This is a genomic window from Pseudomonas sp. GL-B-12 (assembly GCF_019955895.1).
Taxonomy (GTDB): domain Bacteria; phylum Pseudomonadota; class Gammaproteobacteria; order Pseudomonadales; family Pseudomonadaceae; genus Aquipseudomonas.
Map to the genome: position 1 here is coordinate 57672 of NZ_JAHBCX010000044.1, position 55547 is coordinate 113218.

Genomic DNA, 55547 nt, shown 5'->3' on the forward strand with positions numbered 1-55547 from the left:
GAAGCGGCGACAACAGGATCAAACCGGCCACCAGGCTGCCCATGTTCATGGCCACGCGGTTGTAAGCCGCGCCTTCCTTGGTCTGGGCCGCTTCGCTCTTGATCAGGTAACCGGCGATGGCAATGCCGTAGGCAAACAACGCGGCAGCAAACATCACCATGCCTTGATGGCTGGTCAGCGCGAGCAGCACCAGGCCGAGCCCGGCACACAGCAGGGTGACGCTCAGGGAACGGCGGCCAAGCACCAGTAAAGTCAGGGGCAACAGCAGCAACAAGGCGCGATATCCAAGGGCCAGGATGCTGTTGGTGGCCGTGTCGAGCCAGACGTTGGCCTTGCCCAGCACCGCAAACAGCGAGACAGCGGTGATGATCCGGATCGTGAATAACCGCAGGTTAATGACCGGTTTGGCTACCGCGACCGTTGTTTCGACACCCATGCAACACCTCAGGAACCAGGTGAATGCCCGCCGACAAAGGCCGACATTCAGAAAAGTCTGTAAGGGCATGGTAGAGAGAGAGGCTTGTCCTGATCAGAGCAAGTTCGTATAGAATCCAACGAACTTTACTGCCGGAGAGACCAGTAAAATGCAGGTTCAACGTGCAGTCATTGCCGCCATTGAATTCCAGCCCGGCGTGCCGCTGGTGCAGCAGATCGTCGATCAACTGACCCAGGCCATCAGCACGGGTGGCCTACCCCACGGCGCCAAGCTGCCGCCGATTCGCGAACTCTCCGACTTGATGAACGTGGGTAAATCCACGGTGGTCGATGCCCTGGACCGCATGCGGGCCAAGGGGCTGGTGGTGTCGCGCCAGGGCTCCGGGCATTACGTGCATCGCTCCGAAGCGGCGCTGAAAAGTGGCACCGGCCCAGACCTGCAACCCCAGGACACCCTCAGCGTGATTCGTCGCGCCTTGCTGCTGGACAACGGCACGCTGCGCCCCGGCTGCGGCTTTCTGCCGACCTCGTGGCTACCCGCCGAAGAATTGCAGAAAGCCGTGCGCAGTACCCTGCGAGCAACGTCGTTGCGCATGGGCGAGTACGGCGTGGCCGGCGGTTACGTGCCGTTGCGCCAGGCCCTGCGGGTCAAACTGGCGACCTTCGGCATCGAAGCGCCGGTGGACCAGATCATCACCACCGCCAACACCATGCAGGCCATCGACCTGCTGATGCGCCTGCTGGTCAAACCCGGCGACACCGTGCTGCTCGACGACCCCTGCTACTTCAACATGCACGCCAACCTGGCATTGCACGGGGCCAAAGTCATCACCATCGCCCGGGATTGCGACGGCATGGACCTCGACGCCTTCGAGCAACTGCTGATAGCCCACAAACCCGTGCTGTACATGACCAACAGCACGCTGCATAACCCCACCGGCCACTCGTTCACCCCGGCTCAGGTCTACCGCTTGCTGGAACTGAGCCACCGCCATGGCTTGCACATCGTCGAAGACGATCTGTACTGCGACATCCAGCAACGCCGCACCCCACGCCTGGCGGCCAGCGGGCTGGACAACGTGAGCTATGTGTCGGGCTTCTCCAAGACCCTGACCGCCAACAGCCGCGTCAGCTACACCGTGCTCTCGCCACAATTGGCGGCACGCATGGTCGCCCTGAAAATGGCCTGCGGCGGGGTGACGTCGGAGCTGGCGGAGCAGATCACCTGCACCATGCTCAGCGACGGCAGCTATGCCAAACATGCGCGGCGTACGGTGGATCGGTTGTATGAATCCAATAGCCGTGTGGCGAGTTGGTTGGCGGAGGCTGGGTGCTCGCTTTCCTCGTTGCCCGGCGAAGGTGTGTTTATCTGGGCACGGTTGCCGGAGGGCTTGCACGCCGAGAATCTGGCTCGCCAAGGGCTGGAGAACAATATGGTATTGGCGCCGGGCACGTTGCTGAGCAAAGGGCCGGATGCCAGTCAGTTCCTGCGATTCAACGTGGCTCACAGCGACAGCTTGCAGGTGCGGGAGCGGTTTTTCCGGTTGCTCGACACTGCCCAAAAATAACCGACACGCCTCAAATCCTGTGGGAGCGGGCTTGCCCGAGATGGGGCCGTCACATCCAGCATCAATGTCGCCTAACACACTGCCATCGCGGGCAAGCCCGCTCCCACAGGGTCTGCGGTGTCCCGGCCATCCCCGGCCACCAGATCGCTACGATTGCCGACCTCATCCTTGCCGGCTAACTTCGCCCGGTCGCTGCCAATTCAGCGACCGGGCCTGATAACCCGGGTAAGATACGGGCGCACAAGCGCCATCAATCACGATTGCCGGCGCTTTTTTGTGTCTACACACTCGTGCAATGGCGGCTGTGCGTGGGAGACCTTCGGGTCTGCCGGTTTCCTGTATCTCCGGTTTATCAGCCCACGCATAGCTGCCACCCTTCGCCTGATAACGAACGTGGTAGCTCTCAACTTGATATGGGAGTTTTACTCATGAACGCTATTGATCCGTCTGCTACACCAGTCATACCCCTCCACCTCCAGCCCAGTAAGAGGTGAAGCCCAATGACCAATCCCCAAGACCTCAAAACCATCGGCCTCACCCCGTTCTCCTACCACGCCAACGAACCACTGTTCCGCATCAATGCCGGTGTCCCGGTGATCGAAGCCCTCTACCACGCCTCCGACCTGCTCCACCTCGCAAAACTGCTCGCCTCAGACGCCGCCATGGTTCGCGATTCCGACCGACATGCCTGGGCCTCGCATTTTTTGCAGGACATGAGCAAGGCAATCATCGATGACGTGGTGAAAGTGCTCGACGCACCGTGTAACAACCGCGCCTAAATGAAAAAGCCCCGCGTTTCTAGAGAAACGTGGGGCTTTGAATGTTCGTGTCGTGCCCTGAATCATACTTACTAGTGCAGCACTCTAGTCGCTACTCGACAGCAATTTCAGTTTGTTGTTTTTCCTCTTCCTGCGCCCTAAGCAAGGCTTGCGTAACCTGCTCGATGTAGTCAAATACTTCTTCCTGAACCGAGTACTTGAATTGCTTACGGCGGTGCTTCGACACCATGCCATTTTGCGCTAGGCACATCATCGCCAGGTTGGACAAGTCACTGCCCCTGACGTCGTAGCGCTCATCGACTGCCTTGACGATCTTGTCGTAGTTTTCGAGAAAAACAGTCTCCTCACGCAACTCAACTTCAAGCGCTCGCTTGGCCATTTCCAGAGTGAACCGCACACCTGGCGTAGCATCCCAGAAACGATAGATTGCCGGATGCCCCGTGAAGTTGAACGACAAGTTTCCTTGATCAATCCATCGGACGTCCCAGAACTCACGCGCAGGACGAGAGAACTCCTGCAAGGTTTCCAGATACAGACGCTCTTCTCGCTTCATTGCAACCGATACGGGGAGCAGAAAGCCGTTTTCCAAAGCACCTGCACGGCACAGTGTCTGATGGATGAGAAAGCGAGAAAGTCGACCATTTCCATCCATGAAAGGGTGTAGGAAGACGAAACCGAATGAAATGACTCCGGCGGCAACTAGTGGGTCAATGTGCTTTGTCGCTTCATTTCCCAAAGCCATAAGCTGATCCATCAGCTCCCGACACAGATCAGGTGCAGGCGGAACAAACGTTACACCCGCAGCACCTTGCAGACCATTTGCCAAGTGGTTCTGCTCATGGCGGAACGCAGCAGCCATATCATAGGGATTGGAAATCGTCGCATTCTGGAGGGTCACCAAGTAATCCTCGCTCAATGGAATGCGTTCATGCGCCTGTCTGAGCAATTGAATAAAACGTCTGGATTTTTCCTCGCTCGGCGAATCCTTCTCGATGGCAAACGAGTCCCGGGTTTCATTCAGGTAGGCCCAGTTGATCGCTCGATCCATCATTCCTGATGGCAGGTTCTGAATGAATTGCTGGGCGCGCGCAAGAATATCGTGCTCTAGCAGAGCAGTGATTTGAGGTGTCCGTTCAACTGTCGCGCAGTAAGCCAAAGTGCCAATACCGTTGAACTCCACACGCCAGCGAGAGTTGCGCTCCCCTGGCATCGTCAAATACTGTTTCGGGTCGAATAAAGGGATGAAGCTACCCTTTACTGGAGAGTGCTGAGTCAAGCCTTCGCCAGTGAACGCTTCGTAAAGGAAACAAGCCTTGCGGATGTAGATCCCGTTCGGAGCTTTTTGCAATTCGGCCTCAAGTGCTTGTGCCGGAATCTGAGGCAACGCTTGGGCTAGAATGGTGAGGTTGATGCCTTCATGCTTCAAGGCGAAGAGCACATGCCCCAACAGATCGTCTGAAGCAGGGGCAATCCCAGGTGGAACTGCCAATGTGTCACCGATTCGCTCAAGACGTGTAACGGGCTGCACCTTGGCGGGCTGGCGCAAAGGAAAGGCTGAAAGCTGCAGCGTGTCTTGCAGGCATGCGTACCCAGCTGAACTCATCGCGCAGATCCTCCTTTTGATCAGGCCGGACATTTTTTCTTTAGTCGGCCAATAAAATCTTAATATTCCAAGATTATCTCAATTTTTTCTTAAGTCGCAGTTTAAATGCTTGTCGCCTGGAAGCGCATGCGCCTGGAGTTCTTGCGTACCCATATCAGCGATTTGCAAGTCTTCCACCGCATTGCGGCCCTTCATAAACATGGCTTCGCGTTGAACTCTCATTTCTTCAACGCCCTGTATCAACTCGTCAAACAGGTTCCGTTCTCTCATTCATCCCTCCTCTAATGTCATCGAAGACGTATACGTCGCCGATGTTGTCTGCCCTACTGATCTATTAATGGGTGGATAGAGACCCTACCCGAGCAATGCAGGTGCCGGCGTTAGGACATTTCCCAAATGCCATACTCCGTTTTCCGAAATGACTAAAATCCCCCCAACAAAAAGCCCCGCTCTTCTCTCGAAGGCGGGGCTTTTCGATTCAGCATCCGACGCTTAAGGCGCGTACGTCAGCAGCAACTCGCTCGGCACTTTGAAGTCCAGGGACATCATCACGCTCAACGCGGTAATGGTGAAGATCGAGAACACGAACAGCTTGCGTGCCCAGACCGTGTCATCCACTGCCTTGTAGCCGGTCCAGGCCATGTACAGCCAGTACATGCCCATGGCCGCGGCGACGGCGAGGTAGCTCATGCCGGCGTAGCCGCTGAAGGTCAGCATCAAGGTCGCCACGAGGAAGGCCAGGATGTAGATCAGGATGTGCTTCTTGGCCACCTGGATGCCGCGCTTCACTGGCAGCACCGGAATCGATGCGGCCAGGTAATCGTTGAAGCGGAAGATCGCGATGGCGTAGGAATGCGGCATCTGCCACAGGCTGAACATCACCAGCAGGGTCAGCGCGGCCATGTCGAAGGTGTTGCTGACTGCGACGTAGCCAATCACCGGCGGCATGGCGCCCGACAGACTGCCCACCAGCGTGCCGTGAACCGACTTGCGCTTGAGGTACAGGCTGTAGAAGCCGACGTAGATCACGAAGCCGATCACCGCGAACAACGCGGCCAACGGGTTGGCCACCTTGTACAACAGGGCAACGCCGGCGACACCCAGGACGGTCGCATAGATCAGGGCCAGTTTCAGGGAGATCAAGCCCTGGACCAGCACCCGGTTCTTGGTGCGTTCCATCTTCAGGTCGATGTCGCGGTCGATGCAGTTGTTGAACACGCAACCGGAGGCAACCACCAGGGACGTGCCGATCATGGCGGCCAGGAAGATGGCCAGATCGACATGCCCTTTGGAGGCCAGGAAAAATCCGCCTGCCACAGAAAGCACGTTACCGAAAATGATCCCCGGTTTGGTGATTTGGATAAAGTGCTTGAGGGACATGCGGACTTACCTCACTTCGCCATCATGAACGTGTGGATGCTGAACATGATCCACAGCGACAGGCCAACCAGCAGGACGATCACGATCGCGGCGAAAACAAACGCAATCACGTTGTTACGCTGCGCGGCCGAACGGTCCAGGTGCAGGAAGTACACCAGGTGCACCAGCACCTGGATGACTGCGAACGCGACGACGATCATCAGAGTGATCGACTTCGGCAGCGTCGGGTACATCACCAGACCGAACGGAATCAGGGTCAGGATCACTGACAGGATGAAACCGATGCCGTAGGACTTGACGCTGCCGTGACCGGCGTCGTGGCTGTCATGGCCATTTTGGGAATGAGCTGCGTTAGCCATTTACATAGTCCCCATCAGATAAACAACGGTGAATACGCAGATCCACACGACGTCCAGGAAGTGCCAGAACAGGCTCAGGCAGCTCAGACGGGTCTTGTTGGTCGCCGTCAGGCCGTTTTTCTGCACCTGATACATCATGATCGCCATCCAGATCAGACCGCTGGTCACGTGCAGACCGTGGGTGCCGACCAGGGTGAAGAACCCGGACAGGAAGCCGCTGCGGCTAGGGCCGTAGCCTTCGGAGATCAGCATGTGGAACTCGTTGATCTCCATGCCGATGAAGCCGGCACCGAACAGGAAGGTCAGGGCCAGCCAGCCCAGGACCTGCTTCTTGTTGCCACGGAAGAACGCCAGCATGGCGAAGCCGTAGGTGATCGAACTGAACAGCAGCAGAGCGGTTTCGCCCAGTACGTATGGCAGTTCGAAGATGTCGTGGCCCGACGGGCCACCCGCTACGTTGTTAACCAGTACCGCGTACGCCGCGAAGATCGACGCAAACAGAATGCAGTCGGTCATCAGGTAGAGCCAGAAACCGAATACGGTCATCTCGCCCGAGTCGTGGTGATGGTCATCATGCCCATGTCCATCGACATGGGTGTGTCCAGCATTGGTCACTAAGTTCGACATGGTTTAAGCCTGTTCCAACGAGGTTTCAACACGGGTGGCGGTGGCCGGGATTTTCCCTGCCGCTACCAGACGCTTGTGCTGCTCGGCTTCGATGCGCTCGATCACGTCGACCGGCACCATATAGCCTTGATCATCACGGGCCGCGTGGATCACGAAGTAGATCACGGTGCCGGCCAGGCCAGCGATTGCCAGCCACCAGATGTGCCAGATCATCGCGAAACCGAACACGGTCAACAGAGCACCCATGACCACACCGGTCGCGGTGTTGTTTGGCATGTGGATCGGTTCGTACCTGGCCGGAGCCTTGTATGCGGTACCGTTTTCCTTGGCTTCGCTGAACGGGTCGACGCCATCGGCTTTCGGCAGTACAGCGAAGTTGTAGAACGGTGGTGGCGACGAGGTCGACCATTCCAGAGTGTGTGCATTCCACGGGTCACCGTGTTCGCACATGTTCTCTGGCTTGTTGCGGTCACGCACGCTGACGTACAGCTGGATCAACTGGCAGGCGATACCTACGGCGATCATCACCGCACCGAACATGGCAACGTACAGGTACGGCACCCACTCTGGGTTGGTGGTGGCGTTCAGACGACGGGTCATGCCCATGAAGCCCAGTACGTAGAGCGGCATGAACGCGACGAAGAAGCCGGTGATCCAGAACCAGAATGCGGCCTTGCCCCAACCTTCGTGCAGCTTGAAGCCGAACGCTTTAGGGAAGTAGAAGCCGAAACCGGCGATGTAGCCAAATACCGCGCCGCCGATGATCACGTTATGGAAGTGCGCGATTACGAACAGGCTGTTGTGCAGAACGAAGTCGGCACCCGGGATGGCCAGCAGTACGCCGGTCATGCCGCCGATGGCGAAGGTCACCATGAAGCCCAGGGTCCACATCACCTGGCTGGTGAAGCGCAGACGGCCCTGGTAGATGGTGAACAGCCAGTTGAACAGCTTCACACCCGTCGGGACGGAAATCAGCATCGTCGCCAGACCGAAGAAGGCGTTGACGCTGGCACCCGAACCCATGGTGAAGAAGTGGTGCAGCCAAACCATGAAGCCCAGGATCGAGATCGCGCCCGATGCGTAGACCATCGAGTGGTGGCCGAACAGTTTCTTGCCGGTGAAGGTCGAGATGACTTCGGAGAAGATACCGAACGCTGGCAGGATCAGGATGTACACCTCAGGGTGACCCCAGGCCCAGAACAGGTTCACGTACATCATCGGATTGCCACCAAGTTCATTGGTGAAAATGTGGAAATCCATGTAACGGTCAAGCGTCAGCAGTGCCAGGGTAGCGGTCAGGATCGGGAACGAAGCCACGATCAGGACGTTGGCCCAGGTGCAGGTCCAGGTGAAGATCGGCATGTCCATCAGCTTCATGCCAGGGGTACGCATTTTCAGCACGGTGGCCAGGAAGTTGACCCCCGTCAGCGTCGTACCCAGGCCGGATAGCTGTAGCGCCCAGATGTAGTAATCCATCCCCACGCCAGGGCTGTATTGCAGGCCCGACAGCGGCGGATAGGCAACCCAGCCGGTCTTGGCGAATTCGCCGACACCCAGGGACAGGTTGATCAGCACCACACCGGAAACCAGCAGCCAGAAGCTCAGGGAGTTCAGGAACGGGTAGGCAACGTCACGCGCGCCGATCTGCAGCGGCACTGCAAGGTTCATCAGGCCGGTGAAGAATGGCATCGCCATGAAGATGATCATGATCACACCGTGGGCGGTGAAGATCTGGTCATAGTGTTCAGGTGGCAGGTAGCCAGGCGAACCCTCGGTGGCCATGGCCAGCTGGGTACGCATCATGATGGCGTCGGCAAAGCCGCGCAGCAGCATGACCATGGCGACGACGATGTACATCACGCCGATTTTCTTGTGGTCGACCGATGTCAGCCACTCGGTCCACAGGTAGGTCCACTTCTTGAAGTAGGTGATTGCAGCGAACAGCGCCAGACCACCGAGCGCGATCATGGAGATGGTTATCATCACGATCGGTTCGTGGAACGGGATCGCTTCCCAACTTAATTTACCAAACATCGTTTACTCCTCTGCCCCGGCAGCTGAATGCGCGTTCATGTCCATTCCTTGCGTAGCGGCCACTTCTTTCTCTTCTTTCTCGTGCTTCACTTTCGGACCCGGTTTCATGCCTTCGTACTTGTCGACGATGGTCTGGAACAGGTTCGGCGTCACCGAGGAGTAGAGCTCGACTGGGTTGTTCTGGCTCTGCTTGGCAAGGGCTGCGTATTCAACTTGTTCAAGCTGTTTAGGTGCCTTTTTGACTTCACTTACCCAGGCGTCGAAATCTTCCTGGGAAGTGGCGATCGCCTTGAATTTCATACCGGTGAAACCCGCGCCGCTGTAGTTGGCGGAGATACCGTCCATCTCAGCGTTCTCGTTGGCGATCAGGTGCAGCTTGGTCTGCATGCCCGCCATCGCGTAGATCTGGCCACCCAGCGCAGGGATGAAGAACGAGTTCATCACGGCGTCGGAAGTGATCTTGAAGTTGATCGGGGTGTGCGCCGGGAACACGATCTTGTTGACCGTGGCGATGCCTTGTTCCGGGTAGATGAACAGCCACTTCCAGTCCAGCGCGACCACTTCGATGGTCACCGGCTTAACGTCGGATTCCAGCGGCTTGTACGGGTCAAGGGCGTGGGTCGACTTGTAGGTGACGTAACCCAGGGCAATGATGATCAGCACCGGAACAGCCCACACCGCGATCTCGATCTTGGTGGAGTGGTTCCATTTCGGGGTGTAGGTGGCGTTGGTGTTGGACGCGCGGTATTTCCAGGCGAACAGGAAGGTCATGACGATGACCGGCACCACGACCAACAGCATCAGCAGCGTTGCGGTGATGATCAGGTTTCGCTCGTCCAGACCAACCTGGCCCTTGGGATTGAGCAAGGTCATGTTGCAGCCTGACAGCAACAACGTGCCGATCAGCGGCAATAAGCCTAGTAGTCTGGGGTACCTGTTTTTACTCATCTCACGACCTCTAAAGCAGCTTGCGCAATGCAGTTGGGTTTTGATCGCCAACACTTCACCCTGCCAAGGGTTGGCATTTTTCTTGGATTGAATAAGGGCATGCCCGTCGTGCGTCAGACGCTGTACGACAAATCCCTGGCCTGCGGTGAGTTCTTATTCGAATTCGTGGTCAAAGGCCTTGTTACAGACCAATTCCATTTGGTGCGGGTAGTTGGAGACTCCGACACCTGGGCATCGCATGAAGCCACCAGACCTCTCGACACCCTGTTTCTGCTCACGTCTGGTTAAGATTTGAGCAGTGCCGGGGATTCAGTGCGGGCGATTGTAGATATGTAACGTTGTATAAACCATGTCTCATCCCGAAATAATTTTTATCCGAACCGGCAACAATCATTAACCGTTTTCGCAAAAGTGGCGCATCTTATCGAAATTAATTCTCAACAAAAACACCACAATAAGTAGGTCTTCCACCCACAGTTCAGACAGTATCGGGCCCCTCCTCACCGCCCTTCACCTTGCCCGAAGCCCGATATGACGGGGGCTTCGGCCATTCGCCAGCCCCTGTTAAAACTGCCTGCTCGCGTTTGGAATGGAAAAAACCGCAAGCCTGCAAAACAGCCCAATTTCGTTACGTTTCCATGTACCAATCCGGCTTCCTCGAACGCCCTGCGACACTGACTCTGTGACAACATGTCGCACATGTGTCGCACCCTTGATTGCCGCCCGTCACGGTCTTTTTACCCGGCCTCTGAAATGTGCTCTGCACGACAAAAAAAGCCCCGACCCTCTCTTCGAGGACCGGGGCTTTTTTGTCCGACAATGCGCGGCGGCAGATGGCCTCAGCGCAGCGCTTTGCGGTTACGCGAGGTCAGCAACGGCACCAGCACCACGATCAGCACGAAGGCGACCAGCGCCCACTGCGCCAGCGACAGACCGAGGATCGGCGGGTATGGCGTGGAGCAGAAACCGTCGACCTGGAAACCCAGCGGGAAGATCTTCGCCAGCGGCAAGTCATCGACGATCGGTTGCAGCACATCGATGCCACAGCTGACCGCCGGATAGAACTGCGTATAGACGTGATGCCCGGCAACGCCGACGCCTGCCAGTGCGCAGATCACTACCAGGGTTTCGAACACCGTGATGCTGCGACGGCTGCGCATGGCTGCGCCGATGAAGGCGAAGATCGCGATCAGCAGCAACGCATAACGCTGCAGGATGCACAGCGGGCAAGGGGCCTCGCCCAGAACAATTTGCATGTACAGCGCCCCGCCGATCAGCGCCAGGCAAATGATGCCCAACAACACCAGGTAGCGCCGTTCACGCCCCAACCGCATGGATTCTTCGCTCATCGCGTTTCCCTTGAAAATTTCGATTGCCCGCCAGTCTACACGCTGGCCCGGACCTTTGAGAGTCTGGAGCATGTGAGGGGGATTCGGGGGGAATAGACGATAAGGCGGTTAAGGAGGGATTAACTTTCTGGCTTTTTTCAGTTCAGGACCGAGGTGTGGCATTCGCCGGAGCGCCGCCCGGAGCAAGCCCGCTCCCACACTGGATCTCCAGCGAACACATATTCTGTGAACGACAAAGCTCAAATGTGGGGGCGGGCTTGCTCGCGAAGCAGGCGACTCGGTTTCCCGAGCCGCCGCAACCGCTTACTCCAGCGTCGCAGCCGGCCCGAAGAACTCGTAACGGCTTTGCTTCTCCGGCACACCCAGGGCTTTAAGGTGACGCTTGATCGCGGCCATGAAACCTTTCGGCCCCAGGAAGTAAACATCCAGGTCACGCTGCTCCGGCAGCCATGCATTCAACTGCTGCTGGCTCAACAAGCCGATCTTGTGCGCCGCCGGGCTCACGCCGTCATCTTCGGCGTAGCAGTAGAAGCGCTTGAGCTGCGGGTGACGCTCGGCCAGGCCGTCGATCCAGTCGCGGAAGGCGTGGACGCTGCCGTTGCGCGCGCAGTGGATGAAATGCACCGGCCGCTGAGTCTCCAGCGCCGCTTCGAGCATCGCCAGGGTCGGGGTAATGCCGACGCCGCCGCTGATCAGCACCAGTGGCTTGTCGCTGGCGGTCAGGGTGAACTCGCCCGATGGCGGGAACAACTGGATGCTTGCGCCGACATGCAACTGGTCATGCAGGTAGTTGGAAGCGCGGCCACCGGCTTCACGCTTGACGCTGATACGGTACTGGCCTTTGTTCGCCAGCGCCGACAGCGAGTAGTTACGACGGATCTCTTCACCGTCGAGGATCAGTTTCATGCCGATGTACTGGCCGGGTTCTGCCTCAAGGATCGGGCCTTTGTCCGCAGGTTCGAAGTAGAACGAAGTGATCTCGGCGCTCTCCTCGACCTTGTCCAGCACGATGAATTCCCGCGCCCCGCGCCAGCCGCCCGGTGCCTGTTCCTTCTGGTCGTAGATGCTGGTTTCAGCACCGATCAGGATGTCCGCCAGTTGCCCGTAGGCCGCGCCCCAGGCCGCGATCACTTCCGGGGTGGCGATCTCTTCGCCCAATACTTCGGCGATGGCCCGCAGCAGGCAGCTGCCGACAATCGGGTAGTGCTCTGGCAGAATCTGCAGGGCCACGTGCTTGTTGATGATCTTGGCCACCAGGTCGCCCAACTGGTCCAGCTGGTCGATATGGCGCGCATACATCAATACGCCGTTGGCCAGGGCACGCGGCTGATCACCACTGGCCTGGTGGGCCTGGTTGAACAGCGGGCGGACTTCCGGGTATTCGGAGAGCATCATGCGGTAGAAGTGCGTGATCAGCGCCTCACCACCGCTTTCGAGCAGCGGCACGGTGGATTTGACGATGGCACGGTCTTGAGCGCTCAGCATAAGGTGACTCCTGGTCTTCTTGGGTTGCTAACGGATTACCCTATGCTTATCAGCTTCCGTGCCAACTATTTAATCGTTATAAATCAATTAGTTAAAAACTTAATAGTCATTTAGACACCCCTTGATTTATAGTCATACCGACTACACGGAGTCACTATGACTGCAAAATCCCTGCTCACCGCCCTGCTGCCCCTGGTCTCCGACCTGTCCCGCGAACTGCCCGAGGGTGAGCGTTATCGCCGCCTGCTGGAAGCCATGCGCGCCCTGCTCCCGTGCGACGCCGCCGCCCTGCTGCGTCTTGATGGTGAATGGCTGGTGCCGCTGGCCGTCGACGGCTTGAGTACCGACACCCTCGGTCGGCGCTTCAAGGTCAGCGAGCATCCACGTTTCGAAGCACTGCTCAGCGGCCCCGGCCCAACCCGTTTCGCTGCCGACAGCGACTTGCCTGACCCCTATGACGGCCTGGTCGATGGCCTGGATGATCATCTGGAAGTCCACGACTGCATGGGTTGCCCATTGTTCATCGACGAGCGTCCCTGGGGTCTGCTGACCCTCGATGCCCTCGACCCGGAGCGCTTCGAACCGATCGAACTGGATGCCCTGCAAGCCTTCGCCAGCCTCGCAGCTGCCACGGTCAACGCGGCCGAACGCATCGAGCGCTTGAACAACCGGGTCGAAGATGAGCATCAACGCGCCGAGGTCTACCGCCAGGCCAGCGGCCAGCAGAATCGCGAGATGATTGGCCAGAGCAAGGCCCACAAGCGTCTGGTCGAAGAAATCAGCCTGGTGGGCGGCAGCGACCTGACCGTGTTGATCACTGGCGAAACCGGGGTCGGCAAGGAGTTGGTGGCCCAGGCCATCCATGCCGCCTCGCCCCGCGCCGACAAACCGATCATCAGCCTCAACTGCGCCGCGCTGCCCGACACATTGGTGGAAAGCGAGTTGTTCGGCCATGTCCGCGGCGCCTTTACCGGGGCGATGAACGACCGCCGTGGCAAGTTCGAGCTGGCCAATGGCGGCACGCTGTTTCTCGATGAAGTCGGTGAGTTGTCGCTGACCGTGCAGGCCAAGTTGCTGCGGGTGTTGCAGAGCGGTCAACTGCAGCGACTGGGTTCGGACAAGGAGCATCAGGTCGACGTGCGCCTGATCGCGGCGACCAACCGCGACCTCGCCGAAGAAGTGCGCAGCGGCCGTTACCGCGCCGACTTCTACCATCGCCTCAGCGTTTATCCGCTGCTGGTGCCGGCCCTGCGCGATCGCGGGCGTGATGTGCTACTGCTCAGCGGTTACTTCCTGGAGCAGAACCGCTCGCGCATGGGCCTCAACAGCCTGCGCCTGAACAGCGACGCCCAGGCTGCGCTGTTGGCCTACGACTGGCCCGGCAACGTGCGCGAGCTTGAACATCTGATCGGCCGCAGCGCCTTGAAGGCCTTGGGCAATTGCAAGGAACGGCCGAAGATCCTCAGTTTGAGCGCAGCCGACCTGGACTTGCCCAATGCCAGCGTTGAAGCCGCTGCCGAGCAACCCGTCGCCGCCATCACTCAAGCGGTCACCGGCGACTTGCGCGAGGCCACCGAGCGTTATCAGCGTCAATTGATCGGTGCCTGCCTGGAGCGGCACAACAACAATTGGGCAAGCGCGGCCCGTGAGCTGGGCCTGGATCGGGCGAACCTGGGGCGGATGGCCAAGCGGCTCGGCATGAAGTGATGACCCAATCGCGAGCAATCTCCCACAGTGGATTTCAGTGGACACAACATTTGTGTTCACCTCGGCCACCTGTGGGAGCGAGCTTGCTCCGGGCGGCGTTCCGACGATGGCGTTCTACCACTCACTGAATTACTAAAGCCTGCCCCCGACAAGTCGATAACCCGGCATCGAAGTCATTGGCGATCCCGGGATTGCCCGTCACCTTTTTCCAGAGAAGGTTCATATGTCCTCCACCAAAGCCCGCGCAGACTCACTTTCGCTTTTGCTGTTTACCTTGCGCAGCGGCAAGCTGATGGCGATCAACCTGCTCAAGGTCAGTGAAATCATTCCCTGCCCACCGCTGACCAGGCTGCCGGAGTCGCACCCCCACGTCAAAGGCATTGCCACCCTGCGCGGTGCCTCGCTGTCGGTGATCGACCTTAGCCGTGCCATTGGCGAGCGTCCGCTGGAAGACCCCAACGGCGGCTGTCTGATTGTCACCGACGTCAGCCGCTCCAAGCAGGGCCTGCACGTGCAGGCGGTGAGCAGGATCGTCCATTGCCTGACCACCGACATCCGCCCGCCGCCCTTTGGCTCCGGTGGTTTGCGCGCCTACATCACCGGCGTGACGTCGGTCGATGGCACCCTGGTGCAAGTGCTGGACATCGAAAAAGTCATCCATGGCATCGCCCCGGCACAAATCGAAATGGCGCCGACCGAACTGAGCATGGAAGACGCCGAACTGCTCGGCAACGCGCGCATCCTGGTGGTCGACGACAGCCAGGTCGCCTTGCAGCAATCCGTGCACACCCTGCGTAACCTTGGCCTGCAATGCCGTACCGCCCGCAGCGCCAAGGAAGCCATCGACTGCCTGCTGGATCTGCAAGGCACCGCGCAGCAGATCAACCTGATCGTCTCGGACATCGAAATGTCGGAGATGGACGGCTACGCCTTCACCCGCACCCTGCGGGAAACCCCGGATTTCGCGCATCTTTATGTACTGCTGCACACCTCGCTGGACAGTGCGATGAACGCCGAGAAAGCACGACTGGCGGGGGCGAACGCGGTGCTGACCAAATTCTCTTCGCCGGAATTGACCCAGTGCCTGATCACCGCGGCCAAGGCTGTCGCCGAACAGGGTTATTGAATGTTGACAGAAGAATTCTGCTGGCTGATGCGGCGCGACCTCTCTGTCGTCGCGCCGTCCCCCGAATGGCCAGCCGGCCTGCAATTGAGTGAGTACCGTCCCGAACTGGGTGCCGCCGTACACCGGTTGATGGAGTTCGGTTATCTCGACGGCGGTGGTCGCGTAGCCGCGCTGGAGATGTGGCAACGGCAGTTCGAAACCGATCCGGAACATGACCCGGCCCTGTGCTTGATTGCCCTGGATGCCGGAGAAGTGGTGGGCGTTTGCCAGTGCTGGACCAGTGCCTATATCAAGAACCTGGTGGTGCACCCGCGGTTTCAGGGCCGAGGGTTGGGGCGTGCATTGTTGTTGCAGGCATTCAAGATGTTCCAGCAGCGGCGTGAGGGTTTCGTGGACCTGAAGGTACGTGAAGACAACCTTCGCGCGCGGCGCTTGTATGAAAGCGTCGGGATGCGCGCGGTCCGCCGGGAGCCGGTTCCACTCTGACATGCCGCCTTCGCTGGCAAGCCAGCTCCTGCAAAGGTTCGAGGGTGTACGCAGATTCTGCGCCCGACACACACAACTGTGGGAGCGGGCTTGCCCGCGAAGAGGCCAGCAAAGTCACTATCAACCTTTCAGGCATACTCCTGCCTTGGCCACTCAGCCCAAGGAAGCCTGAACCATGAAAGCTGCGCCCCTGATTCTCCTCTGCCTCACCGCCCTCGCCACCCAAGCCCATGCCTCCAGCCCTGACGCCTGGGCCACCTACGACAAAGCCGTACTTGCCAGTTGCACCAAGGCCAGCGGCCTGAAGGACAGCAAACCGGTCGGCACCGCCGCGCAGTTCGATGACCGGGTCGGTTACACCGCGCTCCTGCTCCAGGGCCAGTACCCGCAAAAGCACATGAAAGGCGCACAAGGCACCGAACTGTGCCTGTACAACAAAAAGAGCAAAACCGCGTACGTCACCGAATGGGACTCCATCCGCCCGGCTGGCAAGGAAAACTGAGTGGCGCATAATTTGCTTCGATAGCGGCTTTTGCGGCGGCATTCTGTCGCCGTTTCATGCACTGTGATGCGAACGAACGCTCGATGAATACAACGTTTTCCTGTGTAGGCTGCGGCAAATGCTGCAACGACCACAATGTGCCCCTGACCCTGGGCGAAGCCCGGATGTGGGCAGCCGACGGTGGTCAGGTGATCGTGCTGGTGGAAGCGTTTCTGGGCAATGGCCTGGGTCTGCCGGAGCAACAACGGGAACACGCCGAACGCCGTTCGGCGGCGGTGCGCAGCGGCGAATCCGAGACGTACGTGGCCATTACCTTCGCCGCCTACAATGTCGGCCCCTGCCGAAATCTTGACGAAGACAGCCTCTGCCGCATCTACGAACGCCGGCCGCTGGTGTGCCGCATCTATCCGATGGAAATCAATCCGCACATTGAGCTGAACACCGCCGCCAAGGAGTGCCCGCCAGAGTCATGGGAAACAGGGCCGGAGCTGATCGTCGGCGGCAATCTGGTCGATCAGGAGCTGGTGCAACTGATCCAGCGCTCACGCGAGGCGGATCGTGACGATATTCAGATGAAGGATGCAATTTGCGCATTGCTGGGCATCCGCACGACAGCCCTGAAGGGTGATGGGTTTACTGCTTATCTGCCGGATATGGCGGAATTTGCCGCGATCATCGACGACCTGGCGGGACAAACCTTGCCTGAGTGGGGCAGCGAATGGCTGTTTCATGTGTCCGGCGATGACATTGCCGGGCAAGTGCTGGCGGCTGGCGCACAGGTGGTAACGGATGCGCCGGCGAACTATGCGTTCATTTCGTTGCGGGCGGTTTGATCAGGACATTGTATCGCCTTGAATGGCTTGCCCGCGATGACGGCGGCACGGTCATCGCAAAGTCCGGATTTAGCGCTTGCCCATCGACCGACGAGTCCCCGGCGGAGCCATGCCCGGCGTCTTGGTGTGGCCATTCTTGGCGCCGTTCTTGTACCACGGCTGGTTGGAGCCCTTGGCGGCCGCCAGATCACCCGGCTTGAACGGGAACTTGAACGCCGGGATCTCGGCTTTGGTTTCGCTGTCGGCGCTGGAGTCGACGCTGTCTGGCAGCTCTGCCTGAACGTCGCTCAGGGCGTCGGCGATCGGCGGTTGTTTCGGGGAAGTCATGAAAGCTCCGGGTGGTGCATGAAATGTCGGGCCCGGTGAGTGGGCCGCATGCCACAGAATAAGAAGTGCGGCAGTATAACTGGATGGAGCACGACAAGCTGCAAGCTTGCATTGACCGCCTGACGACTCGCACAAATCCCGTGAAGAATGTTAGCGTGCTCATCATTCTTCACCGCCCGACGAGCCCGTCCCCCATGAAAAAGACCGTCCTTGCATTCAGCCGCGTCACTCCACAAATGGTTGAACGCCTGCAACAGGATTTCGACGTTATCGTGCCGAATCCGAAAAACGGCGACATCAACGCCCAGTTCAACGAAGCCCTGCCCAATGCCCACGGCCTGATCGGCGTCGGCCGCAAACTCGGTCGTGCGCAGCTGGAGAACGCCGCCAGCCTGGAAGTGGTGTCCAGCGTCTCGGTGGGCTACGACAACTATGACCTGGCCTACTTCAACGAACGCGGGATCATGCTGACCAACACGCCGGATGTGCTCACCGAAAGCACCGCCGACCTGGCGTTTGCCCTGTTGATGAGCAGCGCCCGTCGCGTCGCCGAACTGGATGCCTGGACCAAGGCCGGGCAATGGCAAGCCACTGTCGGTGCGCAGCTGTTCGGTTGCGATGTGCACGGCAAGACCCTGGGCATTGTCGGCATGGGCAATATCGGTGCGGCCATCGCCCGACGCGGTCGCCTGGGGTTCAACATGCCGGTCATCTACAGCGGCAATAGCCGCAAGACCGGGCTGGAACAGGAACTCGGCGCACAGTACCGCAGCCTCGATCAATTGCTGGCCGAAGCCGACTTCGTGTGCCTGGTGGTACCGCTCAGCGAGAAGACCAAACACCTCATCAGCCATCGCGAACTGGCGCTGATGAAGCCGGGCGCCATTCTGGTAAACATCTCCCGTGGCCCGGTGGTAGACGAGCCGGCGCTGATCGAAGCGCTGCAAAACAACCGCATTCGTGGTGCCGGGCTGGACGTGTACGAAAAAGAACCGCTGGCTGACTCGCCCCTGTTCCAGCTGAAAAACGCCGTGACCTTGCCGCACATCGGCTCGGCCACCCATGAGACCCGCGATGCCATGGCCAACCGTGCCCTGGCCAACTTGCGCAGTGCCCTGCTGGGCGAGCGACCGCAGGACCTGGTCAACCCGCAAGTCTGGAGGGGTTAATGTAAAGCTGGCAGGCGTTGCAGGCGCCTGCCCGTTTAGAAAAAACAACAAAAAAGTCGTTTGCATCCTGTTAAGCAACTCACTGAATACACACTCTGAAATTCAGTCAATAAACAAATAATAAAACCACGCGATAGACTCTCCCTACTTACCCGAACACAACGGGAGCAATAACGGAGATCAACAACTTGAACCCACTAACAACAAGCCAAATCATTCGGTTCAGCAAAGCCATACTGATGTTATCCTTCAGTTTCTTTGGATTGCTTGTGCTATACAGTAACTTCACCGACTACACGACAAACTTTGAATACCTCGCCCATATCCTGAGCATGGACACCACCAGTGATGGTCACAAATACCGTGACAGGGCCATTACTTCAACCCTATTGCAACACCGTATCTACTGGGTGATCATTACACTTGAAGTGGTCTACACCCTCTTCTGCCTGCTCGGCACCTATCACCTTTTTAAAAGCATCAGCGCTAGCCCGAAGATTTTTCACGATGCCAAAAAACCTGCATTAATCGGATTACTGATCGCACTTTTCCTCTATTACTTCGGCTTTCAAGTGATAGGTACCGAATGGTTCAACATGGACAGGTCGGAAACATGGAACTACAAGGACTGGGCCCGGCATATTGTCGGCTTCCTCTTTCCGCTATTGATTTTCATCGCAATGAAAGTCGAGCGCTGAGAGTATCGGCACTCGACGTCACCCTGTCAGGCCAGTTTTCCGCTGCCCAGCTCTAATGGAGCTTTGGGTTTTCGAAACACCAGAACGTTCCCCGACATCACCAACACCAACCCCAACAGCGCCGGCATCGTCCACTGATAACCCTCGGCGAACGCTGATACGTTGAGCGCCACCACCGGGAACAGCACCGTGCAATACGCAGCCCGCTCTGGCCCCATGCGGCCGACCAGCGTCAGGTAGGCGGTGAAACCTATCACCGATCCCGGAATCACCAGGTACAACAGTGACCCGATGTAACGCGCGCTCATTTCCATGTCGAAGGGAATGCCTTTGACCAGGCACCACACCGAGAGCATCGCCGCCCCGTAAGCCATGCCCCAGGCATTGGTGGTCAGCGGCTTGAGACCGGCCTTCTGTTGCAGGCTCGAAAGCATGTTGCCCGCCGAGAAACACAAGGTGCCGCACAGGGCCAGACCGAGACCGAGCAAGGTTTCCGGACTCGCGGTATGCCCGGCCAGCTCCGGCCAGAACAGCAGGCCCAGACCAAGCAGGCCCAGCGCACCGCCCATCAGCACATTGCGGGCGATTTTCTGACCGAAGAACACCCGCGCGTTGAGGGCATTCCACAGGGTGGCCGTGGAAAACACCACGGCCACTAGTCCGCTGGGGATCCATTGGCTCGCCGTGAGGAAGCACATGAAGTTGACGCAGAACAGGCACAAGCCCTGAGCCAGGCAGATCAGGTGCCCGCGGCGGTTCATCACTTGCAGCCGCCGGCTGAGCAGCAGGATCACGAACAGCACCAGCGCGGCGAGGCCGAAGCGATAGACGATCGACACGGGAATGGCCACCACACCGAGCTGCCATTTCAGGGCAATCCAGGTGGTGCCCCAGATCAGCACGGTCAGCAGGTACAACGAAAGGTTCATGGCTAAGGCTCCTCGATAGGAGCCCAGTGTCCGGCACCATGCCTGGGCACACTTGCATAAACTTGCGCTTTTGTCTGGCGGCAGGCTGGCATGCGCACGTCTACGGAGTAGGATGCAAGGCGTTGGATGCAGGTGTTAGAGAGCAACGATCATGGCTGCACTGGATACCCTACAAGTCTTTCAAGCCCTCAACCGCTCGCCCAATGCTCGCCTCGAGCACAGTGCCGAGCTCGGTGACGGCTTGTCTGCAGCCTTGTGGAGCAATCACCACGACGCCCAGGAATACGAAGCGCCCAGCCACCACACGTTGTCCTGTTACCTCGCCGGCGGCACCGGCACCTTTCGCCGCGACCAGCCCGATAACAAGGGTGGTCCGGACAAACTGTGCATCCTCCCGGCCGATCACCAGTCAGGCTGGGTGATCAACGGCGATATTCGCCTGGCACACCTGTATTTCAGCCCCGAACAATTTGCCCTTGGCTGCGTCACCCTGCTCGATCGCGAGCCACGGGAAATGCAGCTGCGCGAGCAGACCTTTCTTGATGATCCGCAGCAGGCGCTGCGCTTTCGGCAGTTGATCACCTTGAACTGGGACGAACCGGGCGAGCGCCTGCTCACCAGCAGCCTGGCTCACGAATTGCTCAGCCATGCCCTGCTCAGCCAGGTCAACGTGCGTCAGGGCTTGCGCCTTAAAGGTGGGTTGGCCGCGCATCAGCGTCGGCATCTGGTGGAGTTCATCGACAGTCATCTGGACGAGGCCATCAGCCTCGGTCAGTTGGCGGCGTTGTGCGCGTTGTCCGAATACCACTTCGCGCGGATGTTCCGCGAGAGCTTCGGCTTGCCACCCCACCAGTACGTGCTGGCGCGGCGCCTTGACCGGGCGCGAGAGTTGCTGCGCACGACCTCACAACCACTGGGGGAGATTGCACTGGCTTGCGGTTTTTCCAGTGCCAGCCATTTCACCAACCGCTTTCGCCAGTCACTTGGCGGGACGCCCGGTGAGTATCGGCAGGCGTTTTTGCGCTAAGCCCTGGATTTTCTGCGCCTCAATTGCCGACGAAGAACGATGACGCGGTCTGTCGTCAGAACTCCAGCGTGCTGGACAGCGAAATCTGCCGCGAATCCCCCATGGAAACAAAGAACCGACTCGCCGCCGAGGTGTAGTAAGTGCGGTCGAACAGGTTCTTCACGTTGAGCTGAAACTTGACCTTCTGCCCTTCGACCCTGGTGTCGTAGGTGGCGAACGCATCGGCCACGGTGTAGCTCGGCAGATCGAAATCGTTCACCGCGTTGCCCGCGCGCTCCCCCACATAACGCGCCACGGCGCCGACCCGCAGTTGATCACCGCCAATGACGCTGCCGAAGTCATAGACGGCCGACAGCGAGCCGCTGTTCTTCGCCACGTTCTGCAGTTGATTGCCTTGGTAATCCGGGTCTTCGGTGACTTCGGCATCGGTGTAGGCATAGCTGCCGATCATGCTCCAGTGATCGCTGAGTTGACCGCTCAAGTCCACTTCCAGGCCACGGGAACGCACTTCGCCGGCGGCACTGTAAATCGTGGTCGGGCCTTCGGCGTTGGACACCAGCACATTGCGTTTCTTGATGTCGAACAGTGCGATGTTACCGGTGACGCGGCCCGGCAGATCGAGCTTGGCACCCAGCTCCCAGGACTTTGCTTCTTCCGGCGCGATGCCGCCGTCAAGCACGGTACTGCTGCCGCTCAAGGGTGCGATGGTCGAGTTGGGTTTGAACGACTCGGTGTAGCTGCCGTAGAACGACAAGGCATCGGTGTACTTGTACACAAGGCCCGCGCGCGGTACCCATTTCTGCCCGTTGCTGTCGGTGTTCGCGTGGAACGGTACGCCTTTGCCGGCGTGCTGGTCGTACGCCTGGAAACGCGCACCGGCCACCAGAATCCACTTATCGGTGAGGTGGATGGAGTCCTGCAGGAAGACTGAATCGCTGCGCAGTTCATCGGTCTGCGCGCTGTCGGCCGCACTGACGGTGGTGCCCGCCACTTCCCGACCATAGACCGGATTGACGTAACTGAATGTGGTCAGGCTTTTCTGGCGAATCAGGTCTTCGCGGAAGATCTTGCGGTATTCGTCGTCGATGCCGAACAGCAGGTCATGCTGCATGCCGAGCACGTTCACGTTGCCTTCGAGGCTGGCGGTGGTGAAACGGTCGGTACTGATCGCATTCCGGGTGCCGTCCATGCTGCGGGTCAGGGTGCCCTTTTTGGTGTCGATGGCGGTCACGCGCACCTGGCTGGCATCGTAGGTTTCGCGGTTCCAGCTGTAGCCGAAATGGGCTTTCCATTTGTCGTTGAGTTCGTGATCGGCCTCGAAGTGATAGAGGTCCGAACGCCCTTCCATGTTGTTGAACGGCTCGTCGAGACGCTCGTTGCGCGAGATGTCCAGCGGATGGTTGGTGCGTGGATCGATCAGTGTGCCGCGGTCGAACGGTGTGAGAAATTCGCGGTGCTCATAGGAGAACAGCAGCTTGGTACTTTCGCCGTACCAGGCCAGGGATGGCGCGATCAGGCTCTCGCGATGCACACCGAAGTTGCGCCAGTAATCTTCATCTTCGTAGTCCAGCACCATGCGGTAGGCCAACCCGGAATCGCCGAGGGCTCCGGTGCTGTCGAGACCGCCGCCGCTGCCGTTCTTGCCGTCGCCATAACTCGAACCGCGCGCGGTCAAGGCGTTGTACTGCTCAAGTTCAGGCTTCTTGCTGACCATATTGACCACGCCGCCCGGATCCTGGATGCCGTAGAGCAACGAGGCCGGGCCCTTGAGTACTTCGACCCGGTCGACGCTGGCGTCAAGGCCACGGCCCTGCACGATCGGCATGCCGTCGCGCATGATCGAGCCGTTACGGTTGTCGCCAAAGCCGCGGACCATCACCGAATCCTGGGTGCTGCCCAGGGTGTTGGCCTGGGTGATGCCGCTGACATTGGCCAGGGCGTCATCGAGATTGCGCGGCGCCTGGTCGCGGATGACCTGGGCCGGGACGACGTTGATGGTCTGGGGGATATCCTGAACCCGGGCCGAGGAGCGCATCACTGAAGTGGTGGGTGGCGGTTGGTAGCTCATGGAGTCATCCATCACCGAGGTGATAGTGGTCGCGCCCAGGTTCAACGCACCTTCAGTCGGCCGTGGCTCCAGTGCAATGGTGTGGCCGTCGGTGCGACGGAACGTCAAGCCCGAACCAGTGAGCAGTCGTTGCAGGGCCTGTTCGGCGCTCATCTGGCCATTGATGGCCGGCGCATTGAGGCCGTACGGCGCTTCATCGGTGTAGACGACACTGATGCCGGTCACCCGGCTGAAATCACTCAGGGCCTGGGGCAGCGGTTTGGCGGCCAGCGCGAAATTGAATGGCCCACGCGACTGACTGCTGCCCGCCTCTGCGGCCAGCGCCACGCTCAGCGGCAACAACGCCATTGCCGAAAAGCTCAACGCAGACACACCCAACCATTGTTTGACCGAACCCGATTTTGCCCTGGACTTCATGACTCATGACCTGTGTAGAACCGCAACGGATGCGAATGACTCGCAGTTTCAGTCACTACACGGATGGCAATCGGGTTTACCTCAGCAAAAATTTGAAAATATTTTTATTGAAAGAAAAGTGGCGTTTGACCCACCGACTTCGCGAGCAGGCTCGCTCCCACATTTGGAATGCATTTCCCTGTGGGAGCGAGCCTGCTCGCGAAGAGGTCAGTCGCCTCAACGCAGAATAATCAGACGTCCCAACACCTGATGCTGCTCAAACCCCAACACCCCCTGCAACGAACTCAACACTGCCTGCGGGCTCCTGCTCGGAAAGCTGCCACTGACCCGCCGCGTCGCCAGTTCGTCATTGAGTATCACTATCCGACCTGGGTAATAACGACCGAGGTCGTTTACCACATCGGCCAATGTCGCCTTGTAGTAATTGAGCCAGCCCTGGCGCCAGGCCAACTGCTCTTCGCTGTCCACCGCGTGAAGTTTTTCCGCTGTGCCTTCGCCATAGGCCACTTGCTGGCCGGCGGTGAGGATTTGCTGCTCGACGTTCTGCTGCGCCGTCACGCCGACCCGACCGGACAACACCGTCACCTGTGCACCGTGGGGCTGCAATCGAACTTCGAACTGCGTACCCAGGACCCGCGCCTGGCCTTTCTCGGCGTCCACCACAAAGGGTTCCTCCGTATGTGTCACGCTGAAAAAACCGGCGCCACGACGCAGTTGCACGTGCCGCTCACCGCGACTGAAATCCACGGCGATGGCACTGTCGGCATCCAGTGTCACCTGCGACTGATCGGCCAGGGTGACGGTGCGGATTTCCCCCGGCGCCGAGACGTAATCCGCCCCCAGGTCATCCATCCAGCGCATCGGCTGCCAGCCTGTGCCGAGGCTGATCATCAACAGCAGGCACGCGGCCATCGCCAGCGCAACGGACCAACGCCCGACCGTGTTGCGCCGCGGCTTGTCCATGGCGTGGAGATACCCCTGCAAGGCAAAAGCGTCTTCATCGGCGAGCGTGCGCGCCGGCCCTTCGCTCAACTCCCACATTACCTGCGCCTGGGCATAGGCCTCGGCATGGGCGAGGTCGGCTTGCAACCATTGGCTAAACGTCGCCTGGTCACCGCTGCTGGGCTGGTCATGCAACAGGCTCAGCCAGGCCAGCGCGGCCTGCTCCTGCGCGGGCGTCGGAGTGACGCGCTCGAGGTGGTTCACGGTGCTTTCCCTGGCGTACGCGGTTCGGGTTCCCGAAGGCTGGCCTTGCAGGCTTCGAGGGCGCGCATCATATGTTTTTCCACGGCACTTTGGGACAAGCCCATGGCCTTGGCGATCTCGGCGTATTTACGGCCATGGATGCGATTGAGCAAAAAGATCTGCCGCGTACGCTCCGGCAAGGCGCGCAACGCCGCTTCGACATGACGCAAATCGTTGCCCGCCTCCAGCGCCCCTTGCGGTCCGCGGCCATGGCTGTCCGGTGGTTCCACCATCAAGCCTTCACTGACCCGGACCCGCGTGCCTTCACTGCGCAAATGGTCGATGGCGATGTTGCCGGCGCAGCGCAACAGGTAGGTGCTGAGTTCCTCGACTTGCACCAGCGGCCGCCGCCAGAAACGCAGGAACAAATCCTGTACCAGGTCAGCCGCTGTCGCCCGGCAACCGACACGCCGACTCACCAGTGCTTCCATTTGCGAACGCTGGGAGAGAAACACCTGGAGAAAATGCGCACGGTCGTCGCGCTGTTGATCGCGCTCGTTATCGTGGGGGTCGGGGGGCAGAGTGATCATCGTTCATGTTTCGACCTGAAAACCGGTGAGGCCACGACAGCGTCAGGGGGCCGGCAAGGCCACAATATTAATGATAAATATTCTCATATGCAAAAAGTTCGGGTGCAGCCCGCTATCAAGCCCGTTGGTTGCACCGCAAACCTGGCTGTCCCCACAGCCAGCCAATGACCATGAAATCCAAAAGCCACCGAAACGAAAACGGGCCTGCAATGCAGGCCCGTTCTAATGGGAAGGTAAAAAGTGAATCAGGTGTCAGCCGTTAAGCGCCGCCTGTTCGTTTTCCAGAAACTCTTCTTCCAGCAGCTGGTCGGCATGGGCGCCACTCTCGATGGGCACCACATTGGCTCGTTTGCCGCGTAATTTGCCGAACATATGCTCCAGCGCATGTTCAAGTTTAGTAGCCGCTCCGTCGATCGCCTGCTCCATGGTGGAGGCTTTATGGGTGACGGAAACCGGTTGATGGCCTTTTGGCCGCGCCTCCAGTTGGCAGCGCATGTCGTGGGGACCCGGCTTGTCGCCGTTCTCGTCCCGCAGGTGAACCTCGACTCGTGTCAGGTCCTCTTCGTAGCGTTCGAGCGTGCTCTCAATGGTTGTACGTACCCACTCCTCCAGTCGTTTACTGCCTTGAATATGGTTATCGCTATTGACTTGGATTTGCATAGTTCATCCCTTATTTCAGCTAGCTCGCGAGAGGCCGGTCAGCTAAGCCCTTGGGCGTCATCACCGTGACCTCTTACTTACACAATCGGTCTGTACGCTGAACAATTCAACCCCTAAAAAAGATAAATTTTCAATCGCAAAAAAAGCCGGACAACGAGCAAAAGCGCTGTTAAGGTCGGGAGTTGGGTCGCCCTGCTCTTACGTAATAATTGCTCACATTTGCCGCTCCCCCAACGGGTGCAGGCTGCGAAATGCACCCGCCTCCTCCACCAACCAATCGTGCACCGCGCGCACACCCGGATGGCTCAATGCCCCCGGTGCGTAAAGCAGCATGTAGCGCTTGTGATTGGGTACCGCCAAGCCAAACGGCACGATCAAGGCACCACGCTCCAACTCATCATTGAGCAACGTTCGTCGCGCAATCGCCACGCCCATCCCGGCGATGGCCGCTTCGATGGTCAGGTGATTGCGATTGAAGGTATGGCCGCGTCGCACATCCGCCCCCTCGAAGCCGATGGCATTGAGGTAAAACTCCCATTCCGCGTACTCGTAGCTGCCGCGCCAGGCGGTGATGTCGTGCAGCAAGGGAAAGTGCATCAGGTCTGCCGGACCGTGCAGCGGCGGACGACCACGCAACAGGCTCGGCGCGCACACCGGAAAAATCTGTTCATCCAGCAAGGCTGTGGATAACAGGCCCGGATAACTGCCGTCGTTCAGGTCGATCGCCAGGTCGAAATCGCCTTCATGCAACGGCACGCTGCTGTCCTCGGCCACCAGGCGCAACTGAATGTCCGGAAAACGCTGCTGCAAACGCGGCAGGCGCGGCGTCAGCCATTTGCTCAGGAACGACGGAATCGAACGCACCCGCAGAATTCCGCTGATCATGCCCGCATCCAGTCGCCGCAATTCCGCGTCGATGCTGCCAAAGGCCTCGTTGACGGTAATGGCCAGGCGCTGGCCCTCAGCGCTCAGCTCCACCCCGCGGGCGCGGCGGTGAAACAGGCGAAAGCCCAGGCGCTCTTCCAGCTGGCGAATCTGCTGGCTGACCGCCCCTGGTGTGATGTGCAGTTCTTCGGCGCACCGGGTGAACGACAGGTGCCGCGCGGCACAGGCAAACACGTTCAGCCAGACATACGTCTGGGCGTGTAATTGACGGCTCATCGTTTAGTCCTGCTAAAGGATGTCTTAGGAATTTTCGTTGGTCACGCAGGATCGTGACAGGCAGTATCGCCCAAATTGCGCTTGTCCTACAGAAATGGCAGCGACTTCCCTTCCATTGCATGTACAGGCTTTAGCATGGCTATCAGTGTTTTTGATCTATTCAAAGTCGGCATCGGTCCTTCCAGTTCCCATACCGTCGGTCCGATGCGCGCTGCCGCAACCTTTGCCCAAGCGCTGGTCGATCACGGTTTTCTGGCGGAGGTGCGACGCGTGGAAATCCGCCTCTATGGTTCTCTTTCAGCGACCGGCGTCGGCCATGCAACGGACCGCGCCTGCGTCATGGGCCTGATGGGCGAATGGCCCGACCGCATCGATCCCACCACCATCGACAGGCGCATTCACACCCTGCGCGAAACCGGCAAATTGTGCCTGGCAGGCGTTGCGGAAATTGCCTTCGACTGGCAACACGATCTCCTGCTGCTCAACGAGAGCCTGCCCTACCACCCCAACGCCATGTCCCTGACATCCTTCGGTGAAACCGGCGAACTGTTCGAGCAAACCTATTACTCGGTGGGCGGCGGTTTCATCATCGAAGCGGCCGAAGCCGAATCCGGGGTCGCACCGGCCGGCGATGTGGTGCTGCCTTACGATTTCTCCAGCGCCGCCGAACTGCTCAAGCTGTGCAATGAGCACGGGCTGCGGGTGAGCGAACTGATGATGGCCAACGAACGGGCATGGCGCAGTGACGCAGAGATCCGCCAGGGTCTGTTGCATATCTGGTCGGTGATGCGCGAATGCGTCGAGCAGGGCTTGCGCCACGAAGGCATCTTGCCCGGCGGTCTGAATGTTCCACGTCGAGCGGCGAAACTGCATCGCAGCCTGCAGGAAATCGGCAAGCCGAACGTCATTACGTCCACCTTGTCAGCGATGGAATGGGTCAACCTGTACGCCCTTGCCGTGAACGAAGAAAACGCCGCCGGCGGGCGCATGGTCACGGCACCGACCAACGGCGCGGCGGGGATCATTCCCGCGGTGCTGCACTACTACATGAAATTCAATGCTGATGCGTCTGACGACGACGTAGTCGCGTTCTTCCTGGGCGCAGCGGCCGTCGGCATCCTGTGCAAGAAAAACGCTTCGATCTCCGGGGCCGAAGTCGGCTGCCAGGGTGAAGTCGGCTCCGCCTGCGCCATGGCCGCCGCAGGCCTGGCAGAGGTGCTTGGCGCCACCCCGGAGCAGCTGGAAAACGCCGCCGAAATCGGCCTGGAACACAACCTCGGCCTCACCTGCGACCCGGTGGGCGGACTGGTGCAAGTGCCGTGTATCGAGCGCAACGCGATCGCCGCAGTGAAGGCCATCAACGCCACGCAAATGGCCCTGCGCGGCGACGGCAAACACTTCATTTCCCTGGACCGGGTGATCCGCACCATGCGCGACACCGGGGCCGACATGCACGACAAGTACAAAGAGACGTCGCGGGGCGGACTGGCGGTGAACTGGGTGGAATGTTGATCGCTTTGGAGGCACGTCGAGGTTTATTGCCCTGAAACGTGCAGAAAACGCGGCCCCTGAAGGAGCGAGCTTGCTCGCGAAAAACCCTCAGGCGCCGCGAACCATCTGGTTTGACGCGTTATCGTTCACGACCATCGCGAGCAGGCTCGCTCCTACAGAACGTGTTTTTTGTCCGACAATTTTGTCGGCACGCCCCTTGCTACATCCTGGTTGGAACAATGATGGCGAGATGGCCGGTGGTCAGGCGTTGCGAACCAACCCGATCACGGCCGGTCAACAACTGCACGTTCAATCAGGCGGTGACGCATCATGGACAACCCTTTCCAGCTCATTACCGATGCCTTTGCAGCGGATTACCAGATCAACCTGAGCATTCAGGGCCTGGACGGCAGCATCATGCTGACCCTGTCCAACAGTGGCCGCGTAGTGGCCAAGCGCATGATCAGTGCCGAACAACGCAATGACCCCGAGCGCCTGAAACGACTGGTGCAGAGCATTCAGTTCGGCATTGCCATCGAGCAGGGCCACAGTGCCGTGGCCATCCTCGAATCCATGACCGATGGCGACACGCGCAGCCTGCCGCCACCATCAGCCAATGGCCGGCCCCGACCCGCCATGGGGCTTTAAAGCTCGCCCTTTTCTACTTCCGGATGTTCACTGGAGCCCGCACCTGTCTTGCGGTGCGGGTTCTCGATCTTCACCGAAGGAAATTGCGACGAAGCGTAACGCACCACCAGAATCGCAAACGCCAGCAGCAGAATCCCGCCGCACAGGTAGATGATCCCCAGGTCCGGCGGGTTGTGGTGCGAAACGTTTGAAATCAGCAGCCGCGTCAGCGCGGTGATCGCCACGTAGATCAGGAAGCGCACGGGCATGTGGTTGGTCTTGAAGTAAATCCCGACCATCGCCCCCAGTTCCAGGTAGATGAACAGCAGCAAGATGTCATCGATCTTGATGTGCCCCTCTTCGATCATCCCGAGAAACTCCATCACCGCCGCCCACGCAGTCACCGCACCAATGGCGAACAGTGCCAGGTAGTGAAAGGTTTCGACGAACAGGTTGCCCAGGGACTCGGCCAGTTCATGCACGTTCTGCCGCAGTTTTTCGGCCCAGTTGATTTTCACGATGCTGCTTCCTTAGGTCGCTTCGACCGGATGATGCGGGTTGGACGTGACGGTTTTTCTGCATGCAGAAAAAAGGCCAGCCCATGATGGCGAGCTGCTCTGGATCGCGCGCCGTGGCGTTTGGTCGCACCCGTGCAGCGCCTCACCTGACAAATGCCGAAACCGGTCTACATTGAAAAGCCACTATCCAAAAGACAGGGATTCGCTTATCCTTTAGCTGTATATAGATACAGTAGTCGAAATCGACAACCAATGTGAAGGCATGTGAGGTGGTGAATGGCCGTCGAAGTGGTATACCGCAGCAGCCGAGATCTGGAGCGCTTGTTCATGGATAAAGCCGAAGCTGACCGTCATGACAAAATGCTCGAACTGGCCGAACTGCTGGCTGAAGTGTTGCAAAAAGCCGTTCCGTCCCTGACCGAGCAGCAAGTGGAAGAAGCCGGGATCTACATGGCGAAGAATCGCGATGTGTTCGCCAAGGCGTTCAAGAGCCAGCCGGACGCCCTGTCCGAACTGCTCAGCGCACCGGTTGAAGTCGCACAACCTGTTGCAGCGGTCGAGGTCGTTGAGGCCGTGGAGCCGATCACCCCGGCCAAGCCTGCCAAGGCCCCCAAAGCCGCCAAGTAAGCAAAGCCCAAATTGAATAGGCCCTGAGTCAAATGGCTCAGGGCCTTTTTCATGCCTGTGGAAAACTCATCTGATTCACCGGTACAACACTTTCTCTGCCAACTCATCGGCCACCCGTGCGGGGGAACGTTTTTCCGCTTGGGCGTGGGCGAACACTTCGGTCAGGCGCGAGCTGATTTTCGACAGGTGTGCGGTGATGGTCGACAGTTCTTCGCCGCGGTGCTTGAGCGACACGTAAATCAGCCCACCGGCGTTGATCACATAATCTGGTGCGTACAGGATGCCGCGGCGTTCGAGTTGGTCGGCGATATCCAGATGCGTCAGCTGATTGTTCGCCGAACCGGCCACCGCCGAGCAGCGCAATTGCGACACGGTATGGCTGTTGAGCACACCGCCCAGCCCGCAAGGCGCGAGGATGTCGCAAGGTGTGCTGAGCAGCGCATCGTTGGCAATCGGGTGCGCGCCGAGTTGCTCCATGGCCAGTTGCACCTTGCCGTGATCGATGTCGCTGACCAGCAGTTCGGCACCAGCGGCGTGCAACTGTTCGGCCAATGCATACCCGACATTGCCCAGGCCCTGGATAGCCACGCGCAGACCTTCGAGGTTATCGCTGCCGAGCCGGGCCATGGCGGTGCTGCGGATGCCGGTGAATACCCCCATCGCCGCGTGTGGCGCAGGGTCGCCCGCCGAGGTGGTGCTGGTGACGTGTTGGGTTTGCTGGGCGATGCAATCCATGTCCGCCACGGAAGTGCCGCTGTCGATGGCGGTGATGTAACGGCCTTCGAGTTGTTCGATGCAGCGTCCGAACGCTTCGAACAGTGCCGCGCGGTTTTCCACATGGGCCGGACGCACGATCACCGCCACGCCGCCGCCTTGGGCCAGGCCGGCCAACGCGGCTTTGTAGCTCATGCCTTGGGCCAGGCGCACAGCGTCTTCGACCGCTGATTCGTCGCTGGGGTAGGCAAGGTAACGACAACCACCCAGAGCAGGCCCCAGCCGGCTGTTATGAATGGCAATGACCGCCTTCAACCCGGTGACCGAGTCAACGCTCAGATGCAGCGATTCAAGGCGAGTGCTTTGCATGAGAGCGAACATCGTAAGGCTCCCGAATCACTTCTTGTAGACGCCAGTATAGGCTTGCGCCCAAAAATTGCAGAAGCGCACCGGAATAAGAACGGCCCCGATGCAGGCTTTCGGAAATAACCTGTGATCGCCCTTGTGCGGCACTGGACGAATGCCGGAGAGGGGGCTAAAACGAGGCATTGCCCGGAGATTTTGATGACCCCGCGCCAATCGTTCTTCGCCTGCCTGCAACGTTCACCGCCCGCGCTGTTCGAGGCGGCACTGTGGATTGCGGCCGAGCACGACAGCGAGGTGGAGCCGCAAGCACTACTGGCCGATTTCCAGGCATTGCAACAACGGGTCAGTGGCGGCTTGCCGATGCTGCCGGTCAGTGAACTGGCCCAGCCGCTGCTGCGGCGCATGAACGACCTTGGCTATGCCCAGGACGACTTCACACCCTTGCGCCCGCAAGTGGCACTGCTTGACAAAGTACTGGAGCGCCGACGAGGGCAACCCTTGACGCTGGGGCTGATTGCGCTGGAGTTGGCCAAGGGCCTGGAAATTCCCATGGTCGGGGTCAACTTCCCCGGGCATTTCCTGCTGCGGGTTCCGGGCGCCGATCATTTGCTCGACCCCTGCGGCGGCCGCCGGCTTTATCCGAACGATTGTCGGGAACTGCTGCACCGCCAGTATGGCCCGAACATGAAGCTCAGCGCCGAGCACCTGGTAACCGCCGAGCCGGCGCAGATGCTGCAACGGCTGTCGCGCAACCTGCGCCAGTTGTACCTGTCCCACGACGATTGCATCAATGCCTTGATCGACGCCGAGCGCGTCCTGGAACTGGGCAATGCCACTGCCACCGACTATCTGGCCCGGGCCAGCCTGTACCAACGGCTGGACTGCCCGAACGCCGAGCGTTTTGACCTGGAGCATGCGCTGCTGCTCAGCGAAGATCCGATCCAGCGGATTCGCCTGACGGAACGATTGGGGCATTTGCCGCCGAACGCCATCGTTCACTGATCACAAAAACCTTGTGGGAGCGAGCCTGCTCGCGAAGAGGGAGTGTCAGTCACATCAACGTGGCTGACACACCGTTATCGCGAGCAGGCTCGCTCCCACATTGGGACGGTGTGAATCGTTATGGCGTGTCTGGCTGATTCGCCGGATGCGCCTTGATGAACGCCGGGTGCGTCGCCGCCAATGCCGCCACTCGCCGGATGCGTGGATAAGCTTCAAGGGAAACATTGAAACGCTCGGCCGCGTACAATTGAGGGATCAGGTAGACGTCCGCCAGCCCAGGCTCGGGGCCGAAGCAATAACCGTCATCACCGATCAGCTGCTCGACCGTGGCCAGCCCTTGGCCGATCCAGTGACCGATCCACTCCACCACCTGCGGTTCGTCGTGACCCAACTGGCGCAGCCGATTGAGCACGCTGACGTTGTGCAGCGGGTGCACATCGCAGCCGACCACTGCCGCCACGCCGCGCTCGTGAGCACGGGTAGCCAGGTCTTTGGACAGCAGTGGCACCTGTGGATAACGTTCCTCCAGGTACTCGATGATCGCGGGAGACTGGATCAGCAACTCGCCTTCATCGGTGCGCAAGGCCGGCACGCGACCCTGCGGGTTGATGCCCAGATAAGGCGGCTGTCGATGCTCGCCACCCTGCGGTGCGATCAGGTTGACTGGCAAGGATTGATAATCCAGGCCTTTGAGCGCCAGCGCGATACGCACCCGGTACGAGGACGTCGAACGGTAGTAGGTATAGAGTTCCATGCCCCGCTCCTGTTAGCGCGCCGGCAGCACTTTGCCGCGGCATTCGCCGAAACCGATGGAAGCAAAACCGTCGCGGCGGCAACGGCCGCGCAGGATGATTTCGTCACCGTCCTCAAGGAATTTACGCACCTCGCCCGAGGCCAGTTCGATCGGCTTTTTACCGCCTTCGGTGATTTCCAGCAGGCTGCCGAACTGACCGCTCTGCGGCCCCGACAACGTGCCCGAACCGAACAAGTCACCGGCCTGCAACTGGCAGCCGTTGACGCTGTGGTGCGCGACCATTTGCGCCACGGTCCAGTACATGTGCCCGGTGTTGCTCAGGGTCAGGCGATGGGCTGGCAGGTTCTGTTCGCGCATGGCCTCGGTGAGCAGCAACACTTCCAGTTCGATGTCGAACGCGCCAGCAGCCTGGTCGCGCTTGTCGAACAGGTACGGCAGTGGCTGTGGATCGCCTTGCGGACGCTCAGGCTGGGCACGACGGAACGGTTCCAGCGCTTCGGCGGTGACCACCCACGGCGAGATGCTGGTGATGAAGCTTTTCGACAGGAACGGCCCCAGCGGCTGGTACTCCCAGGCCTGAATGTCCCGTGCCGACCAGTCGTTGAGCAGGCAGAAACCGGCGATGTGGTCGGCGGCGTCGCCAATGGCAATCGAGTCGCCCATGTCGTTGCCCTGGCCGATCCAGATGCCCAGCTCCAGTTCGTAATCCAGGCGTGCGCAAGGGCCAAAGGTCGGCTCGGTTTGACCGGCCGGCAAGGTCTGGCCTTTCGGGCGGCGTACATCGGTACCGGACGGGCGAATGGTCGACGCACGACCGTGGTAGCCGATTGGCACGTACTTGTAGTTCGGCAGCAACGGGTTGTCGGGACGGAACAGTTTGCCAACGTTCTGCGCGTGCTCGATGCCAACGTAGAAGTCGGTGTAATCGTTGATTTTCGCCGGCAGGTGCATTTCGCAATCCGCCGCCAGCGGCAGCAGTTTTGCGCCCAGGGCTTCGATCTTGCCGTGCAGGGTGCTGCCCTCGGCGAACAGTTCCAGCAAACGCTCGCGCAACGCGACGCGAGCCTCGCGGCCCAGTTCGAAGAACGCATTCAACTGGCCGCCACGGGTGGCCTCGACGGCAGCTTTCGCGGCGCCATCGAACAACCCGGCCTCAAGGGCCGCTTGCAGGTCAAAGATATGCTCGCCAATGGCCACGCCACTGCGCGGTGCCGAGCCGTTGAGACTGAACACGCCCAGCGGCAGGTTTTGCAGGGGGAAATCCGCGTGGCCGTTGGCCGAAGCAACCCAGCTGCGAGTGATGGAAGTCTGCGTCATGGGTTATCTCCGGGTCGGGTCGAAAGTGGCGGGCAGCGTAGCCCAGCAGGCGTCGTAAGTGTTTTGCAGTTGCGGGCAATCGAGGGCGAAACGGCTTGGGCGCAACACCTGGCTGGTCTCGAACATGAACGCCATGGTGTTGTCGATTTTCGCCGGCTTGAGATCAGCGTTGATCGCTTTGGTGCAAGTCTCTCCGTCGGGACCGTGGGCGCTCATGCAGCTGTGCAACGAAGCACCGCCGGGCACAAAGCCTTCGGCCTTGGCGTCGTATTCGCCCTGGATCAACCCCATGAATTCGTTCATCAGGTTGCGATGGAACCACGGCGGACGGAAGGTTTTCTCGGCCACCATCCAGCGTGGCGGGAAGATCACGAAGTCGAGGTTGGCCAGGCCGTGGACGCTGGTCGGCGAGGTCAGCACGGTGAAGATCGACGGATCGGGGTGATCGAAACTGACGGTGCCGATGGTGTTGAAACGGCGCAGGTCATATTTGTACGGCACGTTGTTACCGTGCCAGGCGACCACGTTGAGCGGCGAATGATTGAGCTCGCAGGCCCACAACTGGCCGAGGAATTTTTGCACCAGCGTGGTGGGTTGTTGCAGGTTTTCGTAGGCCGCCACCGGGGTCAGGAAGTCCCGCGGATTGGCCAGGCCATTGCTGCCAATCGGCCCCAGGTCCGGCAGCCGCAGCGGCGCACCATGGTTTTCGGCGACGTAACCGCGGGCTTGCGGGTCGAGCAGTTCGATGCGGAATTTAAGGCCGCGTGGCAGTACGGCAATTTCCAGGGGGTCGAGTTCAAGCACGCCGAGTTCGGTGGCAATGCGCAGGCGCCCCAGTTCAGGCACCAGCAACATCTCGCCGTCAGCATTGAAGAACACGCGCTCCATGGAACGGTTGGCACGGTAGTTGTAGATGCTGATCCCGGCCGGTTTTTCTGCGCCCGAGTTGGCGGCCATGCTCACCAGGCCGTCGATGAAATCGGTCGGCTCGGCGGGAATTTCCAGCGGGTTCCAGCGCAGGCGGTTGGGGGTCACCTCACCCAGCGGGCCGCCGGCGAGTTGCCGATCCAGTTTGACGAATGCCGGATGATTGGCCGACGGCTGAATACGATACATCCAGGTCCGCCGCGCTTCGCTGCGCGCCATGGTGAACGCCGTGCCGGAGAACAGTTCGGTGTAAAGGCCGTACGGGGCTTTTTGCGGGGAGTTCTGGCCGACAGGCAGTGCGTCGGGTAACGCTTCGCTGCTGAATTCGTTGCCGAAGCCTGACAGGTAGGCCAGCGCTGGCGTCGTTGAATCGGGGTTCATGGAGCCTCCTGAACAGGGAGTCGACAGTGGCCGCTCGCTCTGTTGCAGAGGTCGAGGCACGTCCGGGTTGTTTTTATCGTAATTTGATTACGCATAACGTAATTTGATTGGTATTGACCGTCAAGCTATAAAGACGCCCATTCGTCCCGGGATCCCAGCCACCATGGAAAAAACCAGCGACAACAACGGTAAACAAAAAGTCCGCTCGGCCGAGGTTGGCACCGACATCCTCAAGGCTCTGGCCGAGTTGTCGCCCTCGACTTCGCTGTCGCGCCTGGCCGAACACGTGCAGATGCCGGCGAGCAAGGTTCACCGCTATTTGCAGGCCTTGATCGCCAGCGGATTCGCCGAACAGAACGCCGCTACCAACCATTACGGCCTGGGCCGCGAAGCCTTGCGCGTAGGGTTGGCGGCACTCAACAGCATGGACGTGCTGAAAGTCGCCGCCCTGCCCTTGGCCGAATTGCGCGATGACTTGAACGAAACCTGTTTTCTGGCGGTGTGGGGCAATCAGGGCGCGACCGTGGTGCATATCGAACCGGCGGTGCGTGCGGTGACGGTGGTGACACAACTGGGCTCGGTGTTGCCATTGCTCAGTTCTTCGACGGGACTGGTGTTTGGCGCCTACCTGCCGAAACGCGAAACCGAGGATCTGCGCGTGCAGGAATTGCAGTCCCACGCAGCCCACACGCTGGCAGACGATCAGGCCTATGCGGCCCAGTGCGAACAAATCCGCGCACGCGGTTTGCACCATGTACATGGTTTGCTGCTGCCAGGGGTGGATGCCTTGTCGGCACCGGTGTTCAACGCGATGGGCAGAGTGGTTGCCGTGCTGACGGTGGTGGGGCCGACATCGTTGTTCCATGCCGATGAAAACGGTCCGGCGGCGCAGCGCCTGTTATCCGCCAGCCATGCGGTCAGCTGGCGCATGGGTTTTGAACCCGCCGTATCCGCAACCTGATTGCGGCAACTGTGCCAACCAAGGGGTTGGCACAACTACTTTGATAGAACCACCAATCAGCTCAGTAAATCCCGGGCAATTGCTGCACCCATTTCATTGAGCTCATCAAGTTTCACACCATCGAAACGATATTTCTGGTCAAACGTGTACGGCTCGGAAAAGATCCCCAAATTCTCACTGGCGAATTTTGGAACTTCACCATCCTGCAACTTAAGAAAAAATGCCGAGACCAGTGACTGAGAGTAAATAACCGTAGAATCGTTAGCCGACGCAACTGCATTGATATAAACCTTATCGACATCAATACCGCGCCTACTGAGCCTTGCGTGCAACTTGGCCCGCACCAACTCCTTTGTCAGTTGTTCCATGCCTTAAAACTCCATAATTGAATGGGCTACGAAAGTCCCTGAATATCAGATCAGGAAATCCGGAGCAATTTCTATCACCAGATCACTGATGTCCTTGATCGTGAGTTGCGGGTGCACATCAGATTCCCGGGAACTGTAGGCGATCGAATAAACGCCCTGTCCTTCGCCGTGATAGTAAGGAATTTCATCATGTTGAAAATAAGCAAAGACATCTTCGGCCAGACTTCGGGATTGAAGTATCTTTCGCCCGTCCGCTTCCGTCACAAAACTGGTCAAGTACACGTTATCAATATTGATTTCCGGGATCTGATACTTTAATGCTGCGTGGACCTGTTCGATGCCAGAAACTTTGATCGAGCGCTTTGAAAGGTTGATTGAGGGTGCATCGGTCAACCAACGGACGATATCAAATACTATTCTTTCAAACTCTATCAGGTCCAGCCCTTTAACCTTATGCTCCGGCTCGAAAGAATACCGCCGATTGAAGATGCCATTGATAACCTGGACATAATCAGGCAGTGACTCCTTCTCAACCCACTCCAGTGTCTCATCGAATAACGTCCTGGACTCGCTGACGTCAGTGCCAACAATATCAACCAGCGTATTCAGATAGGTCTTGAACGGGTTGACCCCGAGTTTCCCCAAGCGTTCAGCCAACAGCACCCCGACTGCGAAATCCGCACGAATACGCTTCAATAGCAAAATCTTACTGTTAGAAAAAAAACTGTCACTCATACAGACTTCCTGTCACGTTAAAGAGCCGAGCATCCTGCTCGACCTGTCGACCATTGTACTGACAACGCAACTAATTGCTTACTTGTCAGCGCCGAGGAGCATACTAATCGACACAGTTATTTATGCACGCGACAGTATGTTTTAATTCATTTCCAAACGAAAAACCAACAACTACCAAACCTGCATTATCAACCCCAACTTCTTCGCCATGGCAACTGCCTGTGTACGCCGCTCCACACCCAACTTGCTGTGAATGCGCCGGGCATGGGTTTTCACCGTATGCAACGAAATGAACAGCTGCTCGGCAATTTGCTGATTGGAATTACCCTGGGCAATCAGGCCGAGCACTTCCAGTTCCCGACTGCTCAGCAGGCTGACATCCAGGGCCAGCGCGGTCACCGTCTCCTCGCCTTGTAAACGACAGATCAGGTTCGGCTGGCGCAAGTTCAAATCACGCAATGCCTGTTGCCCCTGACAACGCTTCACCAATGCCAGACCGGCCTCCAGTGCCGAGTGAGCCATGTCCGGCTCACCCGTCAGGTCCGCCACTTCGCAGATTGCCAATTGCAGCTCCGTTTCCAGCGCCAGCATGGCGTGTTGTTGCGCGTGCTCGAGTAACGCCTTGAGCCGATCCAATGGGCGTTGCGCCAGTTGCAGTTGAGTCTCGGCCAACACCAACTGGTATTCGATACGCGCAATCAGCTGCAGCGTGGCCGGCGGTGCCTGGCGTGCGTGGCCCCCCCGATAATGACGCAAGACCCGGGTCAGCGCTTCCCGGGCCAACTCCGGGCGCCCTTGTTGCAACCAGAAATGGCTGCTGATTTGCAGCAGCACCCCGCGATACACCGTGTCGGGGATCTGCCGTTGCTGCATCAACCGCTCGGCCTCGCGCAGACGATCAAACGCAAGGGCGTAATCACGTTGATTGGCCGCCAGTTGCGCCTGCCCGAGAAACCCGTACAACACGTGCTTGTCCTGACTGTGCAGGCAGTCATCAAGTCCCGCCTGGAAACACTCACCGGCCAATTCATCCTGGCCCTGGCACAAGGCCAACCGCCCACGCCGCAGGGCGATTCGTCCCAGCAGCGGCGTCGGTCGATCAGCCTGGCGTCCGAGCATTTCATGGATGTCGGCCAGCAACTGCCCTGCTCGCCGCGGTGCACCCCGCTGCTCCAGCAATTGCGCATGGTCGAGTTCGAGCAAGCCTTCAAACAGCAACGAGCCTTGTGCCCGCGCCAGGCACAGGGCGTCACGATTGAAGGCCTGGGCGGCATCGAGGTCGGCGTTGAGCAGCGCTTGCTGGGTCAGCCCGGACAGACACAGCAACCGTGCGGGCCACGCCTCGGCCGCCAGTTCGTCCAGTGCCTCGATAAAATGCGCCCGTGCCGCCGGCAGGCGTCCCTGCAAATGCAGCAACCAACCCTGTTGCGCCTGCCAACGCGCCAGCAGTTGCCGTTGCAAGGATGCCGTCGGTTGCGGGGCAAATCGGGACAATTGCCCGATGCAGGCGGCCGCCTGCCCGAAACGCCCGGCAATCAGCAACGCTGCGGTGATCAACCCTACCCGTTGCGGCGTGCCCAGGGTCAACTGTTCACCCAACTGCTCGTGCAGCTTGAGTAACCAGCTGACGTTCTGACGCTTGAACAGATGCTCAATGCTGAAGTGTTGCAACAAGCTGACCGCAACTTCGAACTCCTGCGCCAACAGAGCCTGCTCGAACGCACCTTGCCAGTCTTCTTCGGCGCTGAACCATTGGCACGCACGGCGATGCCAGGATCGCCCGGCCGGAGTCGGCTCTTCCCGCATCTCCCGGGCCAATGGCTCGAAGATCCGCAGCCACTCGACGGAGTCTTCCCAGGGTTCAATGAAGCAGCCCATTTCCTGCAACGCGTGCAGCCACTGCGCGCCCTCACCTGTACCGAAAAGATGCTCGCACAAGCTGGCGTTGAAGCGTGGCAGATGAACCAACACCTGCCAGACCTCAACCAATTCCGGCGGCAAGCTGTTGAACAACTCGTGTTGCAGATAATCGAGCAATGTTGCCGAACGCCCCTGTTCACCCGACCATGGACAACCATTGAGCAACGCGATCCTCACGCCAGCGCACCAGCCACCGCTGCGCTCAACTACCCTTTTGGCGGTTTGTGCCGCCAGGGTCGGCTCGACATGACCGAGCAACTGCCCGACTTCGGCCTCAGTAAACGCCAGCGCCCGGCCTTCGCACTCGTACAACTCATCATCGAGCAGCAACCGCGGCCAGTTGCAGGGTGGTCGTCGTCGGGAGCTCAGCCACCAGGTCAGCGCCGGGCTGGCGACGGCCAACAGGCGATCGAGCACCCGGTCGAGTTCCGGGTTGGGTGCTCGGCAGTAATCATCCAGAAACAGCCAGGTCGGCGCCTGTAATCGGGCCAGATGCGCCAGCAGCCCGGGCTCATCCGCCGAGGGCAGACCCAGCGCTTGAGTCAGGCGTAACAGAAAATCGGCTGCACCCAACGACTCCCCCGCCAGCGGCAACCAACAGACCCGAGAGTGCTCCGGCGCCCGCAGCAGGCATTCGGTGAGCAACGCGCTCTTGCCACTACCGGCCGGTGCGCAAAGCAACTTCACCCGCGCGGTCGAAACCAGCATGGGCTCAATCAACCGCTCACGGGACAGATGATGGGACGACAGTCGGGGCAGGAAGCCAGGGCGGTCCAGACAGTGCGTCATTGCAGTCATAGTGATGCGCCTTTTTTATAATTCTGGCGCCACCCTAGACCCCTCCCGAGCGCTTGTTGAAGAAGTATTCAACACACTGATCGACCGCTATAAAAAAGGTGACCGTTGAGTCACCCTTTTGTGTAGGAGCCTGTAGGAAACCTACCTAACCCCCGTGCTACGCAAGGCTGCTGGCGTGTAGTCCCCCGCTTTTGCATCGATGTTGAATTCGAAGCTGCGCTTCTCTTCGTTCTTCATTCCCAGGGCGATATAGCGACCGGCAATCAAGTCATACAGCGCTTCGACGGTGTAGGCCGGCACCTGGTGATCGTAGTAGAACTGGGCATGCCCTTCGGCGACGCGCCAGAGCTGGCCACGCCCGTCGTAGTGGTCGGCCAGCGCCACTTGCCAGCTGTCTTCATCGATGTACATGTGGCGCTTGGCGTACACATGCCGCTCGCTCGACTTGACCGTGGCGACGACTTCCCAGACCCGATGCAACTCATAGCGAGTCAGGTCCTGATTGATGTGCCCGGCCTTGATCACATCGGTGTACTTGAGGTCTGGCGAGTCGAGCTTGTAGCTGTTGTAGGGGATGTACATCTCCTTTTTGCCGACCAGTTTCCAGTCGTAGCGATCCGGCGCGCCGGAAAACATGTCGAAGTTGTCAGTGGTGCGCAGGCCGTCGGATGAGGTGCCGACGCCGTCATAAGCAACCTGTGGCGCACGCCGTACCCGGCGCTGGCCAGCGTTGTAGATCCAGGCCTTGCGCGGTTCCTTGACCTGGTCGAGGGTCTCGTGAACCAGCAACACGTTGCCCGCCAGCCGCGCCGGTGCGGTCACTTCCTGCTTGAAGTAGTTGAGGACGTTATCGTCGTTGCCCGGTTTCAGATCACCGAGCAACGACGGCACGGCGACCTCGTCCTTGAAGCGGATCACGGTGAAGTCACCATTGGACTGCGGTGTTGCCTGGGTGATGGTGCGGCGCAGATTGCCGCCGTGGTAACGGGTGACGTGGTTCCAGATCACTTCCACGCCATTCTTTGGAATCGGGAATGCGTAGTAGCGATTGCCGGTGAAATTAGCCAGGCCGTTACCGTCATTGATCGGTGTTACGTTCAGCGCGCTGCGCTTGGCCGACTCATAGATTTCCGCTGGCAGGGCCACGGTGCGATGGCTGGGATAGACCGGAATCTTGTAGGTCTCGGGATAGCGCTTGAACATCGCGATCTGGCCGTCGGAGAGCTTGTCCTTGTACTTGTCGACAGTCGCTGCGGTGATCACGAACAACGGCTTTTCGTTGGCGAACGGGTCGGTCAGGAAACCTTTGCTGTCCACTGCGCCAGCGTTTTTCGGGATGCCGCCGGTCCAGGCCGGAATCGAGCCATCGGCATTGCCAGCCTTCTCGGCACCGAGCGGTGTAAGGCTGGTGCCGAGCTTACCAGCTTCCTCCGGCGACACCGCGGCCATCACGTTGGCGGCCAACAGACTCAGGGCCAGAACGGTGCCCAATTGCAGAATCATCTTGCGCATTGAATTCATCCTTTTCAGCCAGATCAGAAGTTCACACCAAAGCTCAACGCCACGAAGTCACGGTCGGTGAGGACGTTGAAGTCCCCGCCGAAAAAGTCTGTGTAACTGAGGCTCGCGGTATAGGTATTGCGATAGTCCGCATCGACACCGAGGCTGACGGCCTTGGCGCCTTCGTTGAACAGACCGTTGGGGCCATAGCCGGAGACATCGTGGGACCACGAGAGGTTGGGCCTGACGTTGATCCCGGCGATGAGGTTGTTGTAGTCGAGGATGGCCCGGCCGCGGTAACCCCATGAAGTCGAGGTCACGAAGCCGCCGGTGTCGCCGCCGAAACCATACTGGCCATACACCGAATCGCGGCCGTAGCGCAGTTTGGTACGTGCTTCCAGACCACCGACCCGAACCACCGCCGCCTCGCCCACCAGGGTCAGGCGATCCGCACCTGCGACCTGATCGATGAAGTGCGTCAGGGTGCTCTGGATCTGCGTCACTTCCTTGCGGCGATAACCTTTGTTGTCAGCCCCGGGTGAAGTGGCAATGGGTGATGCCGCACCGCCTGCAATCGGATTGAGCATGGCCAGGGTCAGGTCATTGGTGTTGACCTGCACCGGGAGGTTGGGGCGGTAGCTGATTTCCCCGCTCCACGCGGTGCCGGTGGATAAGGTGGTGGAGAAGCTTGCGCCGTAGAGGCGGATGTCCTCCGGGTATTCGAGGTAATACTGGCCGCGACCGAGCATCACACTTTGGGCCAGGCCCGAACCGCTGCCGGGCGCGATGCGGTTGGCGGCGGCAACGATCCCCGGAATGCTCGCCAGCGTACTGAGGCTGGCAGTGGTGGTCCCGACATTCGGCGAACGGCTGTGGTAGTTCATGAAGTACAGGCCGTACTCGGTGTCGTCCCCAAGCCAGCGCAACGCCGTACCCCACTGCCCGGAATCCCGGGCATCGCGGTCGCCACCACGGGGAACGATCACGCCCTCCTTGCTGACCTCGAAGCCCTGGCCAAAAGCAGCCGCAATTGGCTGCAAGGGTGCAATGGCCGGGTTGGCGACGGTGTAGCCCTTGTTGCAACCGTCCGCCACCACATCGACACCAAAGAAAGTGCCGCAGTTATCGACGACCGTCTGGTCCCACTCCAGTTGATAGAAGCCTTCGACCGTCAATTTGTCCGTCAGGCCCTGGGAGGCAAACAGCATGTTGACCGGAATCAGGCCTTCCTTGATCTCGGCACCAGGACGACGGAACGCGGACACGTCCACCGGATTGATGCTGTTGATCGAGTTGCCGATGAAGGTGCTCTCGCCCCAACTGACCACCTGCTTGCCGGCGCGCAAAGTGCCCGGCAAATCGGCGAGGGAATAGTTGTGATATACGAAGGCGTCGAGAATTTGCCCGCCTGAAGACTTGGCGCCTTCTTTGCGATTGTGATCGCTGATGTCCTTGAAGGGGCGGCTTTCATCCTTCAATTCAAAGTCGTACCAGTACTTGCCACGCACAAACGCACCGGTGTCGCCGTACTTCAGTTCGAGGTCGTGAATACCCTTGAAGATCTTCGAGAAGGTTTCACCCTTCTTGAAGTTCAGTCGCCCGTCGTCACCGGTCGAAGACTGGCCGGAACCGCCATTGACGGTGCCCACCAGGGCGTTATCCGCATCACGCATACCCCAGCTCGCGCCGACCGACAGCGAGGAGTCGAACGTCCCCTCGATTTCCCCGATGTTGAACGAAATGGCCTGCGCCTGGGCACAGCAACCCAAGGCGACCGCAGCCGCCAACGCCTGCGGTGTGAAGATGGCGCGCATTGTTGTTTTTGTCATGCGTCTTCCCCGGTGAGTGACAGAAGGCCTCACCCTACTGCCGGGCATCGGGGTCGATAAGCGCACCAAGGAGGTATTCGTGGTGTACCTCTAAAGGATGACTGGCACAGGGTCATCACCCAGACGACAAGCACCCGAATCCTGACTGTTGCCGGGGCTGCAACAGTGCATGTCCGTAATTGGTATTTTTCCTACGACAGCAAGGGCTTATTCTTGCCTGGCTGTCACAGTAGACCACCGCAGGCACCCTGTACCGGCCTGCGCCGTGACTGAAAGATTTCAGATGAATTGAGGATTCGGTTCATCGCCCCGTGTTCACTGACGTTGATTTGTAGCTCCTGATCCAACGTCTTACCTTGGCCGCTGCGTTTGCAGCGGCCTTTTTTATGGGCGATGGTTTTTGATGAGTAACAGCTGCCAGGCAAAACTTCGAATACCTACATTTCTTTCAGAAAGCGCCTACAACCATAGGTAAACACCAATAGCACTCGAGCCATTAAGTTGAACAGCAAGTCGGCGAACGACTTTTATCTTCGTCCGGCTTCAAACTTACTTATTGCGAGTGCAACCATGAAACCCATCAACTACAACCAGTATCGCTCAACCCGAAGCTTCAACAGTCGAATACGCTTTCTGATTCTTCACTACACGGCCGCTAACTTTTCAAGTTCTGTCAGTGCCCTGACCGGCCCGAGTGTCAGCGCGCACTATCTGATTCCAGATATCACTGACCCCAGTTACCTGAAAGCCGGCCATACCGGGCAGGATGTATTCAGCCTGGTGGATGAAACCTATCGCGCGTGGCACGCAGGTGTCAGTCAGTGGGGTAACCGCAGTAATCTGAATGACACGTCCATCGGCATTGAAGTCGTCAACCTGGCGACCGACAACAAAGGCGAATTCACCTTCCCGCCGTATCACCCCGAGCAGATTGCTGCGATTGAACAACTGGCGCTGAATATCCTCAAGCGCTACCCGGATATCACACCGACGCAGGTTTTGGGCCACTCCGATATTGCGATAGGCCGCAAAAGTGATCCGGGGCCGATGTTTCCCTGGCAGGCGCTGCACTTGAAAGGCGTCGGAGCCTGGTTCGATGAAACCACTCGGAACGAGTATCTGCGCCAATACACCACATCGGGCGTTCCAGCCCGAAGCGAATTGCTGGGGTTGTTCAAATCCTATGGATACGATGTTTCGGGGGCGTCAACGGAAGGCGGTTTTCAACAGTTGGTGCGGGCATTCCAGATGCATTTTCGCCCGGATAACTTCGATGGAAAAATGGACGCACAAACCGCCGCCAATCTGAAGGCGCTGGTAGTCAAATACTTTCCCCGCTGATCATTAGCAAACGGCTTCCAGCCGACAAATAAAACAACCGGCAAGGTCAGTCAATACGACCTTGCCGGCGCTATCAGAGCGTATATTTATGTAAATTCCCCATCATTTCCTTCAGCGCTTCGATGTTGTCTTTCGGATGCGCCGCGCCTTCGAAGTCGCAAATCTGCTGCCAGTGCGCCGCCACGTCTTCCGGGGAGAAAACTGTCCGTGGATCGAACCCGGCACCGAGGCTGCGCTCCCAGCGGACCTTGCCCATCCAGCCGCCGCCGACTTCGAACAGACCGGAGGTTTCCTGGCAGTTCTCGCTGGCCAGGTACACCACCAGCGGGCTGACCAGTTCCGGCTTGAGCTGTTCGAAGACCTGCGGCGGGATCAAGCCTTCGGTCATGCGCGTGCCGCCGGTGGGGGCGATGGCGTTGACCAGGATGTTGTTCTTGCGGCCTTCGATGGCCAGGGTGCGGGTCAGGCCATAGAGACCGAGCTTGGCCATGCCGTAGTTGGACTGGCCGAAGTTGCCATAGATGCCCGAGGTCGACGCAGTGAAAATCACCCGGCCGTAGTTTTGCTCGCGCATGTGCGGCCAGGCGGCGCGGGTGACTTTGTAGGCACCTTCGACGTGGACGCGGTAAACCAGGTCCCAGTCGGCGTCATCCATTTTGTGGAAGGTCTTGTCACGCAGGATCCCGGCGTTGTTAACCACCACGTCGACGCGACCGAAAACGTCCAGGGCGTGCTGGACCAGTTTGTCACCGTCAGTGACCGAGTCGTGGTTGGCCTCGGCGATGCCGCCAGCCTCGCGAATGTCCGCTACCACGCGGTCGGCAGCCGAGGCGTTGGCGCCCTCGCCCTGGGCCGTGCCGCCAAGATCGTTGACCAGCACCCTGGCGCCCTGTTTGGCGAACAGCAGTGCATGCGCCCGTCCCAGGCCGCCACCGGCTCCGGTGATGATCACGACTTTATCTTCGAAGCGCACAGACTCATTCATGGGGGGGACTCCAGCAGGCCAGGGGACAGTGAGTCCGAGTTTCAGGCACGGCGCAGCGGGTCACAATGAACACGGGGGAGGCTGAATGGTGGGCGATAAGGCTGGGGGATGATGATCGCGTCGGACAGGATGACGTAATCCCACAGAAGCAGAACAGATTCAACGCTGCGAATCAGGAGCAGGCCACCTTGCGCGGCGGCAAGAGCAATTGATCGCGAAACGCCAGGTAGTGCTTGAGCACCTCGCAGGGCGCCTCGATCTGTGGGTAGTGGCCAATGTCAGGCAACACCACCGTGTCCGCCTCCGGGATCAGCTCCCGGTAACGCTCGACCATGTGCGCGCCGGAGATCGGATCGACCCCGCCATCGATCACTCGCAGCGGCACTTCACCGCGTTGCATCGCGCTCACCCAGCGGTTGCGCCAGACGCGTCGCTCCGGGATGTAGGCGATCAATTTGTGCATGATCCGTGGCCCGCTATGACTTTCGACCAGGCTCCAGAAATCATCCATCTGGCTTTCACTGGGACGGGTTTGCGGACCGAAAATCTGCCGAAAGCTTCTCACCAGGCCATCACGGCTGAAGGCGCGGCCAATCATCCAGCCCAAAGGACTGAGCAAGAGTTTTTGCATAAGTACCGGGCGGTGGGTTTCCGGAAACAACCCGCCGTTGAGAAACACACAACTCGCCAGCTCCACCCGCGACTCGTAATGCCGGGCCAGCAGTTCCTGGGCCACGCTGTCGCCGTAATCGTGGGCGAACAGGTGCACAGGCTGTTCGACATTCAGGTGTTCAAGCAGTGCCTGTTGCAGATCCGCTTGCTCCAGCAGGCTGTATTCGTGATTCGCCGGTTTGGCCGAATCGCCGAAGCCCAGCATGTCGCAAGCGATCACGCGAAAACGCTGGGTCAATGGCTGCCACAGGTAATGCCAGTCCCAACTGGCGGACGGAAAGCCGTGAATGAGCAGCAGTGGCTCACCCTGCCCTGCTGTCCAGTAACGGATGCTCTGGTCACGAAAAATGAACGTCTGGCTGCGCTTGCGCCAGACACACAGAGGGATCTCGGCGAGTTCCATTAGAGTTTATAACCCGGGTCCAGTTTATCGAGTTTACGCAGCAGCGCCGGCCAGGCCAGCGCTCCGCCCATTCCTTGAGCACTTCTGGTGACACCCGCGATCATGGCTTTGGCGCCAGCCAGAATCTGCGGTTCGATGGCGATCAGTTCAGCGGCACCGTTTTGCGCCATGACCTGAATGTCGCAGGCACGCTGAAAGGTGAACATCATCAGGAACGTATCGGCGATGGTGCTGCCGCAGGTCAGCAGACCGTGGTTATGCAACATCAGGAAATTGTTTTCACCGAGGTCGGCCTGCAGCCGCACTTTCTCTTCATGGTTGAGCGCCACGCCTTCATAGGCGTGGTAGGCCAGGCTGGAAAGCACGAACAACGACTGTTGGCTGATCGGCAAAACACCCTGCTTCTGTGCCGACACCGCAACCCCCGAAGCCGTGTGGGTGTGGAGCACGCAGACGACATCGTGACGAACTTCATGCACGGCGCTGTGGATGGTGTAACCCGCCGGATTGATCTCGTAAGGACTGTCCATCAGCTTGTTGCCGGCCTGATCCACCTTGACCAGGCTCGATGCGGTCATTTCGTGAAACATCAACCCGAACGGGTTGATCAGGAAATCTTCGGTACCGGGCACCTTGGCGGAAATATGGGTGAAGATCAGGTCATCCCAGCCATGCTGGGCGACCAGGCGATAACAGGCCGCCAGGTCGACGCGAGTTTGCCACTCGGCAGCACTGACCTGGTCTTTGACACTGTGTGGCGATTGGACGGGAGCGACAGTCACGGCAAGGAACCTCGGTGTTTTTATGATGGAGTGTTTCCTATGTTTACCGAGTCTAGTCAGCCCTTGAGGTTCGTGTAGTTGCATTGGCAGCCAGCTTGATGGCCGAGCGAGTCAGCCGCCGTGCTGCCCTGGATCCATGTCAAATGACCGGCGCCCGCGAGGGTCTGACAGGCAGCTTTTACCGCACTGTCAGAACCCTGACTGGCATGGGTGCCATGGCAACGGTCAGGCGCGCAGTGCGTTGATCAGGTCCGCCAGCCAAGGCTCGGCGTCCGTTTCGGGGGTCACCGTTTCACTGGCATCCAGGCGCAGCATTGGCAGTATTTCGCGAATGCCCAGTTCACCGAACAATTCGCGCATCTGCTCGCCGCCGCCACAAAAAGTATCGCCATAACTCGCATCGCCCAATCCGATTACCGCACCTGGCAAACCGCGCCAGGCCGCTGGCAATTGGTCACGAATGGTCGAATACAGCGGTTGCAGGTTATCCGGTAGCTCACCCATGCCGGTGGTCGACGTCACCGCCAGAAAGGCTTCGGGGCCAAACGCCTGGACATCGGCGAGGGTCGCACGCGGGTTGTGCCAGGTTTCGAAACCGGCGGCTTGCAACAGGCTGGCGGCGTGGCGGGCAACTTCTTCGGCCGTGCCGTACACCGAGCCGGAAATGATGGCGACTTTCATCAATCTGATCCTGAATCCGAGTAAAAGACCCGGATATTAACAGCACGGTCGTGATTGTTCTTTTAGAATGCAATCGACAATCAATCAGGAAAGGATACTCCGATGATTAATGCACAGCTGCTGCAAATGGTGATCAACGCCTCCAACGACGGTATCGTGATTGCCGAAAAGGAAGGCGATCAGGACAAAATCCTCATCTACGTCAACCCCGCGTTCGAACGCCTGACGGGGTACTCCAGCGAAGAAATCCTCTATCAGGATTGTCGTTTCCTGCAGTCGGGGGACCGCGACCAGGAAGCCCTGCCGCTGATTCGCGACGCCTTGAACGGTGAAGGATCCTGCCGGGAAATACTGCGCAACTACCGCAAGGACGGCACACCGTTCTGGAACGAGCTGTCCCTTTCCACGGTGAAAAATCCAGCGGACGGGCAAACCTACTTTGTCGGTGTGCAGAAAGACGTCACCGTGCAGGTCAAGGCGCAACAGCGCGTGGCCCAGCTGGAGGGGCAGTTGGCTGAACTCCAGGCCGAGCTTGCCGCGCTCAAGGCGACGAACGGCAAAAACAAAATTCAGAATTAATGGTCAGTAACTACAATCACCAATGACTTTGTAACTCTATCTTTCGAGCTGGCCATGCAACGCGACGCGCTCCTGACCCAGGATGAGCTGGATTTCATCCAAGCCATGCAACACAACCCGCAACTCAATGTGCGGGACGCGACGTCGAGCCTGCTCGTCAACGGTGGGTCGCAAATCCGTGACCTGCTCACCCGCCTGGCGGCCCATGAGCAGGTCACCATTCAAGCCAGTTTCGAAAACCAGCAAATGACCTTCCCCCTGCACCTGGTGGAAGACGAGTTTCATGCACTGCATTTGCGCCTCGGTGTGCCGAGCATCTATGAAGACGGGCCGATGGCCCGGCCTTGGCGCCTGGTACTGGACGAACCGGTAGCGCTGGAAAACGCCAAGGGTCAACCCGGCACCCTGTGGGTACACGAAGTGTCGTGCAAAGGGGTTCTGCTGGAGGTTCGCAACAAGACCAAGCCACCGAAGCATTTCGCCTTATGGTTCAGCCCGTCAGGCTATGAGCGGATTGCCTTGCGTGGCACTTTCGAGAAAGAAAACGAACAGGGTTTCTTTGCCTATCAGCTGAGCCAGAACGATACGGATGAAACCGAGCGTCTGCGTCAGTTCATCCTGCAACAGCATCGTTTGACGCATCCCGCGCTGCATCTCTGAACTTCAAGTATCCAGATTACCCGCCAGGAACTGCTTCAGACGCTGGCTCATGATCTCCCCTGCATTGCCCAGGCAACCGATCGATGACCCGGCCAGGCTCTCCTGTGCCAGGTCGCAAGCATCACCGGCCAACAACAATCGACACTCCAGACTCATGGCCAGGCGATTCAAGCGCTGTGGCAACTCGGCAGTCGGCGCATGATTGGAAAACAGCACCAACGCCAGGGGCTTGATCCTTTCACACGTCAGCGCCAGCTCCTCGAACGGCTGGCCCATGTTCAGCACGCGAACGGCCACTGGCCCGGAACTCAGGAACAGGGCGGCAACCAGCAGCTCCAGCTCCCGGCATTGGCCAACCAGGGCACAGATGACCACACGAGGCGGCTGTTTGTCGCGCAGCAACAACAGACGCTGCACCACCCGGGAACGCAGAAAACCATCCAGGAACAGCCACTCGCTGGTTCCACCGAACTGGTCCTGGCGTTGCAACAACTGCTTCCAGACGGGGATCAGAATGTCCTGGAACACCACCAGCAGGGAGTAACTGGAAAAGATTTGCCCGTAGACCTGCTGCAGCCGAATGTCGTCAAAACTACTGACCGCAGCAAGAACCTGTTGCTGCCATTGCGCGTAATCGGCTTCCACGAGGTTGCTGGGGATGATGTGGGACAGTGCCTGGAGCGGCTCGGTCCTGGCCAGGATCTTGCCGATCCTGCTGACCACAACACCACGCTCGATCCAGCCGAGAATGCTACGGACACGCTCAATATCGGACATCGAATACAGTCGATGCCCGCTATCGGTGCGTGTTGGAACAATCAGGCCGTATCGTCGTTCCCAGGCTCGAAGCGTGACCGGGTTGACACCTGTCAGTCGCGCCACCTCGCGAATGGGAAAGAGTTCTTCCTGTTCGAGAGCGACGGCCTGCGTAGAGCCTGAAGCGACGTCTGTAAGACTGGGCATCCTGTTGAAACATCCCTGTATCGTCCGAGCCTTATTCTAACGCCCCTGCCCCGTAAAGTTTCCGTAAAAAATCGATACCGCGAATGAACGGATAAACGTCACAGACGCCACGGGCGGAATCAGGAATAATCCTTGCTTGTTTCGAGTCGCAGCCCACCACCCCGGCGCTGTGCCTGGCGAAGCTCCTATCCGGAGCGACGCAAATGCCTTACGGAGATACACAATGTCTACCCCTCCCGTCACGCTGATGGTTGCGCGCCGCGTTGCCAATGGACGTTACCAGGACCTGATCGCCTGGTTGCGCGAAGGCGAACAACTGGCCACCGACTTTCCCGGCTACCTCGGCTCCGGCGTGCTTGCTCCGCCGCCCGGCGATGACGAATTCCAGATAATCTTCCGCTTCGCCGACGAGCAGACCCTGCACGCCTGGGAGCATTCCGCTTCGCGCAGCGCCTGGCTCGGACGCGGCAGCGACCTGTTTGCCCACCCGACAGAACATCGGGTCAGCGGTATCGAAGGCTGGTTCGGTGCCATCGGTCAACGCCCGCCGCGCTGGAAACAGGCTGTGGCGATCTGGCTGGCGTTCTTTCCGGTTTCGCTGCTGTTCAACTTTGTGCTGGGGCCGCTGTTGAGTGACATGAGCCTGCTGCCGCGGGTATTCATCAGCACCCTGTGCCTGACGCCGCTGATGGTTTACCTGTTCATTCCGTTGTCGACCCGTCTGCTGGCCGGCTGGCTCAACAGCACGCCGACACGCCCATTGCGTACCGAACCCTCCACTCAGAATCATTGATCTCTCCTGTGGGAGCAAGCTCGCTCCCACAGTTGTTTCCCCCGCAATAGGTAGAGCGCTCCCGTCGCTGGTATAGTTTTGTTCTCACCGCGACGCGAGCCGTACATGACTACTTCCGCAGCCCCTATCCTCATCACCGGCGCCGGCCAGCGTGTCGGCCTGCACTGCGCCCGGCGATTGCTGGAAGATGGCCATCGGGTGATTTTCAGCTACCGCAGCGAGCGTCCCGGCGTACAAGCCCTGCGCGATCTGGGGGCCACCGCGGTGTTCGCGGACTTCGCCAGCGAGACCGGGATCCTCGCCTTCATCAGCGAACTGAAAACCCACACCGACTGTTTACGGGCGATTGTCCACAACGCCTCCGAATGGCTGGCCGAAACGCCGGACACCGACGCAGCAGCATTCACCCGTATGTTCAGCGTGCACATGCTGGCGCCCTACCTGATCAACCTGCATTGCGCCGACCTGTTGCAACGCTCAAGCCCCGCCGACATCGTGCACATCAGCGATGATGTGACCCGCAAGGGCAGCAGCAAGCACATCGGCTATTGCGCCAGCAAAGCCGGACTCGACAGCCTGACCCTGTCCTTCGCCGCCAGGTACGCGCCGGCCATCAAGGTCAACGGGATCGCGCCAGCCCTGCTACTGTTCAACCCTGAAGACGACGCGGCCTACCGCGCCAAGGTGCTGGCCAAATCCGCACTGGGTATCGAGCCCGGCAGCGAAGTGGTCTACCAGAGCCTGCGCTATCTGCTCGACAACCCTTATGTCACCGGCACCACCCTGACCGTCAACGGCGGAAGGCACATCAAATAGTGTCCCGCGAGGATTTTCCATGACGTTATCCCTGCCCCAGAATTATCGAGAGATCCTCATCGGTCTCGGTGAAAACCCCGACCGCGAGGGTTTGCTCGATACGCCGACGCGTGCAGCCAAAGCCATGCAGTACCTTTGCCATGGTTACGAGCAAAGTGTCGAAGAGATCGTCAATGGCGCGCTGTTCGCCTCCGACAACGATGAAATGGTCATCGTCGACAACATCGAGCTGTACTCGCTTTGCGAACACCACATGCTGCCCTTCATCGGCAAGGCGCATGTGGCTTATATTCCAACCGGCAAGGTGCTGGGCCTGTCGAAAATCGCTCGGCTGGTGGACATGTTCGCCCGGCGCCTGCAGATCCAGGAAAACCTCACCCGGCAAATCGCCGACGCGGTGCAGCAAGTGACCGGCGCGGCAGGCGTCGCAGTGGTCATCGAGGCGCAGCACATGTGCATGATGATGCGCGGCGTCGAGAAACAGAATTCGACCATGAACACCTCGGTGATGCTCGGCGCCTTCCGCGAGTCGAGCAATACCCGCCAGGAGTTCCTGCAATTGATTGGACGGAGCAAGTAGCAATGCCACAACTTCAGCCAGGCATGGCACGCATCCGGGTCAAAGACCTGTGCCTGCGTACCTTCATCGGCATCAACGAGGATGAAATCCTCAACAAGCAGGATGTGCTGATCAACCTCACCATTCTGTACGCAGCCCAGGAAGCGGTACGCGACAACGACATCGATCACGCGTTGAACTACCGGACCATTACCAAGGCAATCATCGCCCATGTGGAAGGCAACCGCTTTGCGCTGCTCGAACGCCTGACCCAGGAAATTCTCGACCTGGTGATGGCCAACGCATCGGTGCTGTACGCCGAGGTCGAGGTCGACAAGCCCCACGCGCTGCGATTCGCCGAGTCGGTGTCGATTACACTCGCGGCAAGCCGCTAAGCTTCAAGCTTCAAGCTTCAAGCTTCAAGCTTCAAGCTTCAAGCTTCAAGCGGTAAGCTACAGGTCACCGAACATCCATCTTGCAGCTTGAGGCTTGCAGCTTGAAGCTGTCTCAGAGAGACCTATGACCGATCAACAACGCCTGGAACTCGAAGCCGCCGCCTTTCGCCGGCTGGTGGCCCACCTGGACAGCCGCAAGGATGTGCAGAACATCGACCTGATGAACCTCTCGGGTTTTTGCCGCAACTGCCTGTCCAAGTGGTACAAGGCGGCGGCCGACGACCGCCAGATCGAGGTTAGCCTCGACGAAGCCCGCGAAGTGGTTTACGGCATGCCGTACGCCGAATGGAAAGCCCAATATCAGCAAGAAGCCAGCGCCGACCAGCAAGCGGCGTTCGCCAAAGGAAAACCCAATGAGTGATTTGAACACCCTGCGCGCCAGCCTCAAGAGCGGTGAACACGCCTTCGCCAACACTCTGGCGTTTATTGCCGCCGGTTACGACTACCAGCCTCAGGCTTTCAACAATGGTGGCGTGGAAAACGCGGCCGGGCAGAACGAAGGCTCGTGCAAGACCCTGGGTCTGGCGCTGCTCGAAGGCTTGAGCGATGAAGAAGCCCTGCTGGCTTTCGGCGAGCATTACCGCTCGGTTGTTGCCACGCCTGAAGGCAGCGACCACGGCAACATTCGGGCGCTGATTGCCCATGGACTGGCTGGTGTGAATTTCACCCAACAGCCGCTGACCCGCCGCTGATTTAAATTGTAGGAGCGAGCCTGCTCGCGAAAAACTCAAGAGCACTGCTGGGCCTCTGGTTTACGCGTAATCGTTCACCACCATCGCGAGCAGGCTCGCTCCTACAGGTTCTGCGTTCACGGCGCGGAACTGATCAGAAATACATCCAGACTTTTAAGATTGACCCGGCAACTTTATTTCGTTTGCCCCGTACCACCGCTCACGGCTTAGATAAAAAGAGGTCCTCCTTCTTCCGAGCCGGTCATTCATGCGCAGCGAAACTATCAGCCAGTCGATCAACATCGTTCACCCTGTCACGCTCAGCCACGGCAAAAACGCCGAGGTCTGGGACACCGATGGCAAACGCTACATCGACTTTGTCGGCGGCATCGGCGTGCTGAACCTCGGCCATTGCCATCCGCGCATCGTCGAGGCCATTCGCGAACAGGCCACCCGACTGACCCACTACGCGTTCAACGCTGCACCCCATGTGCCTTACCTCGAACTGATGGATCGCCTCAGCGCGTTCATGCCGGTGGGTTACCCGGTCAGCGGCATGCTCACCAACAGCGGCGCGGAAGCGGCGGAAAACGCCCTGAAGATTGTCCGCGGGGCCACCGGACGCAGCGCGGTCATCGCCTTCGACGGCGCCTTCCACGGCCGCACGCTGGCCACCCTCAACCTCAATGGCAAAGTCGCACCCTACAAACAAAAAGTCGGCGTGCTACCGGGGCCGGTGTTTCACCTGCCCTTCCCCAGCCAGGACAACGGCGTCACCTGTACCGAGGCCCTCAAAGCCATGGAGCGCCTGTTCAGCGTCGAGATTGATGTTGAAGACGTCGCCTGTTTTATCGTCGAACCGGTGCAGGGCGAAGCGGGCTTTCTGGCCATGGAGGTCGA

Annotated in this window: 57 protein-coding genes and 1 pseudogene (2 of these 58 cut by a window edge); 26 read left to right on the plus strand and 32 right to left on the minus strand. The window is 59.1% G+C overall.

The features are described 5' to 3' along the window. Positions 1 to 436, minus strand: the start of a protein-coding gene (locus KGA85_RS22640; RefSeq protein WP_223459103.1) for a hypothetical protein. It extends 665 nt beyond the left edge of the window; only the first 436 of its 1101 coding nucleotides appear in the window; its start codon is at positions 434 to 436; the stop codon falls past the left edge of the window. A 148-nt stretch (positions 437 to 584) separates the two neighbouring features. Here KGA85_RS22640 and KGA85_RS22645 point away from each other — a divergent pair, with 148 nt between their 5' ends. Beyond that, positions 585 to 2003: a PLP-dependent aminotransferase family protein gene (locus KGA85_RS22645; protein ID WP_223459105.1), complete on the plus strand. Its 1419-nt coding sequence runs from the start codon at positions 585 to 587 to the stop codon at positions 2001 to 2003. A gap of 500 nt (positions 2004 to 2503) precedes the next feature. Then, positions 2504 to 2782 (plus strand): DUF3077 domain-containing protein, encoded by a 279-nt coding sequence (locus KGA85_RS22650; RefSeq protein ID WP_015093561.1) that lies wholly within the window; start codon positions 2504 to 2506, stop codon positions 2780 to 2782. Between the two features lie 91 nt (positions 2783 to 2873). Here KGA85_RS22650 and KGA85_RS22655 read toward each other — a convergent pair whose 3' ends face one another. The 7 genes from KGA85_RS22655 to cyoA all read right to left on the minus strand — a co-directional run bounded on the left by KGA85_RS22655 (position 2874) and on the right by cyoA (position 9733). Next, positions 2874 to 4385: a Fic family protein gene (locus tag KGA85_RS22655; protein ID WP_223532690.1), complete on the minus strand. Its 1512-nt coding sequence runs from the start codon at positions 4383 to 4385 to the stop codon at positions 2874 to 2876. 78 nt (positions 4386 to 4463) lie between these two features. Further along, complete coding sequence (locus KGA85_RS22660) at positions 4464 to 4655, minus strand: hypothetical protein (RefSeq protein WP_223459107.1); 192 nt, start codon at positions 4653 to 4655, stop codon at positions 4464 to 4466. A gap of 222 nt (positions 4656 to 4877) precedes the next feature. Continuing rightward, positions 4878 to 5765: a heme o synthase gene (gene cyoE, locus KGA85_RS22665; protein ID WP_223459108.1), complete on the minus strand. Its 888-nt coding sequence runs from the start codon at positions 5763 to 5765 to the stop codon at positions 4878 to 4880. A gap of 11 nt (positions 5766 to 5776) precedes the next feature. After that, on the minus strand, positions 5777 to 6124 hold the full coding sequence (cyoD, locus tag KGA85_RS22670) for a cytochrome o ubiquinol oxidase subunit IV (RefSeq protein WP_223459110.1): 348 nt from the start codon (positions 6122 to 6124) through the stop codon (positions 5777 to 5779). Further along, positions 6125 to 6751 carry a cytochrome o ubiquinol oxidase subunit III gene (locus KGA85_RS22675; RefSeq protein WP_007986828.1) on the minus strand — a complete coding sequence of 209 codons (627 nt, stop codon included), beginning with the start codon at positions 6749 to 6751 and terminating at the stop codon, positions 6125 to 6127. Positions 6752 to 6754: 3 nt separating this feature from the next. After that, complete coding sequence (cyoB, locus tag KGA85_RS22680) at positions 6755 to 8785, minus strand: cytochrome o ubiquinol oxidase subunit I (protein WP_223459111.1); 2031 nt, start codon at positions 8783 to 8785, stop codon at positions 6755 to 6757. Positions 8786 to 8788: 3 nt separating this feature from the next. Next, complete coding sequence (gene cyoA / locus KGA85_RS22685; RefSeq protein WP_223459113.1) at positions 8789 to 9733, minus strand: ubiquinol oxidase subunit II; 945 nt, start codon at positions 9731 to 9733, stop codon at positions 8789 to 8791. Positions 9734 to 9760: 27 nt separating this feature from the next. Between cyoA and KGA85_RS22690 the strand changes: the two genes are divergently transcribed. Beyond that, the gene (locus KGA85_RS22690) at positions 9761 to 10021 is read left to right on the plus strand and encodes a hypothetical protein (protein ID WP_223459115.1); all 261 of its coding nucleotides are present in this window, start codon (positions 9761 to 9763) and stop codon (positions 10019 to 10021) included. 551 nt (positions 10022 to 10572) lie between these two features. On the opposite strand, the gene KGA85_RS22695 is transcribed toward KGA85_RS22690, so the two are convergent. Further along, positions 10573 to 11082 (minus strand): disulfide bond formation protein B, encoded by a 510-nt coding sequence (locus KGA85_RS22695; RefSeq protein WP_223459117.1) that lies wholly within the window; start codon positions 11080 to 11082, stop codon positions 10573 to 10575. 303 nt (positions 11083 to 11385) lie between these two features. Continuing rightward, on the minus strand, positions 11386 to 12567 hold the full coding sequence (hmpA, locus tag KGA85_RS22700) for an NO-inducible flavohemoprotein (protein WP_223459119.1): 1182 nt from the start codon (positions 12565 to 12567) through the stop codon (positions 11386 to 11388). 156 nt (positions 12568 to 12723) lie between these two features. Between hmpA and norR the strand changes: the two genes are divergently transcribed. The 5 genes from norR (at position 12724) to KGA85_RS22725 (ending at position 17221) form a co-directional block, all read left to right on the plus strand. After that, positions 12724 to 14274, plus strand: coding sequence for a nitric oxide reductase transcriptional regulator NorR (norR, locus tag KGA85_RS22705; RefSeq protein ID WP_223459121.1), 1551 nt, complete (start codon positions 12724 to 12726; stop codon positions 14272 to 14274). A 223-nt stretch (positions 14275 to 14497) separates the two neighbouring features. Then, positions 14498 to 15400: a chemotaxis protein CheV gene (locus KGA85_RS22710; RefSeq protein ID WP_223532662.1), complete on the plus strand. Its 903-nt coding sequence runs from the start codon at positions 14498 to 14500 to the stop codon at positions 15398 to 15400. Further along, the gene (locus KGA85_RS22715) at positions 15401 to 15886 is read left to right on the plus strand and encodes a GNAT family N-acetyltransferase (RefSeq protein WP_223459125.1); all 486 of its coding nucleotides are present in this window, start codon (positions 15401 to 15403) and stop codon (positions 15884 to 15886) included. 175 nt (positions 15887 to 16061) lie between these two features. Continuing rightward, on the plus strand, positions 16062 to 16388 hold the full coding sequence (locus KGA85_RS22720) for a hypothetical protein (protein WP_223459126.1): 327 nt from the start codon (positions 16062 to 16064) through the stop codon (positions 16386 to 16388). A gap of 83 nt (positions 16389 to 16471) precedes the next feature. After that, positions 16472 to 17221, plus strand: a complete 750-nt coding sequence (locus KGA85_RS22725; protein WP_223459128.1) for a YkgJ family cysteine cluster protein — start codon at positions 16472 to 16474, stop codon at positions 17219 to 17221. 69 nt (positions 17222 to 17290) lie between these two features. Here the strand turns inward: KGA85_RS22725 and KGA85_RS22730 are convergent, their stop codons facing one another. Then, on the minus strand, positions 17291 to 17548 hold the full coding sequence (locus tag KGA85_RS22730) for a hypothetical protein (RefSeq protein ID WP_223459130.1): 258 nt from the start codon (positions 17546 to 17548) through the stop codon (positions 17291 to 17293). A 194-nt stretch (positions 17549 to 17742) separates the two neighbouring features. Here KGA85_RS22730 and KGA85_RS22735 point away from each other — a divergent pair, with 194 nt between their 5' ends. Together KGA85_RS22735 and KGA85_RS22740 are read left to right on the plus strand one after the other, a co-directional pair. Then, positions 17743 to 18717 (plus strand): 2-hydroxyacid dehydrogenase, encoded by a 975-nt coding sequence (locus tag KGA85_RS22735; RefSeq protein ID WP_223459132.1) that lies wholly within the window; start codon positions 17743 to 17745, stop codon positions 18715 to 18717. A 188-nt stretch (positions 18718 to 18905) separates the two neighbouring features. Then, complete coding sequence (locus KGA85_RS22740; protein ID WP_223459134.1) at positions 18906 to 19415, plus strand: DUF2165 domain-containing protein; 510 nt, start codon at positions 18906 to 18908, stop codon at positions 19413 to 19415. A 26-nt stretch (positions 19416 to 19441) separates the two neighbouring features. On the opposite strand, the gene KGA85_RS22745 is transcribed toward KGA85_RS22740, so the two are convergent. Then, entirely contained in the window at positions 19442 to 20344 is a 903-nt protein-coding gene (locus KGA85_RS22745) for a DMT family transporter (protein WP_223459136.1), read from the minus strand. Between the two features lie 151 nt (positions 20345 to 20495). Here KGA85_RS22745 and KGA85_RS22750 point away from each other — a divergent pair, with 151 nt between their 5' ends. Then, positions 20496 to 21371 carry a helix-turn-helix domain-containing protein gene (locus KGA85_RS22750; protein ID WP_223459138.1) on the plus strand — a complete coding sequence of 292 codons (876 nt, stop codon included), beginning with the start codon at positions 20496 to 20498 and terminating at the stop codon, positions 21369 to 21371. 55 nt (positions 21372 to 21426) lie between these two features. On the opposite strand, the gene KGA85_RS22755 is transcribed toward KGA85_RS22750, so the two are convergent. The 5 genes from KGA85_RS22755 to KGA85_RS22775 all read right to left on the minus strand — a co-directional run bounded on the left by KGA85_RS22755 (position 21427) and on the right by KGA85_RS22775 (position 27452). Then, positions 21427 to 23856 carry a TonB-dependent siderophore receptor gene (locus KGA85_RS22755; protein WP_223459140.1) on the minus strand — a complete coding sequence of 810 codons (2430 nt, stop codon included), beginning with the start codon at positions 23854 to 23856 and terminating at the stop codon, positions 21427 to 21429. Positions 23857 to 24072: 216 nt separating this feature from the next. Further along, positions 24073 to 25062 (minus strand): FecR family protein, encoded by a 990-nt coding sequence (locus tag KGA85_RS22760; protein ID WP_223455628.1) that lies wholly within the window; start codon positions 25060 to 25062, stop codon positions 24073 to 24075. Next, a complete protein-coding gene (locus tag KGA85_RS22765; protein ID WP_223455627.1) occupies positions 25059 to 25631 on the minus strand; it encodes an RNA polymerase sigma factor in 573 nt (190 codons plus the stop codon). The genes KGA85_RS22760 and KGA85_RS22765 overlap by 4 nt, the downstream gene beginning before the upstream one ends. Positions 25632 to 25883: 252 nt before the next feature. Continuing rightward, positions 25884 to 26291: an HPF/RaiA family ribosome-associated protein gene (locus KGA85_RS22770; protein ID WP_007970346.1), complete on the minus strand. Its 408-nt coding sequence runs from the start codon at positions 26289 to 26291 to the stop codon at positions 25884 to 25886. Positions 26292 to 26504: 213 nt separating this feature from the next. Next, positions 26505 to 27452, minus strand: coding sequence for a LysR substrate-binding domain-containing protein (locus tag KGA85_RS22775; RefSeq protein WP_008046773.1), 948 nt, complete (start codon positions 27450 to 27452; stop codon positions 26505 to 26507). A gap of 135 nt (positions 27453 to 27587) precedes the next feature. Between KGA85_RS22775 and KGA85_RS22780 the strand changes: the two genes are divergently transcribed. Both KGA85_RS22780 and KGA85_RS22785 read left to right on the plus strand, forming a co-directional pair. Continuing rightward, positions 27588 to 28964 carry an L-serine ammonia-lyase gene (locus tag KGA85_RS22780; RefSeq protein ID WP_223455626.1) on the plus strand — a complete coding sequence of 459 codons (1377 nt, stop codon included), beginning with the start codon at positions 27588 to 27590 and terminating at the stop codon, positions 28962 to 28964. A 309-nt stretch (positions 28965 to 29273) separates the two neighbouring features. Then, a complete protein-coding gene (locus tag KGA85_RS22785) occupies positions 29274 to 29591 on the plus strand; it encodes a DUF3509 domain-containing protein (protein ID WP_223455625.1) in 318 nt (105 codons plus the stop codon). Here the strand turns inward: KGA85_RS22785 and KGA85_RS22790 are convergent. Then, positions 29588 to 30088 carry a phosphate-starvation-inducible protein PsiE gene (locus tag KGA85_RS22790; protein WP_008000650.1) on the minus strand — a complete coding sequence of 167 codons (501 nt, stop codon included), beginning with the start codon at positions 30086 to 30088 and terminating at the stop codon, positions 29588 to 29590. The genes KGA85_RS22785 and KGA85_RS22790 overlap by 4 nt on opposite strands. 276 nt (positions 30089 to 30364) lie before the next feature. Between KGA85_RS22790 and KGA85_RS22795 the strand changes: the two are divergent. Further along, positions 30365 to 30604 (plus strand): annotated as a pseudogene (locus KGA85_RS22795) (YebG family protein); the annotation flags it as partial. Between the two features lie 186 nt (positions 30605 to 30790). Here KGA85_RS22795 and KGA85_RS22800 read toward each other — a convergent pair. Continuing rightward, positions 30791 to 31810, minus strand: a complete 1020-nt coding sequence (locus KGA85_RS22800) for a Glu/Leu/Phe/Val dehydrogenase family protein (RefSeq protein ID WP_223455624.1) — start codon at positions 31808 to 31810, stop codon at positions 30791 to 30793. Positions 31811 to 31993: 183 nt separating this feature from the next. Here KGA85_RS22800 and KGA85_RS22805 point away from each other — a divergent pair, with 183 nt between their 5' ends. Then, the gene (locus KGA85_RS22805) at positions 31994 to 32797 is read left to right on the plus strand and encodes a SirB1 family protein (RefSeq protein WP_223532665.1); all 804 of its coding nucleotides are present in this window, start codon (positions 31994 to 31996) and stop codon (positions 32795 to 32797) included. A 118-nt stretch (positions 32798 to 32915) separates the two neighbouring features. On the opposite strand, the gene maiA is transcribed toward KGA85_RS22805, so the two are convergent. Genes maiA through hmgA form a run of 3 tightly spaced genes read right to left on the minus strand, consistent with a single transcriptional unit; the run spans position 32916 to position 36176 of the window. Continuing rightward, positions 32916 to 33551 (minus strand): maleylacetoacetate isomerase, encoded by a 636-nt coding sequence (gene maiA / locus KGA85_RS22810; protein ID WP_223455622.1) that lies wholly within the window; start codon positions 33549 to 33551, stop codon positions 32916 to 32918. 12 nt (positions 33552 to 33563) lie between these two features. Then, positions 33564 to 34868, minus strand: a complete 1305-nt coding sequence (fahA, locus tag KGA85_RS22815; RefSeq protein ID WP_223532667.1) for a fumarylacetoacetase — start codon at positions 34866 to 34868, stop codon at positions 33564 to 33566. Between the two features lie 3 nt (positions 34869 to 34871). Then, complete coding sequence (gene hmgA, locus KGA85_RS22820) at positions 34872 to 36176, minus strand: homogentisate 1,2-dioxygenase (protein WP_223532669.1); 1305 nt, start codon at positions 36174 to 36176, stop codon at positions 34872 to 34874. A gap of 163 nt (positions 36177 to 36339) precedes the next feature. Here hmgA and KGA85_RS22825 point away from each other — a divergent pair, with 163 nt between their 5' ends. Further along, positions 36340 to 37137: an IclR family transcriptional regulator gene (locus KGA85_RS22825; RefSeq protein ID WP_223455619.1), complete on the plus strand. Its 798-nt coding sequence runs from the start codon at positions 36340 to 36342 to the stop codon at positions 37135 to 37137. Positions 37138 to 37193: 56 nt separating this feature from the next. On the opposite strand, the gene KGA85_RS22830 is transcribed toward KGA85_RS22825, so the two are convergent. The 5 genes from KGA85_RS22830 to KGA85_RS22850 all read right to left on the minus strand — a co-directional run bounded on the left by KGA85_RS22830 (position 37194) and on the right by KGA85_RS22850 (position 44287). Beyond that, entirely contained in the window at positions 37194 to 37505 is a 312-nt protein-coding gene (locus tag KGA85_RS22830) for a hypothetical protein (protein WP_223455618.1), read from the minus strand. 45 nt (positions 37506 to 37550) lie between these two features. After that, positions 37551 to 38240, minus strand: a complete 690-nt coding sequence (locus KGA85_RS22835) for a hypothetical protein (RefSeq protein WP_223455617.1) — start codon at positions 38238 to 38240, stop codon at positions 37551 to 37553. Positions 38241 to 38411: 171 nt separating this feature from the next. Next, the gene (locus tag KGA85_RS22840; protein ID WP_223455616.1) at positions 38412 to 40958 is read right to left on the minus strand and encodes a LuxR C-terminal-related transcriptional regulator; all 2547 of its coding nucleotides are present in this window, start codon (positions 40956 to 40958) and stop codon (positions 38412 to 38414) included. Between the two features lie 141 nt (positions 40959 to 41099). After that, the gene (locus KGA85_RS22845) at positions 41100 to 42470 is read right to left on the minus strand and encodes a DUF1329 domain-containing protein (protein WP_223455615.1); all 1371 of its coding nucleotides are present in this window, start codon (positions 42468 to 42470) and stop codon (positions 41100 to 41102) included. 23 nt (positions 42471 to 42493) lie between these two features. Beyond that, complete coding sequence (locus KGA85_RS22850) at positions 42494 to 44287, minus strand: DUF1302 domain-containing protein (protein WP_223455614.1); 1794 nt, start codon at positions 44285 to 44287, stop codon at positions 42494 to 42496. A 570-nt stretch (positions 44288 to 44857) separates the two neighbouring features. On the opposite strand from KGA85_RS22850, the gene KGA85_RS22855 reads away from it, so the two are divergent. Beyond that, positions 44858 to 45628 carry an N-acetylmuramoyl-L-alanine amidase gene (locus tag KGA85_RS22855; RefSeq protein WP_223455613.1) on the plus strand — a complete coding sequence of 257 codons (771 nt, stop codon included), beginning with the start codon at positions 44858 to 44860 and terminating at the stop codon, positions 45626 to 45628. A 73-nt stretch (positions 45629 to 45701) separates the two neighbouring features. On the opposite strand, the gene KGA85_RS22860 is transcribed toward KGA85_RS22855, so the two are convergent. The 4 genes from KGA85_RS22860 to KGA85_RS22875 form a co-directional block, all read right to left on the minus strand. Beyond that, entirely contained in the window at positions 45702 to 46613 is a 912-nt protein-coding gene (locus KGA85_RS22860; RefSeq protein WP_223455612.1) for an SDR family oxidoreductase, read from the minus strand. Between the two features lie 172 nt (positions 46614 to 46785). Beyond that, positions 46786 to 47688 (minus strand): alpha/beta fold hydrolase, encoded by a 903-nt coding sequence (locus KGA85_RS22865; protein WP_223455611.1) that lies wholly within the window; start codon positions 47686 to 47688, stop codon positions 46786 to 46788. Next, positions 47688 to 48470 (minus strand): class II aldolase/adducin family protein, encoded by a 783-nt coding sequence (locus KGA85_RS22870; RefSeq protein WP_102701466.1) that lies wholly within the window; start codon positions 48468 to 48470, stop codon positions 47688 to 47690. The genes KGA85_RS22865 and KGA85_RS22870 overlap by 1 nt, the downstream gene beginning before the upstream one ends. A gap of 225 nt (positions 48471 to 48695) precedes the next feature. Next, positions 48696 to 49151, minus strand: a complete 456-nt coding sequence (locus KGA85_RS22875; RefSeq protein WP_223455610.1) for a flavodoxin — start codon at positions 49149 to 49151, stop codon at positions 48696 to 48698. A 102-nt stretch (positions 49152 to 49253) separates the two neighbouring features. On the opposite strand from KGA85_RS22875, the gene KGA85_RS22880 reads away from it, so the two are divergent. Both KGA85_RS22880 and KGA85_RS22885 read left to right on the plus strand, forming a co-directional pair. Next, the gene (locus KGA85_RS22880) at positions 49254 to 49730 is read left to right on the plus strand and encodes a PAS domain S-box protein (protein WP_223532675.1); all 477 of its coding nucleotides are present in this window, start codon (positions 49254 to 49256) and stop codon (positions 49728 to 49730) included. 54 nt (positions 49731 to 49784) lie between these two features. Further along, the gene (locus KGA85_RS22885; RefSeq protein ID WP_150727404.1) at positions 49785 to 50390 is read left to right on the plus strand and encodes a hypothetical protein; all 606 of its coding nucleotides are present in this window, start codon (positions 49785 to 49787) and stop codon (positions 50388 to 50390) included. 3 nt (positions 50391 to 50393) lie between these two features. Here the strand turns inward: KGA85_RS22885 and KGA85_RS22890 are convergent, their stop codons facing one another. Next, positions 50394 to 51353 (minus strand): MerR family transcriptional regulator, encoded by a 960-nt coding sequence (locus tag KGA85_RS22890; RefSeq protein WP_223543389.1) that lies wholly within the window; start codon positions 51351 to 51353, stop codon positions 50394 to 50396. Between the two features lie 223 nt (positions 51354 to 51576). Here KGA85_RS22890 and KGA85_RS22895 point away from each other — a divergent pair, with 223 nt between their 5' ends. From KGA85_RS22895 to KGA85_RS22925, 7 genes are all read left to right on the plus strand, one after another. Next, positions 51577 to 52146 (plus strand): antibiotic biosynthesis monooxygenase, encoded by a 570-nt coding sequence (locus KGA85_RS22895; protein WP_223455607.1) that lies wholly within the window; start codon positions 51577 to 51579, stop codon positions 52144 to 52146. A 105-nt stretch (positions 52147 to 52251) separates the two neighbouring features. After that, positions 52252 to 52962, plus strand: coding sequence for a dihydromonapterin reductase (gene folM / locus KGA85_RS22900; RefSeq protein WP_223455606.1), 711 nt, complete (start codon positions 52252 to 52254; stop codon positions 52960 to 52962). Between the two features lie 19 nt (positions 52963 to 52981). Then, positions 52982 to 53542 carry a GTP cyclohydrolase I FolE gene (folE, locus tag KGA85_RS22905; RefSeq protein ID WP_223455605.1) on the plus strand — a complete coding sequence of 187 codons (561 nt, stop codon included), beginning with the start codon at positions 52982 to 52984 and terminating at the stop codon, positions 53540 to 53542. 2 nt (positions 53543 to 53544) lie between these two features. After that, on the plus strand, positions 53545 to 53916 hold the full coding sequence (folX, locus tag KGA85_RS22910) for a dihydroneopterin triphosphate 2'-epimerase (protein ID WP_007970304.1): 372 nt from the start codon (positions 53545 to 53547) through the stop codon (positions 53914 to 53916). Between the two features lie 124 nt (positions 53917 to 54040). Beyond that, positions 54041 to 54337, plus strand: a complete 297-nt coding sequence (locus tag KGA85_RS22915) for a DUF1244 domain-containing protein (protein WP_046040093.1) — start codon at positions 54041 to 54043, stop codon at positions 54335 to 54337. Further along, a complete protein-coding gene (locus KGA85_RS22920) occupies positions 54330 to 54668 on the plus strand; it encodes a HopJ type III effector protein (RefSeq protein WP_223455604.1) in 339 nt (112 codons plus the stop codon). Before KGA85_RS22915 ends, KGA85_RS22920 begins: the two co-directional genes overlap by 8 nt. A gap of 247 nt (positions 54669 to 54915) precedes the next feature. Then, positions 54916 to 55547: the 5' portion of an aspartate aminotransferase family protein gene (locus KGA85_RS22925; RefSeq protein WP_223532678.1), read on the plus strand. Its footprint extends 619 nt past the window's final position; only the first 632 of its 1251 coding nucleotides appear in the window; its start codon is at positions 54916 to 54918; its stop codon lies off the right edge, out of view.

What these genes read in the sequence shown, in the direction of transcription:
- KGA85_RS22645 (WP_223459105.1), top strand. Translation starts at nt 585, where the DNA reads ATGCAGGTTCAACGTGCAGTCATTGCCGCCATTGAATTCCAGCCCGGC.
- KGA85_RS22650 (WP_015093561.1), top strand. Translation starts at nt 2,504, where the DNA reads ATGACCAATCCCCAAGACCTCAAAACCATCGGCCTCACCCCGTTCTCC.
- KGA85_RS22655 (WP_223532690.1), bottom strand. Translation starts at nt 4,385, where the DNA reads ATGAGTTCAGCTGGGTACGCATGCCTGCAAGACACGCTGCAGCTTTCA.
- KGA85_RS22660 (WP_223459107.1), bottom strand. Translation starts at nt 4,655, where the DNA reads ATGAGAGAACGGAACCTGTTTGACGAGTTGATACAGGGCGTTGAAGAA.
- cyoE (WP_223459108.1), bottom strand. Translation starts at nt 5,765, where the DNA reads ATGTCCCTCAAGCACTTTATCCAAATCACCAAACCGGGGATCATTTTC.
- cyoD (WP_223459110.1), bottom strand. Translation starts at nt 6,124, where the DNA reads ATGGCTAACGCAGCTCATTCCCAAAATGGCCATGACAGCCACGACGCC.
- KGA85_RS22675 (WP_007986828.1), bottom strand. Translation starts at nt 6,751, where the DNA reads ATGTCGAACTTAGTGACCAATGCTGGACACACCCATGTCGATGGACAT.
- cyoB (WP_223459111.1), bottom strand. Translation starts at nt 8,785, where the DNA reads ATGTTTGGTAAATTAAGTTGGGAAGCGATCCCGTTCCACGAACCGATC.
- cyoA (WP_223459113.1), bottom strand. Translation starts at nt 9,733, where the DNA reads ATGAGTAAAAACAGGTACCCCAGACTACTAGGCTTATTGCCGCTGATC.
- KGA85_RS22690 (WP_223459115.1), top strand. Translation starts at nt 9,761, where the DNA reads ATGCAGTTGGGTTTTGATCGCCAACACTTCACCCTGCCAAGGGTTGGC.
- KGA85_RS22695 (WP_223459117.1), bottom strand. Translation starts at nt 11,082, where the DNA reads ATGAGCGAAGAATCCATGCGGTTGGGGCGTGAACGGCGCTACCTGGTG.
- hmpA (WP_223459119.1), bottom strand. Translation starts at nt 12,567, where the DNA reads ATGCTGAGCGCTCAAGACCGTGCCATCGTCAAATCCACCGTGCCGCTG.
- norR (WP_223459121.1), top strand. Translation starts at nt 12,724, where the DNA reads ATGACTGCAAAATCCCTGCTCACCGCCCTGCTGCCCCTGGTCTCCGAC.
- KGA85_RS22710 (WP_223532662.1), top strand. Translation starts at nt 14,498, where the DNA reads ATGTCCTCCACCAAAGCCCGCGCAGACTCACTTTCGCTTTTGCTGTTT.
- KGA85_RS22715 (WP_223459125.1), top strand. Translation starts at nt 15,401, where the DNA reads ATGTTGACAGAAGAATTCTGCTGGCTGATGCGGCGCGACCTCTCTGTC.
- KGA85_RS22720 (WP_223459126.1), top strand. Translation starts at nt 16,062, where the DNA reads ATGAAAGCTGCGCCCCTGATTCTCCTCTGCCTCACCGCCCTCGCCACC.
- KGA85_RS22725 (WP_223459128.1), top strand. Translation starts at nt 16,472, where the DNA reads ATGAATACAACGTTTTCCTGTGTAGGCTGCGGCAAATGCTGCAACGAC.
- KGA85_RS22730 (WP_223459130.1), bottom strand. Translation starts at nt 17,548, where the DNA reads ATGACTTCCCCGAAACAACCGCCGATCGCCGACGCCCTGAGCGACGTT.
- KGA85_RS22735 (WP_223459132.1), top strand. Translation starts at nt 17,743, where the DNA reads ATGAAAAAGACCGTCCTTGCATTCAGCCGCGTCACTCCACAAATGGTT.
- KGA85_RS22745 (WP_223459136.1), bottom strand. Translation starts at nt 20,344, where the DNA reads ATGAACCTTTCGTTGTACCTGCTGACCGTGCTGATCTGGGGCACCACC.
- KGA85_RS22750 (WP_223459138.1), top strand. Translation starts at nt 20,496, where the DNA reads ATGGCTGCACTGGATACCCTACAAGTCTTTCAAGCCCTCAACCGCTCG.
- KGA85_RS22755 (WP_223459140.1), bottom strand. Translation starts at nt 23,856, where the DNA reads ATGAAGTCCAGGGCAAAATCGGGTTCGGTCAAACAATGGTTGGGTGTG.
- KGA85_RS22765 (WP_223455627.1), bottom strand. Translation starts at nt 25,631, where the DNA reads ATGATCACTCTGCCCCCCGACCCCCACGATAACGAGCGCGATCAACAG.
- KGA85_RS22770 (WP_007970346.1), bottom strand. Translation starts at nt 26,291, where the DNA reads ATGCAAATCCAAGTCAATAGCGATAACCATATTCAAGGCAGTAAACGA.
- KGA85_RS22775 (WP_008046773.1), bottom strand. Translation starts at nt 27,452, where the DNA reads ATGAGCCGTCAATTACACGCCCAGACGTATGTCTGGCTGAACGTGTTT.
- KGA85_RS22780 (WP_223455626.1), top strand. Translation starts at nt 27,588, where the DNA reads ATGGCTATCAGTGTTTTTGATCTATTCAAAGTCGGCATCGGTCCTTCC.
- KGA85_RS22785 (WP_223455625.1), top strand. Translation starts at nt 29,274, where the DNA reads ATGGACAACCCTTTCCAGCTCATTACCGATGCCTTTGCAGCGGATTAC.
- KGA85_RS22800 (WP_223455624.1), bottom strand. Translation starts at nt 31,810, where the DNA reads ATGTTCGCTCTCATGCAAAGCACTCGCCTTGAATCGCTGCATCTGAGC.
- KGA85_RS22805 (WP_223532665.1), top strand. Translation starts at nt 31,994, where the DNA reads ATGACCCCGCGCCAATCGTTCTTCGCCTGCCTGCAACGTTCACCGCCC.
- maiA (WP_223455622.1), bottom strand. Translation starts at nt 33,551, where the DNA reads ATGGAACTCTATACCTACTACCGTTCGACGTCCTCGTACCGGGTGCGT.
- fahA (WP_223532667.1), bottom strand. Translation starts at nt 34,868, where the DNA reads ATGACGCAGACTTCCATCACTCGCAGCTGGGTTGCTTCGGCCAACGGC.
- hmgA (WP_223532669.1), bottom strand. Translation starts at nt 36,176, where the DNA reads ATGAACCCCGATTCAACGACGCCAGCGCTGGCCTACCTGTCAGGCTTC.
- KGA85_RS22825 (WP_223455619.1), top strand. Translation starts at nt 36,340, where the DNA reads ATGGAAAAAACCAGCGACAACAACGGTAAACAAAAAGTCCGCTCGGCC.
- KGA85_RS22830 (WP_223455618.1), bottom strand. Translation starts at nt 37,505, where the DNA reads ATGGAACAACTGACAAAGGAGTTGGTGCGGGCCAAGTTGCACGCAAGG.
- KGA85_RS22835 (WP_223455617.1), bottom strand. Translation starts at nt 38,240, where the DNA reads ATGAGTGACAGTTTTTTTTCTAACAGTAAGATTTTGCTATTGAAGCGT.
- KGA85_RS22840 (WP_223455616.1), bottom strand. Translation starts at nt 40,958, where the DNA reads ATGACTGCAATGACGCACTGTCTGGACCGCCCTGGCTTCCTGCCCCGA.
- KGA85_RS22845 (WP_223455615.1), bottom strand. Translation starts at nt 42,470, where the DNA reads ATGCGCAAGATGATTCTGCAATTGGGCACCGTTCTGGCCCTGAGTCTG.
- KGA85_RS22850 (WP_223455614.1), bottom strand. Translation starts at nt 44,287, where the DNA reads ATGACAAAAACAACAATGCGCGCCATCTTCACACCGCAGGCGTTGGCG.
- KGA85_RS22855 (WP_223455613.1), top strand. Translation starts at nt 44,858, where the DNA reads ATGAAACCCATCAACTACAACCAGTATCGCTCAACCCGAAGCTTCAAC.
- KGA85_RS22860 (WP_223455612.1), bottom strand. Translation starts at nt 46,613, where the DNA reads ATGAATGAGTCTGTGCGCTTCGAAGATAAAGTCGTGATCATCACCGGA.
- KGA85_RS22865 (WP_223455611.1), bottom strand. Translation starts at nt 47,688, where the DNA reads ATGGAACTCGCCGAGATCCCTCTGTGTGTCTGGCGCAAGCGCAGCCAG.
- KGA85_RS22875 (WP_223455610.1), bottom strand. Translation starts at nt 49,151, where the DNA reads ATGAAAGTCGCCATCATTTCCGGCTCGGTGTACGGCACGGCCGAAGAA.
- KGA85_RS22880 (WP_223532675.1), top strand. Translation starts at nt 49,254, where the DNA reads ATGATTAATGCACAGCTGCTGCAAATGGTGATCAACGCCTCCAACGAC.
- KGA85_RS22885 (WP_150727404.1), top strand. Translation starts at nt 49,785, where the DNA reads ATGCAACGCGACGCGCTCCTGACCCAGGATGAGCTGGATTTCATCCAA.
- KGA85_RS22890 (WP_223543389.1), bottom strand. Translation starts at nt 51,353, where the DNA reads ATGCCCAGTCTTACAGACGTCGCTTCAGGCTCTACGCAGGCCGTCGCT.
- KGA85_RS22895 (WP_223455607.1), top strand. Translation starts at nt 51,577, where the DNA reads ATGTCTACCCCTCCCGTCACGCTGATGGTTGCGCGCCGCGTTGCCAAT.
- folM (WP_223455606.1), top strand. Translation starts at nt 52,252, where the DNA reads ATGACTACTTCCGCAGCCCCTATCCTCATCACCGGCGCCGGCCAGCGT.
- folE (WP_223455605.1), top strand. Translation starts at nt 52,982, where the DNA reads ATGACGTTATCCCTGCCCCAGAATTATCGAGAGATCCTCATCGGTCTC.
- folX (WP_007970304.1), top strand. Translation starts at nt 53,545, where the DNA reads ATGCCACAACTTCAGCCAGGCATGGCACGCATCCGGGTCAAAGACCTG.
- KGA85_RS22915 (WP_046040093.1), top strand. Translation starts at nt 54,041, where the DNA reads ATGACCGATCAACAACGCCTGGAACTCGAAGCCGCCGCCTTTCGCCGG.
- KGA85_RS22920 (WP_223455604.1), top strand. Translation starts at nt 54,330, where the DNA reads ATGAGTGATTTGAACACCCTGCGCGCCAGCCTCAAGAGCGGTGAACAC.